The organism is Parafannyhessea umbonata (genome assembly GCF_012844235.1).
In the GTDB taxonomy this organism is placed as follows: domain Bacteria; phylum Actinomycetota; class Coriobacteriia; order Coriobacteriales; family Atopobiaceae; genus Parafannyhessea.
In genome coordinates this window covers 56,518-99,679 of record NZ_JABAGR010000009.1, presented here as the reverse complement: position 1 = coordinate 99,679, position 43,162 = coordinate 56,518, and the positions used below count along the sequence as shown (strand labels likewise).

At 65.5% G+C, this 43,162-nt stretch carries 31 protein-coding genes and 3 tRNA genes (1 of these 34 cut by a window edge); 25 read left to right on the top strand and 9 right to left on the bottom strand.

Annotated elements, in window-relative coordinates:
- Positions 1-4: 4 nt before the first annotated feature.
- The 5 genes from HF885_RS09165 (at position 5) to HF885_RS09145 (ending at position 4,385) form a co-directional block, all read left to right on the top strand.
- Positions 5-81: transfer RNA gene (locus tag HF885_RS09165), tRNA-Asp, on the top strand.
- Positions 82-301: 220 nt separating this feature from the next.
- Complete coding sequence (locus HF885_RS09160; protein ID WP_170104628.1) at positions 302-790, top strand: RrF2 family transcriptional regulator; 489 nt, start codon at positions 302-304, stop codon at positions 788-790.
- Between the two features lie 8 nt (positions 791-798).
- Positions 799-1,740 (top strand): adenine glycosylase, encoded by a 942-nt coding sequence (locus tag HF885_RS09155; protein ID WP_170104627.1) that lies wholly within the window; start codon positions 799-801, stop codon positions 1,738-1,740.
- Between the two features lie 73 nt (positions 1,741-1,813).
- The gene (gene rbr, locus HF885_RS09150; protein ID WP_170104626.1) at positions 1,814-2,359 is read left to right on the top strand and encodes a rubrerythrin; all 546 of its coding nucleotides are present in this window, start codon (positions 1,814-1,816) and stop codon (positions 2,357-2,359) included.
- Positions 2,360-3,065: 706 nt separating this feature from the next.
- A complete protein-coding gene (locus HF885_RS09145; protein WP_170104625.1) occupies positions 3,066-4,385 on the top strand; it encodes an O-acetylhomoserine aminocarboxypropyltransferase/cysteine synthase family protein in 1,320 nt (439 codons plus the stop codon).
- A 287-nt stretch (positions 4,386-4,672) separates the two neighbouring features.
- Here the strand turns inward: HF885_RS09145 and HF885_RS09140 are convergent, their stop codons facing one another.
- Together HF885_RS09140 and nth are read right to left on the bottom strand one after the other, a co-directional pair.
- Positions 4,673-4,969 (bottom strand): DUF6485 family protein, encoded by a 297-nt coding sequence (locus tag HF885_RS09140; protein WP_206109884.1) that lies wholly within the window; start codon positions 4,967-4,969, stop codon positions 4,673-4,675.
- Entirely contained in the window at positions 4,969-5,748 is a 780-nt protein-coding gene (gene nth / locus HF885_RS09135) for an endonuclease III (protein WP_170104624.1), read from the bottom strand. The genes HF885_RS09140 and nth overlap by 1 nt, the downstream gene beginning before the upstream one ends.
- A 330-nt stretch (positions 5,749-6,078) precedes the next feature.
- On the opposite strand from nth, the gene glgB reads away from it, so the two are divergent.
- The 6 genes from glgB to HF885_RS09105 all read left to right on the top strand — a co-directional run bounded on the left by glgB (position 6,079) and on the right by HF885_RS09105 (position 18,010).
- Positions 6,079-8,298 (top strand): 1,4-alpha-glucan branching protein GlgB, encoded by a 2,220-nt coding sequence (gene glgB / locus HF885_RS09130; protein ID WP_170104623.1) that lies wholly within the window; start codon positions 6,079-6,081, stop codon positions 8,296-8,298.
- Between the two features lie 99 nt (positions 8,299-8,397).
- Entirely contained in the window at positions 8,398-10,848 is a 2,451-nt protein-coding gene (locus tag HF885_RS09125; protein WP_170104622.1) for a glycogen/starch/alpha-glucan phosphorylase, read from the top strand.
- Positions 10,849-10,912: 64 nt separating this feature from the next.
- Entirely contained in the window at positions 10,913-12,061 is a 1,149-nt protein-coding gene (locus HF885_RS09120) for a glucose-1-phosphate adenylyltransferase (protein ID WP_170104621.1), read from the top strand.
- 2 nt (positions 12,062-12,063) lie between these two features.
- Positions 12,064-13,161, top strand: coding sequence for a glucose-1-phosphate adenylyltransferase subunit GlgD (gene glgD / locus HF885_RS09115; protein ID WP_170104620.1), 1,098 nt, complete (start codon positions 12,064-12,066; stop codon positions 13,159-13,161).
- Between the two features lie 11 nt (positions 13,162-13,172).
- Positions 13,173-14,648, top strand: a complete 1,476-nt coding sequence (gene glgA, locus HF885_RS09110) for a glycogen synthase GlgA (RefSeq protein WP_170104619.1) — start codon at positions 13,173-13,175, stop codon at positions 14,646-14,648.
- Between the two features lie 23 nt (positions 14,649-14,671).
- A complete protein-coding gene (locus HF885_RS09105) occupies positions 14,672-18,010 on the top strand; it encodes a 4-alpha-glucanotransferase (RefSeq protein ID WP_170104618.1) in 3,339 nt (1,112 codons plus the stop codon).
- Between the two features lie 95 nt (positions 18,011-18,105).
- Here the strand turns inward: HF885_RS09105 and HF885_RS09100 are convergent, their stop codons facing one another.
- Positions 18,106-18,891, bottom strand: coding sequence for a LytR/AlgR family response regulator transcription factor (locus HF885_RS09100; RefSeq protein ID WP_206109883.1), 786 nt, complete (start codon positions 18,889-18,891; stop codon positions 18,106-18,108).
- Positions 18,892-19,351: 460 nt separating this feature from the next.
- Here HF885_RS09100 and HF885_RS09095 point away from each other — a divergent pair, with 460 nt between their 5' ends.
- The 6 genes from HF885_RS09095 (at position 19,352) to HF885_RS09070 (ending at position 25,544) form a co-directional block, all read left to right on the top strand.
- Positions 19,352-21,547 carry a DUF7601 domain-containing protein gene (locus HF885_RS09095; RefSeq protein WP_170104616.1) on the top strand — a complete coding sequence of 732 codons (2,196 nt, stop codon included), beginning with the start codon at positions 19,352-19,354 and terminating at the stop codon, positions 21,545-21,547.
- 59 nt (positions 21,548-21,606) lie between these two features.
- Entirely contained in the window at positions 21,607-21,939 is a 333-nt protein-coding gene (locus tag HF885_RS09090) for a hypothetical protein (RefSeq protein ID WP_206109882.1), read from the top strand.
- Positions 21,932-22,480 carry a signal peptidase I gene (gene lepB / locus HF885_RS09085; RefSeq protein ID WP_170104614.1) on the top strand — a complete coding sequence of 183 codons (549 nt, stop codon included), beginning with the start codon at positions 21,932-21,934 and terminating at the stop codon, positions 22,478-22,480. The genes HF885_RS09090 and lepB overlap by 8 nt, the downstream gene beginning before the upstream one ends.
- A gap of 71 nt (positions 22,481-22,551) precedes the next feature.
- Complete coding sequence (locus HF885_RS09080) at positions 22,552-23,568, top strand: DUF7601 domain-containing protein (protein ID WP_170104613.1); 1,017 nt, start codon at positions 22,552-22,554, stop codon at positions 23,566-23,568.
- Positions 23,569-23,667: 99 nt separating this feature from the next.
- Entirely contained in the window at positions 23,668-24,438 is a 771-nt protein-coding gene (gene srtB / locus HF885_RS09075) for a class B sortase (protein WP_170104612.1), read from the top strand.
- A gap of 20 nt (positions 24,439-24,458) precedes the next feature.
- Positions 24,459-25,544: a Spy0128 family protein gene (locus HF885_RS09070; RefSeq protein ID WP_170104611.1), complete on the top strand. Its 1,086-nt coding sequence runs from the start codon at positions 24,459-24,461 to the stop codon at positions 25,542-25,544.
- A 751-nt stretch (positions 25,545-26,295) separates the two neighbouring features.
- On the opposite strand, the gene HF885_RS10575 is transcribed toward HF885_RS09070, so the two are convergent.
- Entirely contained in the window at positions 26,296-26,424 is a 129-nt protein-coding gene (locus HF885_RS10575; protein WP_268935616.1) for a hypothetical protein, read from the bottom strand.
- A 253-nt stretch (positions 26,425-26,677) separates the two neighbouring features.
- Here HF885_RS10575 and mfd point away from each other — a divergent pair, with 253 nt between their 5' ends.
- The 5 genes from mfd to HF885_RS09045 all read left to right on the top strand — a co-directional run bounded on the left by mfd (position 26,678) and on the right by HF885_RS09045 (position 33,908).
- On the top strand, positions 26,678-30,142 hold the full coding sequence (gene mfd, locus HF885_RS09065; protein WP_170104610.1) for a transcription-repair coupling factor: 3,465 nt from the start codon (positions 26,678-26,680) through the stop codon (positions 30,140-30,142).
- A 3-nt stretch (positions 30,143-30,145) separates the two neighbouring features.
- The gene (gene mazG / locus HF885_RS09060) at positions 30,146-31,138 is read left to right on the top strand and encodes a nucleoside triphosphate pyrophosphohydrolase (protein WP_170104609.1); all 993 of its coding nucleotides are present in this window, start codon (positions 30,146-30,148) and stop codon (positions 31,136-31,138) included.
- Positions 31,139-31,418: 280 nt separating this feature from the next.
- Positions 31,419-32,417: a septum formation initiator family protein gene (locus HF885_RS09055; protein WP_170104608.1), complete on the top strand. Its 999-nt coding sequence runs from the start codon at positions 31,419-31,421 to the stop codon at positions 32,415-32,417.
- The gene (locus HF885_RS09050; protein WP_170104607.1) at positions 32,414-33,403 is read left to right on the top strand and encodes a phosphatase; all 990 of its coding nucleotides are present in this window, start codon (positions 32,414-32,416) and stop codon (positions 33,401-33,403) included. Before HF885_RS09055 ends, HF885_RS09050 begins: the two co-directional genes overlap by 4 nt.
- A 420-nt stretch (positions 33,404-33,823) precedes the next feature.
- Positions 33,824-33,908: transfer RNA gene (locus HF885_RS09045), tRNA-Leu, on the top strand.
- Between the two features lie 108 nt (positions 33,909-34,016).
- Here the strand turns inward: HF885_RS09045 and HF885_RS09040 are convergent.
- Entirely contained in the window at positions 34,017-34,433 is a 417-nt protein-coding gene (locus HF885_RS09040) for a hypothetical protein (protein WP_170104606.1), read from the bottom strand.
- Between the two features lie 346 nt (positions 34,434-34,779).
- On the opposite strand from HF885_RS09040, the gene HF885_RS10665 reads away from it, so the two are divergent.
- Both HF885_RS10665 and HF885_RS09030 read left to right on the top strand, forming a co-directional pair.
- On the top strand, positions 34,780-36,501 hold the full coding sequence (locus HF885_RS10665; protein WP_170104605.1) for a UTRA domain-containing protein: 1,722 nt from the start codon (positions 34,780-34,782) through the stop codon (positions 36,499-36,501).
- Entirely contained in the window at positions 36,494-37,549 is a 1,056-nt protein-coding gene (locus tag HF885_RS09030; protein WP_170104604.1) for a transketolase family protein, read from the top strand. The genes HF885_RS10665 and HF885_RS09030 overlap by 8 nt, the downstream gene beginning before the upstream one ends.
- Before the next feature lie 132 nt (positions 37,550-37,681).
- Here the strand turns inward: HF885_RS09030 and HF885_RS09025 are convergent.
- From HF885_RS09025 to HF885_RS09010, 4 genes are all read right to left on the bottom strand, one after another.
- Positions 37,682-37,757 (bottom strand) — tRNA-Glu (locus HF885_RS09025).
- Positions 37,758-37,799: 42 nt separating this feature from the next.
- Positions 37,800-38,771 (bottom strand): hypothetical protein, encoded by a 972-nt coding sequence (locus HF885_RS09020; protein ID WP_170104603.1) that lies wholly within the window; start codon positions 38,769-38,771, stop codon positions 37,800-37,802.
- On the bottom strand, positions 38,771-39,919 hold the full coding sequence (locus tag HF885_RS09015; protein ID WP_170104602.1) for a response regulator receiver protein: 1,149 nt from the start codon (positions 39,917-39,919) through the stop codon (positions 38,771-38,773). Before HF885_RS09015 ends, HF885_RS09020 begins: the two co-directional genes overlap by 1 nt.
- Before the next feature lie 157 nt (positions 39,920-40,076).
- Complete coding sequence (locus HF885_RS09010; RefSeq protein WP_170104601.1) at positions 40,077-40,952, bottom strand: helix-turn-helix transcriptional regulator; 876 nt, start codon at positions 40,950-40,952, stop codon at positions 40,077-40,079.
- A gap of 225 nt (positions 40,953-41,177) precedes the next feature.
- Here HF885_RS09010 and HF885_RS09005 point away from each other — a divergent pair, with 225 nt between their 5' ends.
- On the top strand, positions 41,178-43,162 hold the 5' portion of the coding sequence (locus tag HF885_RS09005; protein ID WP_170104600.1) for a glycogen/starch/alpha-glucan phosphorylase. The gene runs 283 nt beyond the window's last position; only the first 1,985 of its 2,268 coding nucleotides appear in the window; its start codon is at positions 41,178-41,180; its stop codon lies beyond the right edge, outside the window.

Here is a 43,162-nt window from a genome sequence, read left to right as displayed (position 1 = left end):
GCACGGGGTATTAGCTCAGCTGGTTAGAGCGCCGGCCTGTCACGTCGGAGGTCGCGGGTTCGAGTCCCGCATATCCCGCCATCTTGACCGCAGAGGGGTCCCGGGCAACCGGGGCCCCTTTCTTGTGCGGCGGGCTTGCGGTTGCCTTGCCACGAGCTTGCGGGGGGCGCAGCGCGACGCGTGCGGCGGCGCGTGAGGCGTCAATGGGCTACAATCACAAAATGCTGCCGCAATGGTGGACTAAGCCGGCGCGCCGCACGGGCACGGCCGACACAGGGGACACAGCACGAAGGGTCGGAACGTGGACATCTCCAGGAAGACAGACTACTCGCTGCGCATGCTCGCCGAGCTCGTAAGGAGCGACAGCGTGGTGTCCGTCCGCGCCGCGGCCGAGAAGAACGGCATCCCGTACTCGTTCGCGCGCTCCATCCAGCACGACCTGGTGTCCGCGGGCATCATCGAGAGCACGCGCGGCGCCCACGGCGGCATGCGCCTGTGCCTGGACCCGCACGAGGTGACCATGCGCCAGGTGATCGAGGCGATCCAGGGCCCCGTGTTCGTGGCCACGTGCGGAACGGCCGGCCCGGAGGGCGGCGCGTGCCCCTTTCGCCCGGAGTGCCACTTCAACCCCGTCTGGTGCGAGGCGGAGCGCATCCTGACGCGCTACTTCGACTCCATCAGCCTGTACGAGGTGGTCTGCGAGCACAAGCATCCCGCGCTGACGCCCGAAAGCGGCTTCGAGGTGCTGGGCCCGGCGCCGCAGGTGCCGGACGTGCCCAGCGCGCGGTAGGTGCCGCCATGAGCGACGCCACGCCGACGTCGGCGCACGCCGCCGGCCCCGCGAGCCCGACGCCGTCCGCTGAGCCCAAGGCTCTCGCGCAGGTGCCGCCGGAGTTTAGGCAGAAGGTGCTCGAGCGCGGCCGCGAGCTGTACCGCGACCTTCCGTGGAGAAGGACGCGCGACCCGTACCAGATATGGATATCCGAGGTCATGCTCCAGCAGACCCAGGTGACGCGCGTGGACGGGCGCTGGCAGCGCTGGTGCGAGCGCTTTCCCAGCGTGGACGCCCTTGCGGCGGCGGACGCTGCGGACGTGCTTGAGGAGTGGCAGGGCATGGGCTACAATCGCAGGGCGCTTGCGCTGTGGAGGGCAGCGGGCATCGTGAGCGCCGCGGGCGGCGCCATGCCGATTGAGGCGCGCGAGCTTGTGGCGCTGCCCGGCATAGGCCCGGCCACGGCGGCCGGCATCCGCGCGTTTGCGTACGACCTGCCCGGCGTGTACCTCGAGACCAACGTGCGCTCCGTCTTTCTGCACGAGCTCTATCCCGATGCCGTGGCGGTGCCGGACAAGGACCTGGTGCCGCTGGTGGAGGCCAGCTGCCCCGCCGACGACTCTGACCCGCAGGACGATCCGAGGACGTGGTACTACGCCCTTCTCGACTACGGCGCCTACCTCAAGAAGACGCTGCCCAACCCGTCCAGGCGCTCGAAGTCGCACGTGAGACAGTCAAGGTTCGAGGGGTCCCACCGGCAGAAGCGCGCGGAGCTGGTGCGGCTGCTGCTGGGGCACCGCTCCGCCGGCCGGCGTGGCGTGGACCTTGTGACGATTACCGAAGAACTGTCTGCGATCGAGGCGGAAGCGGGTAGAAGGAAAATATCCGCACGTGACGTGGCCGCTCTGCTGGAAGAGCTCGAGGCCGAGGGATTTTGTCACAAAATTGGTGGCAATTGGTCGGCCTAGGTCATATCATGTGAGGTGTTTCGAAGGCATGGGGCGGGCAGGGGGCTCGTCCCGCTGCGAGAGGAGACCGTACATGGCAGTCGATTTTGAGAACTCCCAGACGAAGAAGAACCTCGAGGCCGCGTTCGCCGGCGAGAGCCAGGCGACGAACAAGTACTCCTACTACGCCAGCAAGGCCAAGAAGGAGGGATACGTCCAGATCTCGAACATCTTTACCGAGACCTCGGGCAACGAGCGCGAGCACGCGAAGCTCTGGTTCAAGTACCTGCACGACGGCGACGTTCCCGATACCCTGACCAACCTGAAGGACGCTGCCGCGGGCGAGAACTACGAGTGGACTGACATGTACAAGGGCTTTGCCGAGACTGCGGATGCCGAGGGCTTCAAGGAGATCGCCGCCAAGTTCCGCATGGTCGGCGAGGTCGAGAAGCACCACGAGGAGCGCTACAACAAGCTCGTCGAGCGCGTCGAGAAGGGCGAGGTGTTCCAGCGCGAGGGCGTCAAGGTCTGGAAGTGCCTGAACTGCGGCCACATCCACGTGGGCGAGACCGCGCCGAAGGTCTGCCCCGTCTGCAACCACCCGCAGAGCTACTTCGAGGAGCTGGCGATCAACTACTAGCGTCCCGCGCCGCCCGTACGGCAGCATGAGCGACCCGCGCCCCGCACGCCACCGACGTGCGGGGCGCTCTTTGTGCCGCGGGGCGCGGGGCGGGCGCGGGCGCGCTGCCGCGGACGAGGCTGCTGCGGGTGCGTGCCGCCGCGGACGGCGTTCGTGCTGCGTGGCCGTGCTTCATTCCGTGACGTGGCGCTTGCCGCCGCCCGTCCACGCGGCCAAATCGCATATCGCGTTATGCGACAAGCATTATTTTGCGTTTGCCCAGTTGAGCACGGTTCGGAGTCCTTCGCATATCGCGTTATGCGATTTGGCATCGCCGCAAGCGCGTCCGCGGGCGTGCCGTCGGCCGCATTCTCGCATAGCGACCTACACGCACAAATGCCGTCAGCCCTAAAACGCTTCGTCGCACGTCAACAATGTTATCGATTTTACCGATAACAATTAAACTGATACTGACAGATGGCATCTACCTGCGAAAACGGTCAAATCAGCTGCAATCTCACATGAAAATCCTTGCGAGTACCAACAGGTGCCCTATGATGTGCTCACGATGAAAACGAGAACTGACATATCACCCACGAGCACGTTAATGCCCTAGCCCGGCCTCAGGAAGCTGCAACCACGCAGACGAGGACCGGGCGACGGCAAGGCAGCGTTATCGCATCCAAAACACAAGGCGCACGCGGCGCCACTCGCAAAGGAGAACGTCATGGCATTCGAGCTCGATCCCACCTTCGCGTCCGACCCCGAGAAGCACTTCGACACCCTGCAGGTCCACGCCGGCTGGGCTCCCGATCCCACCACCGGCTCCGCGGCGCTCCCGATCTACGCCTCCGCGGCGTTCCAGTTCGATGATGCCGCCGACGGCGCCGCAAAGTTCGCCCTCACCAAGCCGGGCAACGTCTACGGCCGCCTGACCAACACCACCACCGACGCCGTCGCCGCCCGCGTGGCCGCGGTCGAGGGTGGTACCGGTGCCGTCGCCGTCGCATCCGGCCACGCGGCAGAGATCCTCGCCCTCACCAACCTCGTCGGCGCCGGCGACCACATCGTCGCGTCCGACTCGCTGTACGGCGGCACATGGAACATCTTCCTACACACCCTCGGCGACCTCGGCGTCGAGACCACCTTCGTCGAGAACAACGACATCGACGCGTTCGTCGCCGCCACGAAGGAGAACACGAAGCTCTGGTACGTCGAGACCATCGGCAACCCGCTCGTCGACGTCGCGGACGTCCCGGCGCTGGTCCAGGCTGCAAACTCCCTGCCGTCCCCGGTGCCCGTCTTCGTCGACAACACCTTCGCGACGCCCTACCTCTATCGTCCCGCCGAGGACGGCGCGGCCGTCGTAATCGAGTCCCTCACCAAGTGGATCGGCGGCCACGGCGCAACGCTCGGCGGCGCCGTGATCGACACGGGCAAGTACGACTGGAAGGCCCAGGCGGACAAGTTCCCGACCATCGCGAAGCCCGACCCCTCCTATCACGGCGTCGTCTTCGCGGACGCCGCTCCCGCCGCGCCGTTCTCCACGCGCGTCCTCGCCAACAAGCTGCGCGATTTCGGCCCGACGCTCTCCCCGTACGCGGCGCAGCTCATCGGCATCGGCCTCGAGACCCTCTCCCTGCGCGTCCAGCGCCACTCCGACAACGCGCTCGCCGTCGCAAGGTGGCTGAAGGATAACCCCAAGGTCGCGTGGGTCCGCTACTCCGGACTCGAGGACGACCCCTCGCACGAGGTCGCGTCCCGCATCCTCAAGCACGGCTTCGGCGGCGTCGTGGTCTTCGGCCTCAAGAGCGGCCGCGAGGGTGGCCTGAACGTGGTCAACAACGTCAAGCTCTTCACCCACCTCGCCAACGTGGGCGACGCCAAGTCCCTCATCATCCACCCCGCCTCGACCACGCACTCCCAGCTCACGCCCGAGCAGCTCAAGGAGGCGCACCTCAGCGAGGACCTCATCCGCCTCTCCGTCGGCATCGAGGACGTGGACGACATCATTGCCGACCTCGACCAGGCCATCGCCAGGGCCTAGGGCCGGCAACCGGCGGCCATGCCAGCGCCTCGCCGCCAATCGCGGTCCCGCGACTCGGGCCGCACTACAACCACGCTCCGCAAGGGGGACGACGCCCGTCAAAAGGCGCCGTCCCCCTTCGCATCTTGCAGCTGTCTTTCGCCACATGGCCGGTGCCCTACGGGCCCGCGCAAGGCGCCGGGCGAGAAGGGCCGCCGCCTCGCCCGCGTCACCGCCATGGGCCCGGCAATGCCGCAGCCGCGCGGCTTGGCCGCGCGCCACCCGCCGGCTCCGCCCGTCCCCGGACCCTACGCCTTGTGCGCCTCGTCAAAGGCCTTCGCCCGGGCCGCCGTGTCGCGGCGCACGTCGTCGCTGCGCGGGTGCAGCCGCACAAAGCGCGCGAACCCCTCCACGGACCAGTCGTCCCAGCCGTCCGTGTCGCCCAGGGCCTTGAACATGCACGTGGGAACCTCGCCCAGTGCAAGGTTCTTGCGTATGCACGCGTCGCAGCCAAAGCCGCCCCTCGCCAGGTTCGCGGGGTTGTTGGGGTTGCATGGGCAGCGCGTGTCGCCACAGGTGCAGAAGTGCCTGCCAAGGTCCGACATCACGAGCTCCTCTCGCTTGCCTTGCGTCCGCGCGCCTCGCCGGCGCCACCCTTGCCGCGCCCCGCGCCGGCGCCCTTCGAGCTAGCCCTTCCCGCGCCCTTCGCAGACCCGCGCCTTGCCGGGCGCGTCGCCTTGAATGCAGACGGGCAGATGTCCGCGCACGGGCAGCCCTCGCACTTCGGCCGCTGCGCCGTGCACGTGTCGCGGCCAAAGTGTATCCACTCCTCGTTCACGTAGGTCCAGAGCTCGTGCGGCAGCAGGTCAAGCAGGTCCTTCTCCGCTGCTGCGGGAGTGCTCGCACGCGTAAAGCCCATGCGCGTGGCGATGCGGAACACGTGCGTGTCGACCGCGATGCCCTCGCATATGCCAAACGCCTTGTTCAGCACGATGTTCGCGGTCTTGCGGCCCACGCCCGGCAGGCGGCACAGCTCCTCCATCGTGCGCGGCACCTCGCCGCCAAAGTCGCTCACGATCATCTGCGACAGCTCCACGCAGTGTGCGGCCTTCGCGCGCCAGAAGCCAATGCTGTGGATGACCTCGCCCACCTCGGCGGGATCGGCCTGCGCCATGGCCTCGGGCGTGGGCCAGCGGCGAAACAGCTCCGGCGTCACGCGGTTCACGCCGGCGTCCGTGGTCTGGGCGGAAAGCATTACGCACACCACCAGCGTAAACGGGTCGTGGTAGTCAAGCGCGCTCTGCACGCCGGGGTAGCGCTCGTGCATGCGGGCGCAAAACTCGATGCCGCGCTGCCGGCGCGACGCCTTCGACTCTCGTGGCACGATCTTCTCACCTGCCTTGTCACGCCCCGCCGGCGTGCGCGCGGGCGCGCCGAGCGGGGCCCAAACTTGCCGTTAGTGGCACATGATACCCGCTTTTGTGTCCGGACGACCGCCCCGACCGCCCCGTCGGCGGCGTTCGTACCCTCTTGCCAGCGCTTCGTGCGCGCATTGCGCTATGCCCGCCGCGAGCCGTTCGCGCGCGGCCCGTTTGCGGCCGACCGCGAAGTCATGGCCGCAAAGCCTTGCCCGTTTACATAGAATGTGTAGTTGCGGTGGTGATTGTGTGGCACGCCACCCACCCTAGTCGTGACGAAGCCGGAGGATGGTCGCATGAGCGCGCCTATAGCCAACTACCTTCTTACCAAAGACGACCTGTACCTTATGGGCAAGGGCGTGTGGTACCGCAGCTACGAGAAGCTGGGCGCGCACCCCTGCAACAAGGACGGCGTCGAGGGCTACTGGTTCGCCGTGTGGGCGCCTGACGTCAAGAGCGTCCGCGTGATCGGCGACTTCAACGACTGGGACACGGAGGCCACCTACCTCGAGTGCACGCCCACCGGCGGCGTGTGGTACGGCTTCGTGCCGGGCGCCACGGAGGGCCAGCTGTACAAGTACCTGATCGAGACCGCCCACGGCGACCTGCTGTACAAGGCTGACCCGTACGCGTTCTACGCCGAGTGCCCCCCGGGTACGGCGTCGCGCACCGCGGACCTCTCTGGCTATGAGTGGCAGGACGAGAAGTACATGGCCTCCCGCTCGAAGCAGGACTTCTTCAAGCGGCCGCTCAACGTCTTCGAGTGTCACCTGGGCAGCTGGAAGCGCCACTCGGACGGCCTGGCCGGAAACGGCGACCCCGATTCCGACGACCACTCCGGCAGCTACCTCACGTACGACGAGCTCTCCGTCGAGCTGGTCGATTACGTGAAGAAGATGGGCTACTCGCACATAGAGGTCCTGCCCGTGATGGAGCACCCGTTCGACGGCTCGTGGGGCTACCAGATCACGGGCTACTTCGCGCCCACCAGCCGCTACGGCAAGCCCACGCAGTTCAAGCACTTCGTGGACGCGTGCCACCAGGCAGGCATCGGCGTGATCCTGGACTGGGTGCCCGGCGGCTTCTGCCGCGACGAGCAGGGCCTGGTGCACTTCAACGGCGACAAGCTGTACGAGAAGGAGGAGCACCCCAACTGGGGCACGTTCAAGTTCGACTTCACCAGAAACGAGGTCCGCAACTTCCTCACGTCCAACCTGCTGTACTGGGTGAGCGAGTACCACGCCGACGGCATCCGCATGGACGGCGTCACGTCCATGCTGTACCTCAACTTCGGCATCGAAGACCCCGGCCAGAAGAAGTTCAACTCGCGCGGGACGGAGGAGGACGACGCTTCCATCGACTTCATCCGCACGTGCAACGACACCATGGGCAAGTACCACCCGGACGTCATGATGATCGCGGAGGAGTCCACGGCGTGGCCGCTCGTGACGTACCCCACGTCCGACGGCGGCCTGGGATTCCACTTCAAGTGGGACATGGGCTGGATGAACGACACGCTGCACTACATGCAGACCGACTTCCCGTACCGCCCCGGCAACCACAAGCTCCTGACCTTCTCGACCATGTACCAGTTCAACGAGAACTTCATCCTGCCGCTCAGCCACGACGAGGTGGTGCACGGCAAGTGCTCGCTCATCACCAGGATGCCGGGCGACTACTGGCGCCAGTTCGCGGGCATGCGCGCCCTCGCGCTGTACCAGATGACGCACGCGGGCGGCAAGCTCAACTTCATGGGCAACGAGATCGGCCAGTTCATCGAGTGGCGCTACTACGAGGGCATCCAATACTTCCTGACGGAGGAGTACGAGAGCCACGCCCACCAGCAGCACTACATCGCGGCCCTGAACGCGCTGTATAAGGTCCAGCCCGCGCTGTGGCAGGACTCGTACTCGCCGGAGGGCTTCGACTGGATCGACGCGGACAACGCCGACCAGTGCATAATCTCGTTCGCGCGCCATGGCGACGATGAGAAGGACGACCTCGTGGTCGTGATCAACTTCGAGGTGAACCCCCACGAGGACTTCAGGCTGGGCGTGCCGCGGCCGGGCGTCTACGAGGAGGTCTTCAACTCCGACGACGAGGAGTACGGCGGCTCGGGCGTCACGAACAAGGGCGTGAGGTTCAAGACCGACGAGGAGCCGTGGAACCGCCAGGAGCAGTCCATCGAGCTTCGCATACCGCCGCTGGGCGGCACGATCCTGCGCTACGTGGGTCCCCTGCCCAAGAAGCGCACCCGCAAGGTGGCCCCCAAGGCTGCCCCCAAGACAACCTCCAAGGCGTCTACCTCGGCAAAGTCCGCCACCAAAGCCGCCTCAAAGGTAACGAAGGCTTCAACCGGCGCCAAGGCGGCGGCAAAAAAGGCGCCCTCGCGCAAGACCTCGGCCGCAAAAACTGGTAACACTAAGGTGGCTGGCAAGTCCAAGGCGCCTTCGTCGCCTGCGAGCAAAGACGGAAACGCGAAGGCGAGAAGAACCGGCGCCACGAAGTCGGAATAGCCGACAGGGCAAGCGAGCCGGGCGCGCACGGACGCGTCCGCAGGGGTAGGACAGGACCGCCGTCGCGGGGTCCCGTCAAAAATCGTTCTAAGGACTGACATGACTGAACAGAGCTGGCCCAAGATCTTCACCGACAAGGACGACTTCATCAGGCAGTACCGCCTGGCGTGCGAGCGCGAGTTCTCCAAGCCCCATGAGGAGCTAGGTCCGCAGGAGCGCTACTACGCCATGGCGAGCCTCATCGCGGACAAGGCGAAGGCGCTCAGGGGCAACAGCCTCAAGCAGGCAAACGACAAGGGCGAGAAGACCGTGTACTACTTCTCCATCGAGTTCCTGCTTGGTCCCCTGCTTGACAACTACCTGCTGAACTTTGGCATCCGCGACATCGTGAAGGCCGCGTGCAAGGACCTCGACATGCGGCTCGACGACATCGAGCGCTACGAGAGCGACCCCGGCCTCGGCAACGGTGGCCTCGGCCGTCTGGCCGCGTGCTTCCTCGACTCCATGGCCGCGCTTGGCATCAACGGCAACGGCAACGGCATGCGCTATCGCTACGGCCTGTTCAAGCAGGCCATCGAGGGCGGCCGTCAGGTCGAGAAGATGGACAACTGGCTCGAGCACGGCTTCCCGTGGGAGACCCGCAGGAACGAGAGCTCAGTCCTCATCCGCTTCGGCGGCCAGGTCGTGCGCCACGAGGAGAACGGCCGCTACTGGTTCACGCAGGAGGGCGGCGAGCTCGTGAAGGCCGTCCCGTACGACGTGCCCATCGTCGGCTATGGCGCAAAGAAGGTCAACAACCTGCGCCTGTGGAGCGCCGAGCCCGCCGAGGAGAACTTCGACCTCGACGCGTTCAACGCCGGCGACTACGCGAAGGCCATGAAGTTCCGCTCCGACGTCGAGGCGATCTCGCAGATCCTGTACCCGAACGACGCCGGCGAGCACGGCCGCCTGCTCAGGCTGAAGCAGGAGTACCTGTTCGTCTCCGCGGGCCTACAGACGATCCTGCGCGACTACCTGAAGAAGTACGGGGACGACAACTGGGAGGACCTCGGCAAGCACGTCTCCATCCACACGAACGACACCCACCCCGCCATGTGCGGCCCTGAGCTCATGAGGCTCCTGGTGGACGAGCACGGCGTCGACTTCGACCTCGCGTTCAAGATCGCGCAGGAGACCATCTCGTACACCAACCACACGATCATGCCCGAGGCGCTGGAGAAGTGGCCCATCAGCGCGTTCCGCGACCTGCTTCCCCGCACCTACATGTTCATCGAGGAGATCGACCGCCGCTACCGCGAGAGCTTCCCGCACACCGATCCCAACTGGCAGGAGGAGTTCAAGAACACCGCCATCCTGTGGGACGGCCAGATTCGCATGGCGAACCTCTCCGTCATCTTCGCGAACTCCGTCAACGGCGTCTCCGCGCTGCACACCGGCATTCTCGAGGCGACGACGCTGCACGACTTCTACAAGCTGACGCCCGAGAAGTTCAACAACAAGACGAACGGCATCTCGCACCGCCGCTTCCTCGGCAACGCGAACCCCAAGTACGCGAAGCTCGTGTGCGACGTGCTGGGCGAGGGCTGGCTCGGTGACGCGAACAAGCTGTCCGAGCTCGAGAAGTACGAGGACGACCCCTCGTTCCTGGAGCAGTTCGAGAAGGCGAAGGAGTGGGACAAGCAGCGCCTCGCGGACTACATCAAGGAGACGACGGGCACGGTCCTCGACACCAACATGGTGTTCGACGTCCAGGTCAAGCGCTTCCACGCGTACAAGCGCCAGCTGCTGAACGTGTTCAAGATCCTGGACATCTACAACAGGCTGCTTGCCGACCCGTCCTTCAAGCCGCGCCCGACGGCGTTCATCTTCTCTGGCAAGGCGGCGCAGAGCTACACCTTCGCCAAGGAGGTCATCCGTCTCATCAACTCCGTCGCGGACGTCATCAACAACGACAAGCGCGTGAACGACGTCATCCGTGTCGCGTTCGTGCCCAACTTCGCCGTCTCGAGCGCACAGCTCATCTACCCGGCGGCAGAAATCTCCGAGCAGATCTCGTGGGCGGGCTCCGAGGCGTCCGGCACCTCGAACATGAAGCTCATGATGAACGGCGCCATCACGCTCGGCACCTACGACGGCGCGAACGTCGAGATCGCGAAGCTCGTGGGCGAGGAGAACATCAAGATCTTCGGCCTGAGGACCGAGGAGGTGGACGCGCTCCGCGCGAGCGGCAACTACTGGGCGTACGACCTTCTCAAGAAGGACCCGGACCGTCTGGGCCGCATCGTGAACCAGCTGAAGGACGGCACGTTCGCGCGCCTGTCCGGCAACTTCGACAGCATCTACGACGAGCTCATGGTCGGCAACGACCACGACCTCGTGCTGAAGGACTTCTATTCGTACGTGGACGCGTGGGAGGAGCTGACCCAGGCCTACGGCGACCGCGCAAGGTGGAACCGCGCCGCAGTCCACAACACGGCCAGGTCGGGATATTTCTCCAGCGACCGAACCATTCGCGAATATGCCCACGACATTTGGCATATTGATGCATAGGTAATGATCGGGGCGAGGGGGCTCCGGTACATAGGGATGTGAAGCTCGAGAGGGGAGAAGTTCAATGAGCAAGAGGGAATGCATTGCAATGCTTCTTGCCGGCGGCCAGGGCAGCAGGCTCGGCGTCCTCACGAAGGAAGTCGCCAAGCCCGCCGTCTCGTTCGGCGGGAAGTATCGCATAATCGACTTTGCGCTGTCCAACTGCGCCAACTCCGGCATCGACACCGTTGGCGTCCTGACTCAGTACAGGCCGTATCTCCTGCACAACTACCTGGGCTCCGGCAGCGCCTGGAACCTGGACGAGAGCGAGGGAGGCCTGTTCATCCTCCCGCCGTACGCCACCCAGACCGGCGGCGCGTGGTACGCGGGCACCGCTGACGCCGTGACGCAGAACCTCGGATTCATCAAGCAGAACGACCCCGAGTACGTCCTCATCCTCTCTGGTGACCAGCTGTACAACATGGACTACCAGAAGATGCTCGACAACCACAAGCGCCACAACGCGGACCTGACCATCGCGGTCATGCCCGTGCCCTGGGAGGAGGCGTCCCGCTTCGGCATCCTGACGACCGACGAGGACGAGAAGATCCTCAAGTTCACCGAGAAGCCCGCGGAGCCCGACTCGAACCTCGCGTCCATGGGCATCTACATCTTCAACGCCGACCTCCTGGTCAAGACGCTGGAGGAGGACGCCGAGGACGAGAACTCCGAGCACGACTTCGGCAAGGACATCATCCCGAAGCTCCTCGCCGCAGGCAAGCGCCTGTACACCTACGAGTACAACGGCTTCTGGCGTGACGTCGGCACCATCGCCAGCTACCACGAGACGAGCATGGATCTGCTGGGCACGAAGCCCGACTTCGACCTGTTCGACACCGAGGCCCCCATCATGAGCAACGCCGGCGCCATGCCGCCCGCGTACGTTGGCCCCGACGCCACCGTGGACGACTGCCTCGTCGGCAACGGCAGCAGCATCTACGGCAAGGCCGTGCACTCCATCGTCTCCACCGGAGCCGTCGTCGGCGAGGGTGCCGTCGTACAGGACTCCGTGCTCCTGCCGGGCTCGGAGGTCAAGGCCGGTGCGCACGTCGTCCGCGCCATCCTCGGCGAGAACTCCGTCGTCGAGGCGGAGGCGACCCTCGGCAGCTCTGACCAGTCCGTTGATATCGCCGTCATTGGAAATGACGCAGTCGTTGCAAAGGAGGCGGAGTAGAGATGGAAAAGCTCCTGGGTGTCATTACCGCCAACTACTCCACAAAGTATCCGAGCGTCCTCTCCGAGACGCGCCCGGTCGCGTCCCTGCCCTACCTCGGCCGCTACCGCGTCGTCGACTTCGCGCTCTCCAACATGGTCAACGCCGGCATCCGCACCGTCGGCATGATCATGCCGTACAACTACCGCTCGCTCATCGACCACATCGGCTCCGGCCGTGACTGGGACCTGAACCGCAAGAAGGGCGGCCTGTTCATCCTGCCCGGCTCCGCGTTCGGCACCTCCCGCACCGGCTCCCGCTTCCTGCTTCGCGACCTCGAGTACAACAAGGTCTTCCTGAAGCGCAGCGACGCCGAGCACGTGATTCTCTCCTCCGCGAGCTTCGTCTACAACATGGACTACGACAAGCTCATCGAGGCCCACAAGGCCTCCGGCGCGGACATCACCGTCGTCACGCAGCCCGCGAAGGGCAAGGACGCCGACGTCACCGGACTTTCCGTCGACGGCACGCGCGTCCACGGCATCAAGCACGGTGTCGAGCGCGGCGAGGTCTCGTTCCTCGACTGCTTCGTCATCGGCCGCGAGTTCCTGCTCCAGCTGCTCAACTGGTACGAGCAGACCGACTACCTCGACCTCTTCGAGGCCATGGCGGCAGACTACGAGCGCGTGAACGTCCAGACGTACGACTTCGAGGGCTACGTCGCGCCGATCTTCAACAAGGACAACTACTTCAAGTCCAACATGGACATGCTCGACCCGAAGATTTCCGCCGAGCTGTTCCCCGCCGGACGCACGATCAAGACGAAGGCCCACGACAACGCGCCCGCGAAGTTCGAGACCGGCTCCCGCGTGAGCAACAGCCGCGTCTCCGGCAGCTGCCGCATCAAGGGCACCGTGTCCAACTCCATCCTCGGCCGCAACGTCGTGGTGGAGACGGGTGCCATCGTCAACAACTCCATCGTGATGCAGTCGTGCGTGATCAAGACCGGCGCGCGCGTCGAGAACGCGATCGTCGACCGCGACAACGTCGTCCCCGCCGGCACCGAGCTCAAGGGAACGCCCGAGGCCCCGTTCATCAAGGAAAAGGCATCGGTAGAGTAGGGATTTAGCCCATGAGTGATCAGGTCACACGCAAGATAAAGATCCTGTTCGCCGCCACGGAGGCCGTCCCGTTCGTCAAGACGGGCGGCCTGGGTGACGTCGCTGGTTCGCTGCCCCGCTCACTTAATGCCGCAGGGGCGGAATGCTCCGTCATCCTCCCGAAGTACGCCTCGATTCCAGAGGAGTACCAGGAGCAGATGACCCACGTAGCAGACTTCTACGTTCCCCTTGCGTGGCGTAGCGTCTACTGCGGCATCGAGAAGCTCACCTACCAGGGTGTCGACTTCTACTTCGTAGACAACGAGGCCTACTTCAAGCGCGACGGCATCTACGGCTACTACGACGACGGCGAGCGCTTCGCGTTCTTCTCGAAGGCGATCTGCGAGGCCATCGAGAAGCTGCCCGAGCTCCAGTGCGACGTCCTTCACTGCAACGACTGGCAGACCGCCCTCGCCACGGTGTTCCTGCGCGAGTTCTACCAGAGCTCCGAGGCGTGCCGCCACGTGAAGACCGTGTTCACGGTCCACAACGTCAAGTTCCAGGGCCAGTACAACGACAAGGTCCTCGAGGACGTCCTCGGCCTTGCGGACAACCCGACGGCGTCGAGCCAGCTCTACAACGGCTACGGCACCATCGACTACATGAAGGGCGCGCTCTGCTACTCCGACGTCATCACGACGGTCAGCCCGAGCTACGCCAACGAGCTCCAGATGCCGTTCTACGGCGAGGGCCTCGACGACATCTTCCGCCGCCGCTCCTCCCAGCTGCGCGGCATCCTGAACGGCATCGACGTCGATCTGTGGAACCCCGCGACGGACAAGCTCATCGAGTGCAACTACGACGAGGACTCCCTGGACCGCAAGGCCCAGGACAAGGCCGCCCTCCAACGCGAGCTCGGCCTTGCGGAGGACCCGACCCGCCCGCTCATCGTCATGATCGGGCGCCTCACGAACCAGAAGGGCCTCGGCCTCGTGCGCTATGCCATGAACCACCTGATGGAGCGCGGCACGCAGGTGGCGATCCTCGGCACGGGCGACAAGGACCAGGAGGACGCGTTCAAGTACTTCGACTGGACGTACGGCGACCAGATGGTCGCGCGCATCGCCTTCGACAACGCGCTCAGCCACCGCATGTACGCCGGCGGCGACATCCTGCTCATGCCGTCGGAGTTCGAGCCGTGCGGCCTGTCGCAGATGATCGCCATGCGCTACGGCACGCTCCCCGTCGTCCGCGAGACCGGCGGCCTGCAGGACAGCGTCGTCGCGTACAACAAGTACACCGGCGAGGGCACGGGCTTTAGATTCACGAACATGAATGCGGACGAGATGGCCAACTGCGTGCTTGATGCCTGCGAAGTGTTCTGGACGGATAAGGACGCATGGATTAAGCTACAAAGGCAGGCAATGGAGACCGACTTCAGCTGGGGTCGAGCGGCAGGTGCGTACATGGACATGTACTACTCGCTGCACCCAGAGATTGGTCGTTAAGCAGAACAGAAGAGGGTACGGCTTTGAGGGCTAGGCATAACACCTCAGACAGCCAGTACAGGAACCCGTTCGGCGCCGCCATCGCTGGCGGCGCCGTTTCCTTGTACATCGACGTCTGGGACGAGCCATCTGCGGTGGCTAGGCTTCGCATGTGGATAGACGACAAGGGCGAGAAGATCCTGGACATGGACCGCATCCCCCTCGGCGAGGAAGAGGCCGCCCAGTTCGGGGACGACGTCCCCGTGCGCTTCGGCGTCACGATCGAGCCGGAGGAGCCCGAGGTCATCTGGTACTCGTTCCAGATCGTCGCGGCGGACGGCGCCGTCTGGCGCTACGGCGCCGCGCGCGAGCACGGCTGCGGCGAGGGCGCCTTCGCGTTCGGCGAGCCACCCTCGTTCCAGATCACCGTGTACCGCAACGAGCGCAAGGAGCAGCCGGACTGGTACAGAAACGGCATCGTCTACCAGATCTTCCCGGACCGCTTCTATCGCGGCAAGGGCTGGGAGAAGAGCGTGGAGGCCGCGTTCAAGAAGCCCCACAACGCCGGCCCCGGCATGAGGTTCGTGGACGACTGGTTCACGTACCCGCGCTACGACAAGACCCAGGACGGCCGCATCGCAAACTGGGACTTCTACGGCGGCACGCTTAACGGCATCCGCGAGAAGCTCCCGTACCTCGAGGCGCTCGGCATCACGGTCATCTACCTCAACCCCATCTTCGAGGCGGCGTCCAACCACCGCTACGACACGGCGAACTACCTCAGGATCGATCCCATGCTCGGCACGGAGGACGACTTCAAGGCGCTGTGCCAGGACGCCTCTTCCCGCGGCATCTCCATCATCCTCGATGGCGTGTTCAACCACGTCGGCGCGGACTCCCTCTACTTCAACAAGTACGGCAACTACGGCACGGAGGGCGCGGCCCAGCCCGGCGCCTCCGCGTACGACACCTGGTTCGACTTCAACGGGGACGGCAGCTACAAGAGCTGGTGGGGCGTCGACGACCTGCCAGACGTGAACGAGGACAGCCCAGACTTCCGCGAGCTCATCTGCGGCCACGACGGCGTCATCCGCAAGTGGCTGCGCCTCGGCGCGCGCGGCTGGCGTCTCGACGTGGCCGACGAGCTCTCCGACGACTTCATCTCAGAGATCAAGGCGGCGGCCCTGGCCGAGAAGCCCGATGCCGTCGTGATCGGCGAGGTCTGGGAGGACGCGACCAACAAGTTCGCCTACGACCGCCTCCGCCACTACTTCTGGGGCTCCGAGCTCGACGGCACCATGAACTACCCGCTGCGCAAGGTCCTTCTCGACTTCCTCACCAACCGCGTGGAGGCCGCGGAGGTCTGCCGCGTCACGCAGTCCCTCATGGAGAACTACCCGCCGGAGGCGTTCGCGGGCGAGCTCAACCTCCTGGGTAGCCACGACCGCATCAGGCTCCTCACCATACTGGGTAACTCGCCGGAGCCGGACTCCCTTGGCGACTACCAGCGCTACGCGTTCCGCCTGGACAGGGACCACACCAACCTCGCCGTCAGCCGCCTGTGGGTCGCGGCCCTGCTGCAGATGACGCTGCCCGGCGTCCCAAGCATCTACTACGGCGACGAGGCCGGTCTCCAGGGCTACGGCGACCCGTACAACCGCGCCGCCTACCCGTGGGGCCGCGAGAACAAGGACTGCTTCGACATCTATCGCAACGCCGTCGCCATCCGGAAGTCGCTCCCCGTGTTCACGGACGGCACCTACCGCCCGTTCGCGGTCGGCCGCGACGTCTTCAGCTTCTGGCGCGAGGACGCAGAGTCCAAGGTGTGCGTGCTCGTGAACGCGAGCCTCGACGTAGACCACACCGTCACGATCCCGCTGGACGGCCTCGAGGTGGACGACGTGGTCTCCGGCAAGGAGCCCGAGGTCGCGGACGGCAGCGCCCGCGTGTTCCTGTGGCCGCTCGGCACGGCCGTCCTCAACCTGCACAAGAGGCAGCGCCTGCAGAAGCCCATGGAGCGCGGCATGGGCGTGGTGTGCCACGTCACGTCGCTTCCCAACCCCGGGCGCCCCGGCAAACCGGGTACGCTGGGAGACCCCGCGTACCGCTTCATCGACTACCTCGCGGCGGGCGGCCAGCGCTACTGGCAGGTCCTGCCCGTCAACCCCACGGACCACTTCGGCTCCCCGTACGCGGGGCTCTCTGCGTTCGCGGGCAACGTCGCGCTCATGTGGGGCTACGATGAGGAGGGCGGCACCGCGTTCTCCGCGGACTTCGAGGGCACGCGCGAGTACCGCGACTTCCTGCAAGAGAACGAGGAGTGGCTCATCCCGTACGCAACGTTCCGCGCCATCAAGCGCCGCATGGGCGAGAAGAGCTGGCAGGAGTGGCCCAAGCGCTATCGCGAGTACAGCGACAGGCTCGCCCACAGCAAGGAGCTTGCCGCGGACGTGCGCCGCGAGTGCGCCGTGCAGTTCGAGTTCATGCGCCAGTGGGGCGAGGTGCGCGCCTACGCCAACGCCCACGGCGTCAAGATCATCGGCGACATGCCCATGTACGTGAGCGCGGACTCCTCCGACGTCTGGGCGGAGCGCAAGTACTTCGCGGTGGGCGCAGACGGCTACCCCGCGGGCCAGGCGGGCTGCCCGCCCGACAGCTTCTCCGCCGACGGCCAGCTCTGGGGCAACCCCACGTACCGCTGGGACGTCATGCGTGCGGACGGCTACCGCTGGTGGATGCGCCGCTTCAAGCGCGCGTTCCAGCTGTACGACTACGTCCGCCTCGACCACTTCCTCGGCTTCAGCAGCTACTACTGCATCCCCAACGGCAAGACCCCGCTCCAGGGCTCGTGGTACTTCGGGCCGGGGATCGATCTCTTCAAGCGTGCGTACCAGGAGTTTGGTCCGCTGCCCGTCGTGGCGGAGGACCTTGGCACCGTCACGCCTGCCGTGCGCGCCCTCGTGAGCGCCACGGGCTTCCCGGGCATGGACGTCGCCCAGTTCTACCAGGGCGACCCCAGCCAGAGCTACGTGCCCGCGACGCAGAAGATGGTCTACACCTCCACGCACGACACCAACACGCTCCTGGGCTGGGTGCGCGAGCACTACGGCCTTACGCCCGCCGCCGGCGCCAGCGAGGAGGAGGTCGTTCGCCTGCACGACGAGGCCGTCGCCAAGGCGGACCGCGTGATGGACGCGTGCCTTTCCACAAACGCGGACGTCGCCATGGTCACGCTGCAAGACGTCTTTCGCCTGGACGAGAACCACCGCATGAACGTGCCGGGCGTCGCCACGGGCAACTGGAGCTGGCAGGCAGACCAAGAGGCCATTGACGCGTCGCAGGATCACTTGCGCGATCTGGCCGAGAAGAGCGGCCGCATCTAGCGCCGGCGCACCTGTCCGCCCGGGCGCGTGCGGACAGGTGGAAAAGGAGGCGGGCCGGGGGCGCTTTCGTCCTCGACCCGTCTTCTAGCCTCGGTCTACTTTCGTTTGGGGGTGCTATTTTCACGCTCTGATACGAGCCTCGCACGGATTATCGCATCAAGAACCTCCTCGCGAACGCTCTTGCTGCGACGTTCCGGTATGGGGATGTGCGAGCTGCCCGCCAGGCGGATCTCTCGCCGCGAAATCTGCTCAACGTGCAGGACGTTGATGACATAGCTGCGGTGGACGCGCACAAAGTAGTCGGGAAAGTCGCGCAACAGCTCGCTGAGGGCGACGCGCACCCGGATCTGCCGCTGCGGCAGGTGGACAATGGTGTACTGGTGGCGGCTCTCCAGGTACAGGACCTCGGCGCGGTTCACCACGTGCGAGTGGCCATCCGTGTCGCGCAGGATGATCGGGTTTTCTCGCGCTTGCACGCTGACGGGAAGCTTGTCGATTGGCATGTCCAGCGGGGCAAGTGGGAGCGAGAAGTGCATGTGAACGAGCCCGGGCTCCTCAGGCTGGATATGCCAGACAAAGGTGCAGCGAAAGCCGATCGTCCCGCGGGAGGAATCGAGCGCGTTTCCCAGCAGGAGGATGGTGCAGACCTCGTCCGTCTCGAAGATGCGACGGACCTGCAGCACCCGATAGTCGAGGATTTTGGGAAGACTACGTACTCTTTTGCAATACGATTCCAACTGCTCGTGTGCGGGTTCGTGTGTGTTCGTGAGGGGGCTCACGAACGAGAATCCAGCGTCAGCCTGTTCAAGGTAGGTGTTCAGGTCACCATGCCAGAGGGCGTCGAACAAGTCGAGGGACCGTTCGGACAGGTCACACCGCATGCCTAAAACCTCCAAAAATATGCAATCAGTTGGCACATCTAATAAACGCGCAGCTGGCTTTCCGGGCCGTGCGCTTTCGCACGAGTACGGGCTCCGGCGGTAGTCATGCCAGCGCGTTACCAATAAATCTACCAATTACCTTGGGCTTTTTGGACCTTGCGTTCAGGTATTCGGACCAGAGACCCTTTGGCTCCCTTTGGGTTCGATTACTATGCTAGCAAGCATTTTGGTAACGCGAAAAATGCCAATAAAGTGGCACAACATTTCAGTTGGTATTGAGGGTTGCCTTATGCGGAATGAAAAGCAGTCAGGGGTCGAGCAACGCGTTCGACCAAGCTAAGGCCAATCGGGGATGCTCATGATGATTAAACGCAGCAACAGGGGCAAGTTAAGCGGGAGCCTGGGAGGCAGAGGCTCCTCCCGACATGACAGGGAGCGCGCTATCAGAAGGTCCTTCGGGATGGTTGCCATCTCGGCTCTTGCGGCCGTGGCTGTGGCGCTGTTTGCCGCCGTGCCGGCGTTTGCCGACGTGTCGCTTGGAGCCCCCGAATACTCGAAGACCGCCACTCTCGACCCCGCTACCGGAAAGATCAATATCACGCTCTGTGTCACTGGTAACACTGACACGAGTGAGTCCAAGTCGAGCGCCAATCTCATCGTGGTTCTGGATACGTCGGGATCGATGAACGAGGGCGTCGATAAGGTATCGAACCCCGACAAGAGCAAGACGTACTACGTTCAGCGCAATAATTACAAGTGGTATGCAGTCTCGTATAGGTGGCATTTATTGGGCGGTCACGGCTGGTACGATTCTGATGGCCGCAAATACGATGAAGATGAATTATTCTCAAGTAAAACAACCCGTCTCGACGTTGCTAAAAGCGCTCTCTATGGGCTTGCGGACCAGCTCATCTCCGACAACGATAGTACCGTCAAAATCTCGCTCGAGACTTTCTCTGGTAATGGCAATGCGCCCAGCGAATATTATGGCGGGGGACAGTTGGCCTCTTTCAAAGAGCGTGTCAACAAGCTGACAGCAGAGGGCGGCACCAATTGGACTGATGCACTCGCAAAGGCAAACGACAAGGCCAAGGAGGAATCCTCCACCCCTACCTACATAGTCTTCCTCTCGGACGGTAGGCCCACATACAGCATGAATGAAAATGGCTCTCGTTACGGCAATGGTACCGAAAACCAGTCCGACAATACGATTAGTCAGTTCGTGACGGATGCGGTCAATACTGCGAACGCCCGGCCGAGTAACGTTCTGGGGTTCTACGCGATATACACGGGGTTGGACGCGGCTGACAGCATGAACAGATTTGCGTCTAGGACCAACGCTTCGCCGAATGGGCAGGCCATTGACGGTTCTAATAGCGATGCACTACAAAGCGCCTTTAGCGACATCGTGAAGACCATCAAAACGGGCATTTCGTACACGAACGTAGAGATTACGGACACTAAGTCTGGCTATGTTGATTACGTACTTCCAGAGGGTGCCACGGATCCGGTCTTCACGTATCAGAAGAATGGCGTGGCATGGGAAGATGCACCCAAGGCATCCTTTGACAAAGACAATGGTCAGGTTAGCTGGAACCTTGGCAGTCTCAAGCTCGATAAGGATGTGACCTACTCGGTCAGCTTTGAGGTCACGCTGAAACAGGAAGCATACGACGAAGCCGCCCGGGACGAGCTGAAGGACAATCAGGTGCCTACGAATGGCCCTGCGACGCTGTCGTATAGCACCGTGATTACCACGACCGGTCAAGATCCAACAGTGTCGGATTCAAATTCAATTGAGATAACGTCACCAACAGTCACTGTTCCCACATCCATCCTGCATGTCTCGAAGAACTGGGTGAAGAATGGTTGGGACAACGTGAACCTGCCATCCGAACTGCAGGTTAAGGTCAAGCAGGATAACAAGTACTCCGACTACAAGATCGTGACGCTCAATGCGAGTAATAACTGGTCGGCAGATGTTGTCGTTGCCGCAGGTCCCCAGGGCCATACGTATTCCGTAGTAGAGGATGCGCCCGCAGGTTGGGATGCAGTGCTGCCCAACAAAGGCGCGACCCTGCAGGGGCTGACTACGCAAAAAGCCGACCAGGCAATAACTAACACCATCAAGACCGCGAAGCTGACCATCACGAAGTCGGTCGCAGGCAACTTCGGCGACACCTCGAAGGCCTTCAGCTTCACGCTCACGGACGCTTCTGGAAACGCAATCACCAACGTCAAGGCGGCTGACGGCACTTCGGACGGTGTGAGCCTTGGGAACGATGGCTCCTTCACGCTGAAGAATGGCCAGAAGCTTGTGGTCGAGCTTCCCTACGGAGCTTCGTACAAGGTGGTCGAGAACGACCCGAAGGGTACGAACGACACCGTTGACTACATCACCACGATCAAGGCGACCGCTACTGGTACAACTACCGACGCTGGTGCAACCACCGATGCGAAAGAGCGCACTGCCAGCTCACCTAACGATGGCATCACGAAAGACACGACCATCACGTACACCAACAAGCGCGACGTTACGCCGGACGTGGGCGTCGACCTTGGCAGCGGCGCTCCCTATGCAGCCGTATTCGGCGGGGCCGGCCTTGCCGGAGTGATCTGGATGGTCCTCAAGCGTCGGAACAGCCTGGGAATCTAGTGGTGCTTGGCATGGGGAAACACTCGAGGTCCGATGCGCCCTACGTGCAGAAGGCCAGCGTGAATCCGGTTGTGCCCGTCGTGGGAGGTACCCAAAGACCTAAGGCGGGTCGCGACCGCACCAAGGCTCCTACGGCAGCCGACTACGGTATGCCAGCGCAGACCGAGAGGGCTACCCAGCCGGAGCCCCTCAGCGAGGAGCGGGAAGAACTACTCGCATGGCTCAAGGCCATGACGTTCAAGCGGGTAAAGTTTGGCGGCGTAAGCGAGGAGGACGTCTGGAAGAAGATATCTGAGCTCAACCGACGGTATGACGCCTGCCTTAGAGCAGAGCGGGCACGTTATGACGCGCTGCTCGAGTCCAGGGGAATCAAGGGGTGGCCGCATGCCTAGGGTCACCGAGAAGGGCGGGCTTGCGGAAGGAGTGATTCAGGCCCGCTGGGCGAAGGCGAGAGATCGCGAAGGATGGCTTTCGCTCATTGGGAAGGTGATTGTTCTTCTCGCCGCGCTGTGGTTGCTCTTCTCGTTCGTGTTCTGCTTGCACAGGGTGCGTGGGAACGACATGTATCCGGCTATGCAGGATGGGGACCTGGTTCTGACATGGAGGCTTCAGGGTTCGTACAACCAGAACGATGTTGTGGTGTACAGATACCGGGGCAAGGAGCTGGTCGGGAGGGTCCTGGCGAAGGAGGGGGACGTGGTCGACCTCACGGACGATGGACAGGTGACCGTGAACGGCACTCCAGAGTCCAACGAGATCTACCAGACGAAGGCGGAGAAGGCCGTCAAGTTTCCCTACTTGGTTCCGAAGGGAAAGATATTCGTCCTGGGTGACTTTAGGACCCAGGCTACAGATAGCAGGAAGCTCGGCGCGATTCCCACGAACGACGTCGAGGGAGTGACGATCGGGTTGCTCAGGAGGCGCAAGTTCTGAGCCTCAGCACGTTTGATGAATGGCGATTTGCATCGCTTTCATATTTGGGAGACCGTTGGAGGGAGAACCACATGAACGCAAAGCTTACGAAGGGGCTGGCCGCCGCGGCAATCTCTGCTGCCATGATGCTGGGTGCCGCTGCTCCGGCGCTGGCTGAGGATGCCGCAACCGCAACCGTGAACGTGACCTATACGCAGGAGGGTATGGGCACGCGTCCGAGCGAGACGCTCAACTACATCTCTGTGAACAAGAGCGTTGAGGGATCCTCCAAGTACAGCGAAACTGAGTTCCCCACGCTCGAAGTAACGGGGGCGACGGTTGATAGCAAGACTACCAGCGGCGAAGTCACGATTAAGCTTCCGACCTATGAAACCGTCGGCATTTACAAGTATGAGCTTACGCCGAGCTATACGGTCAGCAATGATGCCGGTGTTACCTATGACGACCAGAAGCTCTACGTGACTGTTACCGTGCAGCAGACTGAAAATGGTCTTGAGAGGACGGTGGTCGTCCACCGTGGATCTGAGGATGGCGATAAGACCGGCGACATTGCTCTTAAGTACTCCACTGGTAAGCTGACCGTCACGAAGAAGATCACTGGTAACCTTGGTGACACGAACAAGAAGTTCGACTTCAAGGTTGAGCTTACTGGTCCCGAAGGCAAGGCAATTAACGGTACGTACCACTATACGGTGCCCGGAAGTACCGAGGAAAAGACGATTACTTTCAAGGATGGCACAGCGACCGTTACTGGGTCCCTGGCGAATGCTGACTCGATCGTGATTACCGATCTTCCTGCGGGCGTTACCTACGACGTGTCCGAACTCAATGGCGAGGATGCTGTTGCTGAGGACGGAACTGGCAAGGCCGCTGATGGCTATACGCTGACGAACGTTGAGAAGTCCGATAAGACTGAGACCATCGCAGCTAACGACAAGGATACCGAGACGTATACGAACGACAAGAGCGAAACAAATATCGACACCGGCGTCCTGCTGAACAACGCTCCCTACATCGCCATCCTCGGCGGTGCGGCTGTTGTTGCGATTTACTTCGTGAACAAGCGTCGTCACAGCGATATGGACTAGTTGCCACTTTGGTGGACTAGAAGTTTTTGGTAATGGGTTCACAGGTTGCGGGCGGGCAGCCCGCCCGCAACCTACCTACTGGTAGAGGAGGTGCGGTGCATGGGCGAATCTAAGCCACTCAAGTTTTGCAATAGGGTCTTTAACGTCGTGCTTGCCGCACTTCTGGTGGGTGCCACGCTTTTTGCGGGGTACTCACTCTGGGATAACCAGCAGGTCTATGCCGAGGCGAAGAACGTGAGGGACGACCTGCTGAACCTGAGGCCCAAGGAGGGCAAGGACCACAGGAAGGCCTTCGAGAAGCTGAGGAAGATCAATCCCGACGTGGTGGCGTGGATCACCATGGACGGGACGAAGATCGACTACCCGATTGTCCAGGGTGAGGACGACCGGGAGTACATCAACAAGGACGTGTACGGAGACTTTGCCCTCTCTGGTTCGATATTCCTTTCCTCGCAGTGCAACCCCTCGTTTACCGACTCGTACTCCCTGGTCTACGGTCACCACATGGTTGACCACCTTATGTTTGGCGACCTTGACCTCTATCACAGCAAGAAGTTCTTCAACAAGCACACGACAGGCGTCCTCATGACGCCAGACAATACGTACGGCTTGGAGGTGCTCGCCGTGATGACGGTGAACTCCTCTGATAGCACGATCTTCTCGCCCACTTCGTGGGCAAAGGACTGCTCTGGGGTCGTGAACTATGCGGTCCAGAAGGGCGAGCACGTCCACAACGACGTGGTCGAGAAGATCGGAGCCGACACCGCGAAGGAGCGGATAGTGGCCTTGGCCACGTGCTCCTCTGAGGGAACCGAGGCTCGGACGGTACTGCTGGCAGGGATCGTCCCCTATACGGGTGACGGCAAGTAGATGGCGAGTTAGGAAGAGAAATGAAGATCAAACACAGGCTCATGGCTGCTGCGCTCGCGCCAGCGCTGCTCCTCCTGGCGGCCCTGTTCCCCGCGAACGCACTGGCGGTCGACGGACACGCGATCAAAGGGGACGCGACTACCGTAAAAGTACCCGTGAGCGTGACCACGTCTGGCCAGGGCATCCCGGGTGAGACGTATACGGTGAAGATTGAGGCGGAGACCGATGGCGCCCCTATGCCCAGCACGTCTGAGATTGACGTGAAGGGCGAGGAACTGAAGGCGGGAACCTACAAGGGCGACCCTGCCGAGTTTGACCTTGACTTCTCCAAGGCGCGCGTGGGCATCTACAAGTACCGCATCTCTCAGGTTGCCCCGGAGAATACCACCGGTCGCGGTGAGTACGACAGCACGGTCTACTACATGACCGTGACGTACGAGCACCCCGACGGAGACATGAGCAAGACTCTGGTGACCGCTGCGGTGCACGAGGGTACGCCTGAGGGCACGAAGGTTGCCGTGTGCAACTTTACGAACACGTACGCGAACCTTCCTGCCGGTGAGATTGACCCGCCCGTCACCAAGAAGATTGCCGGTGACAAGCCTGCCAAGAAGTCGACGTTCGACTTTGTGCTTGAGTCCATCGACGGTGCCCCGCTGCCTGAGGGCGCAAAGGACGGCAAGCTCACGACCAGCATCGAGGGCGAGGGTTCCATCGAGTTTGGCACAATCGCCTACACCAAGGCTGGGACGTACGAGTACAGGTGCTATGAGATCGACAAGGGTGAGGACGGATACACCTACGACAAGACCGTCTACACCATGCGCGTAGCCGTGACCGAGGGCACCAAGAACTTTAAGGTTGAGCGGGCCATTGTGGACAAGAACGGCAAGGAGCACGACTCTTTGACGTTCGTGAACACCTATAAGGCGCCCGCCAAGCCGGTTGTGAATAAGCCTGCAACGGTCAAGAAGGGTGGCTCGGGCGTTGTGAAGACGGGCGACACCAACAGCGTGGGTGCCGTTGTTGCCCTGGGCGCCATTGGTGCCGTCGTTGCGGCTGCCGCCGTGGTTATGAAGCGCGACGACAAGAAGGAAGAGAAGTAGGGCTTCCAGCTCACGCATTGATGTTCTGACTCGCATCTGAATGAGCACCTCCGGAGAAGATCCGGGGGTGCTCTTGTATTGAGGGGACGCAGAGTGGCGGCCTGCCGTGGGTAGGCTTGCTATGAGCGTGAGCGTAGAACTATTTCGCGCGAAAGCCCTCATTTGGGGTACGGGCGGAAAATATCGCCAAGGATACAGAACTGGAGGTTGTGGCTGGATACACTACAGATACCAGCGGTGCCCGTCCGTTCTCGACGTGTGCGCGGGCAACGCCAGGTGTTTCGAATCGAAAAGCCCGGTTGCACCCGGGCTTTTCTCATCTCCTTACGCTATCCGTTGTGATGTCTATGCTCCCTTATCAACCCCCTCACCTCCCTGACTACGTCGAGGAACGTTCGGGCGATGCTCGCGACGATCGCGAGGGCTTTCAGGACGCCATTCAACAGATTTAGCCGTGGGTAACAACGTCCACACTGGGCACCGCTGGTTTGTAAGCCCGGTTGCAGCCGGGCTATTCTTTGACTCTTCTAAACCCCTGCTGCGAGAGATACCGTTCGCGCTGTGCTGAGCTGACCGTCGGCCCGCCACGCGCCGAATTGCTCCGCAAAAACCGTATGGACAGCAAGGGGCGTTGCTGGGTAGAATACAGGTACACCAGCGGTGCCCGTCCATCCTAACTCGGGCGCGGGCAACGCCAGGTGTTGCGAATCGAAAAGCCCGGTTGCACCCGGGCTTTTCTCATCTCCTTACGTTATCCGTTGTGATGTCTATGCTCCCTTATCAGCTCCCTCGCCTCCCTGACTACGTCGAGGGACGTTCGGGCGATGCTCGCGACAAGCGCGAGTGATTGAAGGACTTTAAGGACAAAGTTCATGTCCATAGGCTTTACCTCCTTGTTGTGGGAGGCGTCGCCCGCATCCGGACACCGCTGGTGTGTGGGAGATTCTAACATCCCCCGTCAAGCCCCCGACCGAGGTATTTTGGGCAGTAATGGCGCAATGGCCCGTGCGCCGCAATGTTAGTGAAAGCTTGGCGCCACGGCGTGCGTTCGTGGCATGATGTAGGAAACAAGAATCGATGCGCGGACCCGGAACCGATGGTTTTGGGCCCGCTTGTGCTGTTGAGAGGTTCCCATGCTCATAAACAGAGTCGCCCAGAAGCTGCTGGCCGCGCCGGAGCTTGCGCCCGTGCTGCACGAGCTGGACGCCGGCCACGACGCGACGCTTGGCGTGCCGCAGAGTGCGCGCTCGCTGCTGGTTGCGGCGCTGTGGGCGCGCGACCCCAGGCCGTGCCTGCTGGTGGTGTCTGGCGAGGAGGCCGCGGACCGCACGGCACGCGCCCTGGCTGCGTGGCTGGGCATGGACGTGGTGTGCCGCTACCCGGACCGCCGCGACCTGCCGTGGGCGGACAAGCCGGCGGACGATGCCGTGGTGGGCGCCCGCTGCCGCGCCGTTGCGCGGCTTGCGGCGGGCGAGAAATGCCTGGTGGTTGCCAGCGCGCGGGCGCTCTTGCGCCGCGTGCCGCCCGTGGGATCCGGCTACTTTGCATCGAGCGCGTTTGCCGTGGGCGACGAGGTGGACTTTGCAGACGTGCCGCGGCTGCTGGTGGGCATGGGCTACACGGACGCGGGCGACCCCTCGGACGTGACGGCGCCCGGCACGTTCTGCGTGCATGGCGACGCGGTGGACGTGTTTCCCGCGCAGGCAACCTCCCCGGTGCGGTTGGAGTTCTTTGGCGACGAGGTTGACCGCGTGCGCCGCATGGTGCCCTCGACCGGCCAGACCATAGGCGAGCTGGACTCCGTCACGGTGAGCCCGTGCCGCGAGATCGCCCTCACGGACCAGACGGTGGCGCGTGCGTCGCGCGCACTGTACAACCGCGCGCAGAACGACTCGCGTGTGGCCGCGGACCTGGAGATGCTCGAGGCCCGCGCCGCGGAGCCCACGCTCGATAGGTACCTGCCCGAGCTGTACGGGGGCAGCTCTTCTCCCATGGACCACATGAGCGCGGACGCGCTGGTGGTGCTCGCGGAGCCGCGCGCCCTGTTTGACGACTGCATGCACGCGACGGACGACGTGGAGCAGGCGGCGCGCAACGCCCACGCCAGCGTGCAGGGACTGTTTACGAACCCGCGCCAGATGGACTTTGGCAAGCAGCAGCGGCTGAGCTTCTCGTCCATGGCGCGGGTGGGCGGACAGGCGGACGCGGAGCTGGACGTGCGCCAGCCGTCCATCGCCGGCAGCGACGCAAAGCTGCTTGGCCGCATGCGCCAGCTGGTGAACGACCGCGCGAGCATTGTGTTTGCCGTGCCGGACCGCGGTGCGCGCGAGGCGCTGGAGCTTACCTTTACGGACGAGAAGATCCCGCTGGAGGAGTCACTGGGGGCGGCGCCCAACCGCGTGCCGGTGTGCGACCCCGCGGCCATGCGCGACGTGGAGCCGCTGCCACGCGGCATCGTGACGTTTGTGGACGCGCCGGTGCCGGCCGGCGTGGTGGTGCCCTCCGCCGGGCTGGCCGTGTTTAGCGTGGGCGACCTCACGGCCCGCATGGCCCGCCACAAGCACCGCGTGCGCAAGGTGGACCCCACGAGCGTGACGTTCCTGTTCAAGCCGGGTGACTACGTGGTGCACGCCACGCACGGCATCGCGCTGTTTAGCGCCATCGTGCGGCAGGAGGTGGCCGGGCGCGAGCGCGACTACTTCCTGCTTGAGTACGCCGGCAAGGACAAGCTGTTTGTGCCGCTGGAGCAGGTGGACCGCATCACGCGCTACGTGGGGCCGGACGGGTCGAGCCCGCGCCTGACGCGCCTGAACACGGCGGACTGGTCACGCGCCACGGGCAAGGCCCGGCGCTCTGCCAAGAAGCTCGCGTTTGACCTGGTTGACCTGTACACCCGGCGCTCCACGGTGCAGGGGCACGCGTTTGCTCCGGACACGCCGGCGCAGGCGGACATGGAGGCGAGCTTTCCGTACGAGCTGACGCCGGACCAGCGCGCCGCGATAGAGGACATCAAGGCGGACATGGAATCGCCGAAGCCTATGGACCGGCTGCTCTGCGGCGACGTGGGCTTTGGCAAGACAGAGGTGGCGCTGCGCGCCGCCTTCAAGTGCTGCCAGGACGGCAGGCAGGTGATGGTGCTGTGCCCCACCACGATCCTTGCACAGCAGCACTACGAGACGTTCTTCAAGCGCTTCTCGCCCTTTGATCTGGACGTGAGGGTGTTGAGCCGCTTTGTGACGCCCGCACAGCAGCGCCAGGCGCTCGCCGGCTTTGCGGACGGCAAGGTGGACGTGCTCATTGGCACGCACCGCCTGCTGAGCGCGGACGTGAACCCGCACGACCTGGGCCTGGTGGTGATAGACGAGGAGCAGCGCTTTGGCGTTCAGCACAAGGAGCAGCTCAAGAACATGCGCGAGCAGGTGGACGTGCTCACGCTTTCTGCCACGCCCATCCCGCGCACCATGCAGATGGCCATGAGCGGCGTTCGCGACATGAGCCTGATCATGACGCCGCCCCCGGGGCGCCTTCCCGTAAAGGTAAAGGTGGGCGAGTGGGACCCGGACGTGGTGTCTGCCGCCATCCGCGCGGAGCTGGCGCGCGGCGGCCAGGTGTACTACGTGAGCAACCGCGTGACCACCATAGACGACGCCGTGGAGCGCGTGCGCGAGGCGGCTCCGGAGGCCCGCGTGGGCGTGGCGCACGGCAAGATGAGCGCCCAACAGGTAGAGGACGTGATGCTGGAGTTTGACGAGCACGAGATCGACGTGCTGGTGGCCACGACCATCATCGAGAGCGGGATCGACAACTCGCATACCAACACGCTCATAATTGAGGACGCGCAGCGTCTGGGGCTGGCGCAGCTGTACCAGCTCAAGGGCCGCGTGGGGCGTGGCCGCACGCAGGCGTACGCGTACTTCATGTTCCCGGGGCAGATTCCGCTGACGCCGGAGGCGACGGACCGCCTGATGGCCATAAACGAGAACCAGGACCTGGGCAGCGGCATGCGCATCGCCATGCGCGACCTAGAGATCCGCGGTGCCGGCTCGCTGGTGGGCGCGGAGCAGCACGGCAACCTGAGCAGCGTGGGCTTTGACCTGTTTACGCAGATGCTGGGCCAGGCCGTGAGCGAGGCGAAGGGCGAGGCCACGCCGGACGCGGCACCCGAGGTGAACATCAACCTGCCGGCGGACTTCTATCTTGCGGAGGAGTACCTGCCCGAGGTGGACAAGCGCGTGCTGGCGTACCGCCGCCTGGCGAGCGCGACGGAGCTCACGGACGTGGACCGCCTGCAGCAGGACCTGGAGAACAGCTATGGCGCCCTGCCGCTTGCCGGCCGCAACCTGCTGGACCGCGCGCGGATCCGCATACGCTGCCAGCGCCTGGGCGTGACCTCCGTCAGCCTGACGAGCGGCCGGATTGCGTACGTGGGCATACAGGTGCCGCGCGCCGTGGCGCTGAAGCTGAAGGAGCGCCGCGCGGTGATCTATCCCAAGACGCGCAAGATGAGCTACCCCTTCCACACCGGGCGCGAGGAGCTTTTGCCCGCCGCGCTGGGCGTGCTTGAGGAAGTTGGCGGCGACGACGAGGGCGAGGAGTAGGCCATGGATAAGGACGAGGCGCGGGGCAAGGACGAGGCGCGGGACAAGGACGACGTGGCTGGCGCGGGCGACGAGGTGTGGGGCGCGGCGGCTGCCGGCGCGGGTGTGGCTGCGGGCGAGTGCGACGCGGCGGCGCGGGCGGAGGAGCAGAGCCGCGCGCGGGCGGGCGCGCCGGGCACGCACCCGGAGTTTGACCGTCTGGTGCGTACGGTGTGGCGCCTGCGCCAGCCGGACGGCTGCCCGTGGGACCGCGCGCAGACGCACGAGTCGCTGCGCCGCGACATGGTGGAGGAGGCGTACGAGGCGGCGGACGCCGCGCTGGAGGGCGGTGCGCACCTGGCGGAGGAGCTGGGCGACGTGTTGATGCAGGTGCTGTTGAACGCGCAGGTGGCGGCAGACGCCGGCGAATTCACGATTGACGACGTGTGCCGGCAGATAAACGCGAAGCTCGTGCGGCGCCACCCGCACGTGTTTGGCGACGCAGCGGCCGCGGACGCCGGCGCGGTGGCTGCGATATGGGACGACGTGAAGCGCCGCGAGCGGGAGGGGCGCGCCGACGCGGGTGCGCCCGAGGGGCTGCTGGACTCCGTGCCGCGGTCGCTGCCCGCTCTGCTGCAGTGCCAGAAGATATCCACGCGCGCGGCTCGCGCCGGCTTCGAGTGGGCGAGCGTGGACGACGTGTGGGACCAGGTGGCCTCCGAGCGGCGGGAGTTCGAGGACGAGGAACGCGGGAGCGAGGAGGCGGCCGAGGAGTTTGGCGACGTGCTCTTCTCGCTTGTGAACGTAGCCCGCTGGGAGGGCATCGACGCGGAGGCGGCTCTGGACGCAAGCAACCGCAAGTTTAGGCGGCGGTGGTCCGCGATGGAGCGGATGGCGCGCGAGGAGGGCCTGGAGCTGGACGGCCTGGGCGCCGAGCGGCTGAACGAGCTGTGGCGTCGCGCGAAGTTGGAGGAGCGGGCGGGCGACGCCGGGACCGGCTCGGGCCGGGCGGAGTGACGCGGCGCGGCGGCGGGCGGCGGCAGCGAGCGGCGTGCGGCGGCGTGCGGCGGGCGGCGTGCGGCGGGCGGCGCGCGGCGGGCGGTCTGCTGAGTTTGCGGGATTGTGAGGAGGGGTCGCGACGGGCGCGGCCCCTCTGCTATAACTGAGGGGAGGCGCGCGAGCGCCGGCCGACCAACGAAGCTGAAACGAAGACGACGGCATGAGCATGCAGAACCAGACCCCATCGGGCAACGTTGTTGCCCCGACCACACGTGGCGTGACCGGTCGAAGGAGACCCGTGCAGAAAGACGACGGCAACCCCAGCGGCGGCGAGCGCCGTTCCGAGAGCGACGAGCGCTTGGCAGACAACGGCAAGAGAGAGGCCCAGGGTCGTCGGCCTCGTCGCGGGACCCGGAGGACCGACGGTCCGCTTGGGAAGCACGAGTCGAAGAACACGAAGAAGATGATTGCGGCGCAGGCGATTGACCCGGCGAAGGACATCGCCGCGTCGAGGGAGCGCATGGCTTGGGAGGACGCGCGTGCGAAGCGCGCCGCGGACGCCCGGGTCAACGCGGCCGCCGGCGCCGGTGCGGCGAGTGCCGCAGGTGCCGAGGGCGTTGCGAGCACGAAGGCCGTGGCGGCCGTCGACCACGAGACGGCCCTCGCGAAGTCCGAGGCCGCGTACGGCGTGCGCCAGAACGCCGCGACCTACGACGACGTTCGCGAGGCAAAGGCGGCGAGGGGCGCGAAGCGTGGCACTTCTCGCCTGGACGCGCGCGAGCCCCGCCGCGGCGCGGGTCGCGAGGATCGCGATGGCCGCGAGGAGAAGGCGTCTGCCGGCGAGCGCGTGGCGGCGGCAAGGGAGCGCGCGGCATCCGGCGCGCAGACGGCTCGCGAGCGCGCGACGTCCGCGGGGGAGTGGGCCGCGGCTCACCGCCGGCTGTGGATCGTGCTCGCCGTGGTGGTTGCCGTGGTGGCCGCGCTGTACGGGCCGGCGCAGCGGTACTACGTGTCGATGCGGACGACGCAGGACCTGCAGGTGAAGTACGCCGCGCTGAAGAGCCAGAACAAGGACCTGAAGAGCGACGTGGACACGCTGATGTCCAAGGAGGGCATCGAGGACCAGGCGCGGAAGAACGGCTACGTGTATCCCGGCGAAAAGGGCGTCGAGGTGAAGGGGCTGAAGGAGGACGGCAAGGACCCCTCGGCCGCCATCACGTACAAGGACGACCGCGCGTGGTACACGAAGGTGCTGGACGCGCTGTTTGGCTACGACAGGAAGACGGTGCTGAAATGACGAGGGTCGCGTGCATCGACATCGGGACGGTGACGGCGAGGCTGGCCGTGGCGGACGTCGAGGGCGGCCGCGTGACGCGGATGCTGAAGCAGTCGACGATCTGCAACCTGGGCGAGGGCCTGACGCGGACCGGCATGATCTGCGAGGCGGCAGCCGGGCGCGTGCTGGCGTGCGTGGACTCGTATTTGGCCGCGGCCCGGCAGGCGCGGGCGCCGAGGATCTGCTGCACGCTGACTTCGGCGGCGCGCGACGCGGGGAACTCTGACGCGCTTCTGGCGGAGCTTGCGGCGCGCGGGCTGCACGCGCAGGTGATTCCCGGCGAGGTCGAGGGGTCGCTCACGTTCTTGGGCGTGGCGCAGGACTTTGCGGACCGCGAGATCCTGGTTGCGGACAACGGCGGTGGCTCGACCGAGATCGCCGTGGGCAGCATGGGTGCCGAGCGCGGGTTGGCGCTGGACCGCGTGCGGTCCGTGGACGTGGGGTGCCGGCGCATGACGGAGAAGTTCCTGAGCGCGGGCGACCCGCCGAGCATGGCGGACGTGGAGCGCGCCCGGCGGTGGGCGCGTGGCATGTTTGACGACGCGGTGGCCGCGGAGGGCGTGCGCGAGCTGGCGCCGGAGCTGATGGTGACGACCGGTGGCACGGTGACGAGCCTGGTTGCCGTGAAGCTGGGACTGGAGCCGTACGACCCGCGAAGGGTCCATCTTGCCGAGCTTAGCCGCGAGGACGTGGAGGCGCTTCTCGCCCGGTTTGCCAGCGCGACGGAGGCGGAGCGCGCCGCGATGGCGGGGCTTCAGCCGAAGCGCGCGAACGTGATTCTGGGCGGCACGATCGCGGTGGCCGCGCTGATGGAGTCGTGCGGGTTCGAGCGGCTGACCGTGAGCGAGAGCGACCTGCTGTTTGGGCTATCGATCTGCGCGGCCGCGTTGGCGGACGGCGGGGCGAGCCCGCTGGGCTGGGAGCCGGACCTGAGCGAGCTGCGGTAGGGCGCCGGGGCCGGGTTCTGGCGCGTGAGTGCGTCGCTTGAGGGTTTGGGCGCGCCGCTTGAGGCCGGCCGGACACGCGGCGGGGGCGCGAACGTATAACACTCAAAATAAGGTTTGCGTTTGCGCGACAAAACCGCAGGATTTTGAAATGTGCCGAAAAAATGTTGTACGTTCGCGCCCGGGGACAAGCCTCAAGCGGTGGCCGCGGGGCGCAGCGGAGGGCCGATGCGTTGGGAGGGCTGATGCGTTGGCATAACGTAGAACTAAAATTTTTAGTTCTACGTTAGGGCGACAAAACCGCAGGATTGCAGGAGCCCGGAAATTATAGTTGTACGTTAGCGGCTGCGGTTGGCGGGCGCGGCGGGTCCTCGCGAGCGAGGGACGCGCGCCGCGGGGCGCTGTGGTAAGGTTTTTGGTCACGGGGGCGTGGCGGAATTGGCAGACGCAGCGGACTTAAAATCCGCCGGCCTAGGTCTTGTGGGTTCGAACCCCACCGCCCCTACCAGCACATGAGAGCGGCGGACGGGAGCGGGTGCTTCCGTCCGCCGCTTTGCGTTGCGGGCCGTGTTGCGGGCTGCGCGGTGGCGTGGGTCGCGCGGGTGGCGATGCGGCGCTACGCGAACATGCCGCACAGGAGGCCAACGAAGAAGCCGCCGTACTCGATGACGCAGAAAACGACCGTGAGGATGACCATGAGCGAGGTAGCGACCTGTCCGCCTTGCAGCCGTGCGATGAGGGAGAGCGCGACGTACAGCGCGTAGATCGCCACGATCGCGATGACGAGGGTGCGGCGGGCGCGGGTGCGCTGCCCGGGCGTGCGGGGCGCGGAATCGTCCGGGCGGAGCTTGCGCATGAGGAAAAGCCCGAGCGAGAACAGCAGGATGGGCATGGCCACGAGGTCGAGAACCGTCGCGAACGTGAACACGTAGTACGTCTGGGGGATGTCCTGCAGAAACGCGATGTAGACGACGGCGTACGCCGCGGCCGCCGCGACGACGGCGCGGGACGCGAACCTTAGCTTGGATTCCATGGGACCCCTCCTCCGAACTTTCTGGCGTGGGCATTTTGCCAGTACGAACGGCGTGTCGTGTGGTGTGACCCGCGCATTTTCCGCGGCGTGGCGTCGTGCTGCCGCCGCGCTGGCGGGCTTGCCCTGAGTATACCCATGACAGCATGATGGAAATTTCAGAAAGTATGCGCGCGCCGCGCGCGCGAGCGTTAGGGCGGCGTAAAGTCATGCCTGTTCATAACATGTCCTGTACACAACTTGTCTGTATGCAAGTTGTTCAGTCGCAGGTCGCACGCGGAGCACGGCGCCGGGGCGCCGGCGCAAGCGGCGCGCGACCACGTGCGACGGCATATGCAGAGGGGGCCTCATGGCCGAGTACGACTTTGGCTTTCCCACTCCGGACGCGCCGGGGGCGGCGGGCGGGGCCGCGAGCACGGAGCCCACGCTCCTCTCGGCGGATTCGCCCGACCCGCTGAACGTGCAGCTTTCCGAGATAATGCGCGTCAAGATCCGCAACCGCGAGTGGCGGCGGGGGCGCTACATTCCCTCCGAGGCGGACCTGATGGCGCAGTACGGCGTGAGCCGTGGGACCGTGCGCAAGGCGATCGGGACGCTGGTGGCCGAGGGGCTGCTGGTGAGCCGCAAGGGGAGCGGGACCGTGGTGGCGGACGGCGGCATTGCGCGGCCGGGCAACGCGCGGTCGTTTAGCTTTGCGGCGTCGCTTCGCGACGGCGGCGTGCGGTACACGACGCGGGTGCTGCGGAAGGACGTGCTGCCGGCTCCGGCGGAGGTGGCGGAGAGCCTTCAGGTGGAGCCCGGCGAGCCGGCGCTGTTTATGCGGCGCGTGCGATCCGTGGGCGGACGGCCCGTGGTGTGCCAGGAGAGCTGGTCGAACCTGGCGGCATGCCCGGGGCTGGAGCGGGCGGACTTCACGACGGAGTCGCTGTTTGACGCGGTGGAGCGGTGCTCCGGCCGCAAGATCGCGCTCTCGCACATGCACTACTCGTCGTGCCGGGCGGGGGCGGAGCATGCGGCGTGCCTGGCGTGCGGCGCGAGCGACCCGGTCATGGTGCTCGAGCAGCGCATAGAGCTGGCAGACACAACGCCCATCGAGTGGAGCCTCACGTGGCTGGGGCCCAACCAGTCCATCGTGGGCGTGTCCAGGCAGAGCGACGGCTTCCCCGGCCCGCTCGAGCTGGACGGCATCCGCACGCACGCGCGCGAGGGCGCCGCGGAGAACGAGGCCACGCGCGCGCTGCGCCGCCGTCTAGACCTGGACGCTCTTGAGGTGCGACGCGGCGTGGTGGAGTGGGGCCGCCGCTACATGGGGAGCCCGCTGCACTTTGGCGGCGCGCTCTCCATGGCAGAGATCGTGGCCGTGCTGCTGGGGGAGGTCATGCACACCGGACGGGACGGCACGCCTTGGGACGAGCGCGACCGCCTGATCGTGAGCAAGGCGCACGCGTCCGTCGCGCTGTACCCCATGATGCTGAAGTGCGGCCTCATAAGCCAGGACGACGTGGACCGCGGGCTGTTTGGGCCGGATGCGCGCCTGTTCAAGCACCCGGAGCGCGACCCCCAGCGCGGGTTCGAGATATCCGGCGGCAGCCTGGGCATGGGCCTGGGCTACGCCGCGGGCCTCGCGCTGTCGCTGCGCCGCAAGCGCCTGCCCGGGCGCGTGTTCTGCGTGGTGGGCGATGGCGAGTGCGACGAGGGGTCCGTGTGGGAGTCCGCCGCGCTCATTGGCTACAAGCGCCTGGCCAACCTGACCGTGGTGGTGGACGCCAACGGCATGCAGCTGGACGGCCCCACGGCGCAGATACTTGACAACGGGCCCATCAACAGGAAGTTCGCCGCGTTTGGCTTTGACGTGGCAGAGGTGGACGGGCACGACGTGATCCAGCTGGCGGACGCCCTGCGCAACCCCGGCGACCGCCCGCGCGCCGTGGTGGCGCGCACGCTCAAGGGCCACGGGCTCTCGTTCGCGGAGGGCCACGCGGAGTGGCATGACAAGGCCCTGACGGAGGAGCTGTACCAGCAGGCCATGCGCGAGCTGGACGCGCGCGAGGAGGCGATACGCGGTGAGTAGCACGGACGCACGGGGCGAGAAGAACGCGGCCGCCGTGGCCGGGGGCACGGGCGTGGCCGCGGCTGCCGCGCGGGTTTCCGCCGAGGAGTCCGCGCACTTCTCGGCCATGAACCCGAAGCAGGTGTTTGGCGAGGTCATGGGCGAGCTTGCCGAGCGCGACGGCGGGCTTTCCGTCGTGGTCTCTGACTACGGGCGGCGCCTGAACCTGGACCACATGCGCAAGGTGCTGCCCGAGGGCTTTGTGCAGTGCGGCATCGCGGAGCAGAACCAGGTGGAGGTGGCGGCCGCGCTCGCGAACGAGGGGCTGACCACGTTTGCGCCGAGCTACGCCACGTTCATCACGGGGCGCGTGTACGACCAGATCCGCGTGAACCTGGGCATGATGCGCTCGCCGGTGGCGCTGGTGGGCGTGTCCGCCGGGTGCGAGTCCGGCATGCTGGGCGCGAGCCACATGGCGCTGGAGGATGTGTCGCTCATGCGCGGCGTGCCTAACGTGGAGGTGTTCTGCCCGGCGGACAACGCAGAGCTCGCGAGCGTGCTGCGGCTGCTTGCCGCCGCGCCGCGCCCGGCGTACGTGCGCACGAACACGCTGGATGGCGTCAGCCTGCACCCGGACGGGACCACGGCTGTGGCCGGGCGGGCGCAGCGGCTCTTCTTGTCCGAGGGGGCGCCGGAGGTGAGCCTGGTGGCCACGGGCACCATCTGCAGCCGCGCCGTGGAGGCGGCCCGGCTGCTTGCCGCGGACGGCGTGTCCGCGGAGGTGCTGGAGATGCTGACCGTGAAGCCGCTGGACGTGGCGGCCGTGGACGCGCTGGCCGCCGGCGGCCGCAAGCTGGTGGTGACGGTGGAGGAGCACAGCGTGGTGGGCGGCCTGGGCGCGGCCGTGGCGGAGCGCATGTCCGCCCGAGGCGGCGCGCCGGCGCTGCTGAGGCTGGGCATGCCGGACGCGTACCAGAACGCGGACTCCCAGGCGGCCCTGCTGGAGCGCGCGGGGCTTACGTCCGAGGGAATCGCGGCGCGCGTGCGGGAGCGGCTGGCTCGCGGGTAGGGCGGTGGCGGTGCCGGCGGGCGTCCGCGTGGTGAAGGCCGCGCGGCACGGTGCGCGCAGCACGTGGCGCGCGCAGATGGCCGCGACGCAAAAGGGCCCGCCGGCGTGTGCCGACGGGCCCGATGCGTGCGATGGTGCCCCCAACGAGACTCGAACTCGTGTTACCGCCTTGAAAGGGCGGTGTCCTAGGCCACTAGACGATGGGGACGCAAGCAAGCAGTATACCAGACTGGCGTCGCGTGCGGGGCGGCTACCACCCCAGGCCAGAATTATCCGCGAACGTCCGCGCGGACTGCACCATGCCGGGCTGGTCCTGCACCCACGTCACCAGGTCCGGCACGTCCACCACGATCGGGTCCGCCTCGTGCACGGCGAGCGTGACCTCCTCGAAGCTGTATGGCGTGGCGGCGGGGCGGTCTGGCAGGTACGTGTCCACCATCACGGGGCGCAGCAGTGCGTACACGCCGCCCTCGCACAGGGTGTCCAGCCCCTTGAGCGCGCGCCGCGCGGCGCCCATGCGGCCGAGCTTGTAGAACAGGATCAGCCGCGCGAGCTGCGTCCAGCTGTCGCCGCGCCGCCCGAACGACGCCTCGAGCGCATCGAGCGCCGACTCGTCCTCCAGCCGCGCGAGCGCGAGCGCGCTGGTGTGGCGCGCGCCAAGCGGGTCCGCGTGCGTGGCGCCCGTCACCTGGCGCGCCACGGAATCCGCCATGCGGTAGCGCGCGGAGTCCAGGCACGTGCGCGCGATGGCCGCCTTCACGCGCAGCCGCCCGCGCGCGAACACGTCTGACCACGCGTCCGCCCCGGCCGCCTGCGACACGGGGCCCAGCCGCCCGGTGGCGTCGCGGTCGATCTGCAGCAGCTCGTCCAGCAGCGGGTCCGGATCGAGGTCCTGCGCCAGCGCCAGCAGCAGCTGCGCCTCCGTGCAGCCCGCGTCGAGCGCCAACGCGCGGCGGCACTGCGTGCGCAGCCGCTCCATCCGCTTCGCGCGCTGCGAGAAGAACTCGCCGTCGTCCAGGAGGTCGTCACCCTCGCGCGCCTCGTCCAGCGCCGCGACGGCGCGCGCCACCACGGCGAACGCCTCGTCCGAGCGGTCCTCCACGAAGCGCTCCGGGTCCTCGCGCACGGCAAGCAGCAGCTCGGCGTAGCCGCTGTCAGAAAGCCCCAGCTTGGCGCGGCGCTTTGCCGCGAGCCTCAGCACCAGCTCCTCGCGTCCGTCCATCACCTGTCGCCCCCGTCCGCGCGTGGCCCGTCCGGCCGTCCGCCGGCCGTGGGCCCGCCGGGCCGCTGTCCGCCCGCGCCCGCGCCGCCCGTGCCGCCCGCGGCCGCGTCCATGCTCTTCTCGTATGCGCGAAGCTCGGCCACGTCGCGGGGGTCAAGCCGCTGCGCCTGCGCCGCGACCCACGAGCCCAGCGCGCCGCGCCCGTGGCTGTCGCGCCCCTCCTGCAGCAGGACCGTGGCCTCGGACGTCGCGACGATGAGCTCGTCCTCGCTGTACGGCGGCACGGCCAGGCGGCAGAACACGCCGTCCGGCAGCTCGCGCTGGCTGGCCAGCGTCGCGGCTGCGTGCGGGTACGTGGCCAGGAGCGCGCGCAACTGGCGCAGGGCGTCGTCCTCGTCGTGGCGGCTGTGCGCCAGCGACACGCGCGCGATGAGCTGCCACGCGTCCGCGCCCTCGTGCCGGCGCGGCACGCCCAGGGTGGCGGAGCGCTGCGCAAGGGCGTCCAGCCCGGCCGCGTCCTCGAGCTTGGCGTAGGCCAGCGCGGCCGAGAAGCGCACGTCCGCGGCATCGTTGGGGTCTGCCTCCAGCGCGCGGCGGCAGATGTCCAGGCACTGTCGGTTGCGGCCGCAGATGAGGGCCTTGTCTGCCATGGTCGCGAGCCAGCGCAGGTACGGGCGCATCGCGAGGTCCGCCTCCAAGAGCGAGCGGTCGCCGTCGTCCTTGGCAAGCGCCGCGTCGCGCGCGGCGGTGCAGGAGCGGCGCACGTCCTTCTCGCCCTGCTCGAGGTAGTGGAAGAACGCGTCAAAGCCGGCGATCGTGGCCGCGTGCTGCATGCGCGCGGCGTCGTGGCAGTTGGGGTCGAGCGCCAGGGCCTCTTCCAGCAGCGCGTGGCCGCGCCGGATGAGCTCGGCCGCGCGGGCGTCGGACTCCGCGAACGGCAGCTGGTAGTCGATCACCGTGGTGGCGCGGGCCACCAGGTGAAACGCGCGGTCCGCGTCCGTCTGGGGCAGCGAGTCGCGGTCCTGCGAGAAGCGCCGCCCGAACGACGCGAACGCCCGTGCGGCGCCCGCGGCACCGCCGCCGTCGAGCGAGCGCGCGAAGCGCAGGCCCAGGCGCTGGTAGTCCTCGCGGTTTGGATCAAACGACACGGTGCGCCTCCCTCCTGCGCGCGGCCGGCCATGGTCGCGGCCGCCGTTGCCGTGGGCCCTGTGCGGGCCCCCACCTGTGGTTGCGTTAGTCAATCCTAGCGAAGTTTTGCCGCGCGTGCTCACCAGAAGCGACGGCGCGCCCGGCCCGCCGCGGGTGCTATGCCCTCGCGCGGAACTCCGTGGGCGTCATGCCGTAGCGCCGCCGGAACCTGCGGTTGAAGTACGAGAAGTTGTCGAACCCGCACGACTGCGCGATGGCGCCCACCGGGTCGTCCGTCTTCTCGAGGTAGTACGACGCGGCCGTCAGGCGGCACTCCGTCACGTACTGGCTGTACGTCATCCCCATGTCCTTCTTGAACACCCGCATGAAGTGCGCCTTGCTGTAGCCGGCCAGCCGCGCGGCGCCCTCCACGCTCGGCGGCGCGGCGTAGTTTGCGTTTACCTCGCGCAGCACCGTGCGCAGGCGCTCCGCCGCGGGCTCCGCGCGCTCCGGCGCGTCCGCGCTGCGAAAGGCATACAGCGCGTCCATCAGCATAAACAGCCTGCTCTTCACCATCAGGGAGTAGCCGGGCTGCCTCACGGCGCACGCGGCGTCCGCCCCGTCCAGCGCCCAGCGCACGCGCTCGTAGAACTCCGTCCCCTCCGGCACGGGGCGCGTAAAGCGCAGCGTGCCCTCGCGCAGCGGCTGCAGCACGTTGGCGCGGCACCAGTCGTCCGGCTCGTGGCTGTCCAGGATGTCCAGCGAGAAGATGATGTTCTCGTACTCCATGCGCGTGCCGTCGTCCCCGTCGATGGCGTGGATCTCTCCCGGCAGTATGGGCACGATCGAGCCGGCGTGCACCGGGTGCCGCACGAAGTTGGTGCTGATGGTGCCGCTGCCGCGCTTCACGTACACGATTTCCATCTGGTCGTGCCAGTGCGGCCTCACGCGCGCGAAGTCCTGCGGGATGGTGCAGAGGTACGTGTTGTACGCAAAGCCCGGCACCTCGTGCACGCCGGTCTCGCGGTATTGCTCGTATCTGGCAAAGTCCATCTGCCGGATGCCCCCGTCCTTCTCGCGCCGCGCCGCCGCCTGCCGCGGCCGCCGCCTGCCGCTGCCGCCGCCTGCCGGAAACGGTTGTGTGCTGGAAACATGTCAATCGTTGCTTACCACGATGCTAGTTTAGTACTAATAGAAGGCACCATGATGCAAGAAATGGCCCATCCGCTGCAACTATAGTGCTTGTTAACGTCATCAATGGCCTGAAAGGACCCCATCATGACCGAGTATAGCCTCGCCTCCTACGCAAAGAAGCCGCTCGCGGAGTGCACCGAGCTCGAGCTTTTCAACGCGCTGCTGAGCCTCACGAAGGACGCGGCGGCCGAGAAGGGCTACAACCAGGGCAAGAAGCGCCTGTACTACATCTCCGCGGAGTTCCTGATCGGCAAGCTCCTGAGCAACAACCTCATCAACCTGGGCCTGTACGACCAGGTGCGCGCGGAGCTCGCCGAGGCCGGCCGCGACCTGGCCGAGCTCGAGGAGTTCGAGAACGAGCCGTCGCTGGGCAACGGCGGCCTGGGCCGTCTGGCCGCGTGCTTTTTGGACTCGTGCGCGACGCTGGGGCTGCCCGCGTCCGGCGTGGGCCTTGCGTACCACTGCGGCCTCTTCAGGCAGAGCTTCGACAACAACAAGCAGTACGAGTCGCCGGACTACTGGCTCAGGTGGGGCCAGGAGAGCTGGATGCGCCGCACGCCCAAGCACTACACCGTGAACTTTGGCGACCTTTCCGTCACCTCCACCATGTACCAGATCGACGTGACGGGCTACCACAGCCAGTGCGACACGCTGAACCTGTTTGACGTGGACACCGTGGACGAGCGCATCATCCGTAACCGCATCAACTTCGACAAGTCGCAGGTCGCGAAGAACCTCACGCTCTTCCTGTACCCGGACGACTCCGACGAGGCCGGCCGCATCCTGCGCGTGTACCAGGAGTACTTCATGGTGAGCAACGCGGCGCAGCTCATGCTGGACGAGTGCGTCGAGCGCGGCAGCAACCTGCACGACCTTGCGCAGTACGCCGCCGTGCAGATCAACGACACGCACCCCACCATGGTGATCCCGGAGCTGATCCGCCTTCTGGGCGAGCGCGGCATCGGCTTTGACGAGGCCGTCCGGATTGTGCGCGACACCTGCGCCTACACCAACCACACCATCCTGGCGGAGGCGCTGGAGTGCTGGCCGCTTGGCTTCATCGAGCGCGTGGCGCCGCAGCTGGTGCCCATCATCCAGCAGCTGGACGCGTTTGTGCGCGGCCAGTACGAGGACGACTTTGTCCAGGTGATCGACAAGTGGCAGAACGTGCACATGGCGAACATCGACATCCACTTCAGCCACTCCGTCAACGGCGTCGCCGCGCTGCACACCAAGATCCTGGAGGACTCCGAGCTCGCGCCGTTCTACAAGATCTACCCCGAGAAGTTCAACAACAAGACCAACGGCATCACGTTCCGCCGCTGGATGGTGGAGTGCAACCCCGGCCTGAACAAGCTGGTCTCTGGCAAGATCGGCGAGGGCTGGAAGACCGACGCGGAGCAGCTTGAGCAGCTGCAGCCGCTGGTGGACGACCCCGCGTTCCTGGCGCAGCTCGACCAGGTGAAGCGCGCCAACAAGCAGACGTTCGCCACGTGGCTCGCCGCGCACCAGGGCACCGTGGTCGACCCCGACTCCGTGTTCGACGTGCAATCCAAGCGCCTGCACGAGTACAAGCGCCAGCAGCTCAACCTGCTGTGGGCCATCCGCAAGTACCAGCGCCTGCAGATGCTCGAGGCCGACGAGCTGCCCAAGCACAAGGTCACGGTCATCTTTGGCGCAAAGGCCGCCCCGGCGTACACCATCGCCAAGGACATCATTCATGCAATCATCTGCCTGGGCAGGGTCATCGAGGCGGACCCGGTGGCCAGCAAGTACCTGCAGGTTGTCATGATCGAGAACTACAACGTCACCGCGGCGCAGCACCTGATCCCGGCGGCCGACATCTCCGAGCAGATCAGCCTTGCCTCCAAGGAGGCCTCCGGCACCAGCAACATGAAGTTCATGCTCAACGGCGCCGTCACGCTTGGCACCATGGACGGCGCGAACGTCGAGATCGCGGAGCTCGTGGGCGCAGACAACATCTACACCTTTGGCGAGTCCTCCGACGAGGTGATCGCCCGCTACAAGCGCGGCGACTACAACCCCAGGAGCTACTACGAGAAGGACAA

Coding starts and splice junctions, on each gene's coding strand:
- HF885_RS09155 (WP_170104627.1), top strand. CDS start 799: ATGAGCGACGCCACGCCGACGTCGGCGCACGCCGCCGGCCCCGCGAGC.
- rbr (WP_170104626.1), top strand. CDS start 1,814: ATGGCAGTCGATTTTGAGAACTCCCAGACGAAGAAGAACCTCGAGGCC.
- HF885_RS09145 (WP_170104625.1), top strand. CDS start 3,066: ATGGCATTCGAGCTCGATCCCACCTTCGCGTCCGACCCCGAGAAGCAC.
- HF885_RS09140 (WP_206109884.1), bottom strand. CDS start 4,969: ATGTCGGACCTTGGCAGGCACTTCTGCACCTGTGGCGACACGCGCTGC.
- glgB (WP_170104623.1), top strand. CDS start 6,079: ATGAGCGCGCCTATAGCCAACTACCTTCTTACCAAAGACGACCTGTAC.
- HF885_RS09125 (WP_170104622.1), top strand. CDS start 8,398: ATGACTGAACAGAGCTGGCCCAAGATCTTCACCGACAAGGACGACTTC.
- HF885_RS09120 (WP_170104621.1), top strand. CDS start 10,913: ATGAGCAAGAGGGAATGCATTGCAATGCTTCTTGCCGGCGGCCAGGGC.
- glgD (WP_170104620.1), top strand. CDS start 12,064: ATGGAAAAGCTCCTGGGTGTCATTACCGCCAACTACTCCACAAAGTAT.
- glgA (WP_170104619.1), top strand. CDS start 13,173: ATGAGTGATCAGGTCACACGCAAGATAAAGATCCTGTTCGCCGCCACG.
- HF885_RS09100 (WP_206109883.1), bottom strand. CDS start 18,891: ATGCGGTGTGACCTGTCCGAACGGTCCCTCGACTTGTTCGACGCCCTC.
- HF885_RS09095 (WP_170104616.1), top strand. CDS start 19,352: ATGGTTGCCATCTCGGCTCTTGCGGCCGTGGCTGTGGCGCTGTTTGCC.
- lepB (WP_170104614.1), top strand. CDS start 21,932: ATGCCTAGGGTCACCGAGAAGGGCGGGCTTGCGGAAGGAGTGATTCAG.
- HF885_RS09080 (WP_170104613.1), top strand. CDS start 22,552: ATGAACGCAAAGCTTACGAAGGGGCTGGCCGCCGCGGCAATCTCTGCT.
- srtB (WP_170104612.1), top strand. CDS start 23,668: ATGGGCGAATCTAAGCCACTCAAGTTTTGCAATAGGGTCTTTAACGTC.
- HF885_RS09070 (WP_170104611.1), top strand. CDS start 24,459: ATGAAGATCAAACACAGGCTCATGGCTGCTGCGCTCGCGCCAGCGCTG.
- HF885_RS10575 (WP_268935616.1), bottom strand. CDS start 26,424: ATGGACATGAACTTTGTCCTTAAAGTCCTTCAATCACTCGCGCTTGTC.
- mfd (WP_170104610.1), top strand. CDS start 26,678: ATGCTCATAAACAGAGTCGCCCAGAAGCTGCTGGCCGCGCCGGAGCTT.
- mazG (WP_170104609.1), top strand. CDS start 30,146: ATGGATAAGGACGAGGCGCGGGGCAAGGACGAGGCGCGGGACAAGGAC.
- HF885_RS09050 (WP_170104607.1), top strand. CDS start 32,414: ATGACGAGGGTCGCGTGCATCGACATCGGGACGGTGACGGCGAGGCTG.
- HF885_RS09040 (WP_170104606.1), bottom strand. CDS start 34,433: ATGGAATCCAAGCTAAGGTTCGCGTCCCGCGCCGTCGTCGCGGCGGCC.
- HF885_RS10665 (WP_170104605.1), top strand. CDS start 34,780: ATGGCCGAGTACGACTTTGGCTTTCCCACTCCGGACGCGCCGGGGGCG.
- HF885_RS09020 (WP_170104603.1), bottom strand. CDS start 38,771: ATGGACGGACGCGAGGAGCTGGTGCTGAGGCTCGCGGCAAAGCGCCGC.
- HF885_RS09010 (WP_170104601.1), bottom strand. CDS start 40,952: ATGGACTTTGCCAGATACGAGCAATACCGCGAGACCGGCGTGCACGAG.